At 70.5% G+C, this 56,329-nt stretch carries 50 protein-coding genes and 1 pseudogene (2 of these 51 running past the window's edge); 15 read left to right on the top strand and 36 right to left on the bottom strand.

Annotated elements, in window-relative coordinates; all coding sequences use genetic code 11:
• A protein-coding gene (locus ACIBW9_RS21710) for an Mrp/NBP35 family ATP-binding protein (RefSeq protein WP_099931150.1) crosses the window boundary here: on the top strand, positions 1 to 1,087 show its 3' portion. Its footprint begins 47 nt before the window's first position; 1,087 of the gene's 1,134 nt are visible here — the last part of the coding sequence; its start codon lies beyond the left edge, outside the window; the stop codon is at positions 1,085 to 1,087.
• 75 nt (positions 1,088 to 1,162) lie between these two features.
• Here ACIBW9_RS21710 and ACIBW9_RS21705 read toward each other — a convergent pair whose 3' ends face one another.
• The 5 genes from ACIBW9_RS21705 to sigE form a co-directional block, all read right to left on the bottom strand.
• Positions 1,163 to 1,834 carry a hypothetical protein gene (locus ACIBW9_RS21705; protein WP_398957327.1) on the bottom strand — a complete coding sequence of 224 codons (672 nt, stop codon included), beginning with the start codon at positions 1,832 to 1,834 and terminating at the stop codon, positions 1,163 to 1,165.
• Between the two features lie 268 nt (positions 1,835 to 2,102).
• Positions 2,103 to 2,546: a sec-independent translocase gene (locus tag ACIBW9_RS21700; protein WP_398957325.1), complete on the bottom strand. Its 444-nt coding sequence runs from the start codon at positions 2,544 to 2,546 to the stop codon at positions 2,103 to 2,105.
• A 204-nt stretch (positions 2,547 to 2,750) separates the two neighbouring features.
• Positions 2,751 to 4,757 (bottom strand): trypsin-like peptidase domain-containing protein, encoded by a 2,007-nt coding sequence (locus ACIBW9_RS21695; RefSeq protein ID WP_398957657.1) that lies wholly within the window; start codon positions 4,755 to 4,757, stop codon positions 2,751 to 2,753.
• Between the two features lie 378 nt (positions 4,758 to 5,135).
• A complete protein-coding gene (locus tag ACIBW9_RS21690) occupies positions 5,136 to 6,116 on the bottom strand; it encodes a zf-HC2 domain-containing protein (RefSeq protein ID WP_398957324.1) in 981 nt (326 codons plus the stop codon).
• Positions 6,113 to 6,817: an RNA polymerase sigma factor SigE gene (gene sigE / locus ACIBW9_RS21685; RefSeq protein WP_078912335.1), complete on the bottom strand. Its 705-nt coding sequence runs from the start codon at positions 6,815 to 6,817 to the stop codon at positions 6,113 to 6,115. The genes ACIBW9_RS21690 and sigE overlap by 4 nt, the downstream gene beginning before the upstream one ends.
• A 301-nt stretch (positions 6,818 to 7,118) precedes the next feature.
• Here sigE and ACIBW9_RS21680 point away from each other — a divergent pair, with 301 nt between their 5' ends.
• Positions 7,119 to 7,751 (top strand): O-methyltransferase, encoded by a 633-nt coding sequence (locus tag ACIBW9_RS21680; RefSeq protein WP_099931145.1) that lies wholly within the window; start codon positions 7,119 to 7,121, stop codon positions 7,749 to 7,751.
• A gap of 93 nt (positions 7,752 to 7,844) precedes the next feature.
• Here ACIBW9_RS21680 and ACIBW9_RS21675 read toward each other — a convergent pair whose 3' ends face one another.
• On the bottom strand, positions 7,845 to 8,012 hold the full coding sequence (locus tag ACIBW9_RS21675) for a DUF3117 domain-containing protein (protein WP_003966491.1): 168 nt from the start codon (positions 8,010 to 8,012) through the stop codon (positions 7,845 to 7,847).
• Positions 8,013 to 8,386: 374 nt separating this feature from the next.
• Between ACIBW9_RS21675 and ACIBW9_RS21670 the strand changes: the two genes are divergently transcribed.
• Positions 8,387 to 9,190, top strand: a complete 804-nt coding sequence (locus ACIBW9_RS21670) for an enoyl-CoA hydratase-related protein (protein WP_344405458.1) — start codon at positions 8,387 to 8,389, stop codon at positions 9,188 to 9,190.
• Between the two features lie 93 nt (positions 9,191 to 9,283).
• On the opposite strand, the gene tag is transcribed toward ACIBW9_RS21670, so the two are convergent.
• Complete coding sequence (tag, locus tag ACIBW9_RS21665) at positions 9,284 to 9,865, bottom strand: DNA-3-methyladenine glycosylase I (protein ID WP_389076204.1); 582 nt, start codon at positions 9,863 to 9,865, stop codon at positions 9,284 to 9,286.
• Positions 9,862 to 10,218 carry a DivIVA domain-containing protein gene (locus ACIBW9_RS21660; protein WP_398957654.1) on the bottom strand — a complete coding sequence of 119 codons (357 nt, stop codon included), beginning with the start codon at positions 10,216 to 10,218 and terminating at the stop codon, positions 9,862 to 9,864. The genes tag and ACIBW9_RS21660 overlap by 4 nt, the downstream gene beginning before the upstream one ends.
• Before the next feature lie 164 nt (positions 10,219 to 10,382).
• On the opposite strand from ACIBW9_RS21660, the gene folP reads away from it, so the two are divergent.
• Complete coding sequence (gene folP, locus ACIBW9_RS21655; RefSeq protein ID WP_398957321.1) at positions 10,383 to 11,243, top strand: dihydropteroate synthase; 861 nt, start codon at positions 10,383 to 10,385, stop codon at positions 11,241 to 11,243.
• Positions 11,244 to 11,335: 92 nt separating this feature from the next.
• On the opposite strand, the gene ACIBW9_RS21650 is transcribed toward folP, so the two are convergent.
• Positions 11,336 to 12,094, bottom strand: a complete 759-nt coding sequence (locus ACIBW9_RS21650; protein ID WP_398957318.1) for a TIGR00730 family Rossman fold protein — start codon at positions 12,092 to 12,094, stop codon at positions 11,336 to 11,338.
• Positions 12,095 to 12,192: 98 nt separating this feature from the next.
• Positions 12,193 to 13,272 (bottom strand): succinyl-diaminopimelate desuccinylase, encoded by a 1,080-nt coding sequence (gene dapE / locus ACIBW9_RS21645; protein ID WP_398957316.1) that lies wholly within the window; start codon positions 13,270 to 13,272, stop codon positions 12,193 to 12,195.
• Positions 13,273 to 13,357: 85 nt separating this feature from the next.
• Here dapE and ACIBW9_RS21640 point away from each other — a divergent pair, with 85 nt between their 5' ends.
• Together ACIBW9_RS21640 and ACIBW9_RS21635 are read left to right on the top strand one after the other, a co-directional pair.
• Positions 13,358 to 14,335 carry a heavy metal transporter gene (locus ACIBW9_RS21640; RefSeq protein WP_398957314.1) on the top strand — a complete coding sequence of 326 codons (978 nt, stop codon included), beginning with the start codon at positions 13,358 to 13,360 and terminating at the stop codon, positions 14,333 to 14,335.
• Positions 14,336 to 14,614: 279 nt separating this feature from the next.
• Entirely contained in the window at positions 14,615 to 15,070 is a 456-nt protein-coding gene (locus tag ACIBW9_RS21635; protein ID WP_398957313.1) for an ATP-binding protein, read from the top strand.
• A 64-nt stretch (positions 15,071 to 15,134) separates the two neighbouring features.
• Here the strand turns inward: ACIBW9_RS21635 and ACIBW9_RS21630 are convergent, their stop codons facing one another.
• On the bottom strand, positions 15,135 to 16,226 hold the full coding sequence (locus tag ACIBW9_RS21630) for a bifunctional succinyldiaminopimelate transaminase/glutamate-prephenate aminotransferase (protein WP_398957311.1): 1,092 nt from the start codon (positions 16,224 to 16,226) through the stop codon (positions 15,135 to 15,137).
• A 138-nt stretch (positions 16,227 to 16,364) separates the two neighbouring features.
• On the bottom strand, positions 16,365 to 16,685 hold the full coding sequence (fdxA, locus tag ACIBW9_RS21625) for a ferredoxin (protein WP_030929316.1): 321 nt from the start codon (positions 16,683 to 16,685) through the stop codon (positions 16,365 to 16,367).
• A gap of 140 nt (positions 16,686 to 16,825) precedes the next feature.
• On the opposite strand from fdxA, the gene ACIBW9_RS21620 reads away from it, so the two are divergent.
• Positions 16,826 to 17,842, top strand: a complete 1,017-nt coding sequence (locus ACIBW9_RS21620) for a GNAT family N-acetyltransferase (RefSeq protein ID WP_398957308.1) — start codon at positions 16,826 to 16,828, stop codon at positions 17,840 to 17,842.
• 32 nt (positions 17,843 to 17,874) lie between these two features.
• Positions 17,875 to 18,726, top strand: coding sequence for a tetratricopeptide repeat protein (locus ACIBW9_RS21615; protein WP_398957306.1), 852 nt, complete (start codon positions 17,875 to 17,877; stop codon positions 18,724 to 18,726).
• 115 nt (positions 18,727 to 18,841) lie between these two features.
• Here ACIBW9_RS21615 and ACIBW9_RS21610 read toward each other — a convergent pair whose 3' ends face one another.
• The 8 genes from ACIBW9_RS21610 to ACIBW9_RS21575 form a co-directional block, all read right to left on the bottom strand.
• A complete protein-coding gene (locus ACIBW9_RS21610; protein ID WP_115906111.1) occupies positions 18,842 to 19,456 on the bottom strand; it encodes a response regulator transcription factor in 615 nt (204 codons plus the stop codon).
• The gene (locus ACIBW9_RS21605) at positions 19,453 to 20,643 is read right to left on the bottom strand and encodes a sensor histidine kinase (RefSeq protein WP_398957652.1); all 1,191 of its coding nucleotides are present in this window, start codon (positions 20,641 to 20,643) and stop codon (positions 19,453 to 19,455) included. The genes ACIBW9_RS21610 and ACIBW9_RS21605 overlap by 4 nt, the downstream gene beginning before the upstream one ends.
• 5 nt (positions 20,644 to 20,648) lie before the next feature.
• Complete coding sequence (locus ACIBW9_RS21600) at positions 20,649 to 21,380, bottom strand: ABC transporter permease (RefSeq protein ID WP_398957304.1); 732 nt, start codon at positions 21,378 to 21,380, stop codon at positions 20,649 to 20,651.
• Positions 21,377 to 22,303, bottom strand: coding sequence for an ABC transporter ATP-binding protein (locus ACIBW9_RS21595; RefSeq protein ID WP_398957302.1), 927 nt, complete (start codon positions 22,301 to 22,303; stop codon positions 21,377 to 21,379). Before ACIBW9_RS21595 ends, ACIBW9_RS21600 begins: the two co-directional genes overlap by 4 nt.
• 147 nt (positions 22,304 to 22,450) lie before the next feature.
• Entirely contained in the window at positions 22,451 to 24,721 is a 2,271-nt protein-coding gene (locus tag ACIBW9_RS21590) for a hypothetical protein (protein WP_398957300.1), read from the bottom strand.
• A 154-nt stretch (positions 24,722 to 24,875) separates the two neighbouring features.
• Positions 24,876 to 25,286: a DUF6113 family protein gene (locus ACIBW9_RS21585; RefSeq protein WP_398957298.1), complete on the bottom strand. Its 411-nt coding sequence runs from the start codon at positions 25,284 to 25,286 to the stop codon at positions 24,876 to 24,878.
• Positions 25,283 to 26,155: an N-acetyl-1-D-myo-inositol-2-amino-2-deoxy-alpha-D-glucopyranoside deacetylase gene (gene mshB / locus ACIBW9_RS21580; protein ID WP_398957296.1), complete on the bottom strand. Its 873-nt coding sequence runs from the start codon at positions 26,153 to 26,155 to the stop codon at positions 25,283 to 25,285. Before mshB ends, ACIBW9_RS21585 begins: the two co-directional genes overlap by 4 nt.
• A gap of 46 nt (positions 26,156 to 26,201) precedes the next feature.
• The gene (locus tag ACIBW9_RS21575; RefSeq protein ID WP_115906118.1) at positions 26,202 to 26,396 is read right to left on the bottom strand and encodes a hypothetical protein; all 195 of its coding nucleotides are present in this window, start codon (positions 26,394 to 26,396) and stop codon (positions 26,202 to 26,204) included.
• 177 nt (positions 26,397 to 26,573) lie between these two features.
• On the opposite strand from ACIBW9_RS21575, the gene ACIBW9_RS21570 reads away from it, so the two are divergent.
• On the top strand, positions 26,574 to 28,694 hold the full coding sequence (locus ACIBW9_RS21570) for a prolyl oligopeptidase family serine peptidase (protein ID WP_398957293.1): 2,121 nt from the start codon (positions 26,574 to 26,576) through the stop codon (positions 28,692 to 28,694).
• A gap of 122 nt (positions 28,695 to 28,816) precedes the next feature.
• Here the strand turns inward: ACIBW9_RS21570 and ACIBW9_RS21565 are convergent, their stop codons facing one another.
• The 11 genes from ACIBW9_RS21565 to ACIBW9_RS21515 all read right to left on the bottom strand — a co-directional run bounded on the left by ACIBW9_RS21565 (position 28,817) and on the right by ACIBW9_RS21515 (position 42,037).
• Positions 28,817 to 29,872 (bottom strand): ABC transporter ATP-binding protein, encoded by a 1,056-nt coding sequence (locus ACIBW9_RS21565; RefSeq protein ID WP_398957291.1) that lies wholly within the window; start codon positions 29,870 to 29,872, stop codon positions 28,817 to 28,819.
• Positions 29,865 to 30,848 carry an ABC transporter ATP-binding protein gene (locus ACIBW9_RS21560; protein ID WP_398957287.1) on the bottom strand — a complete coding sequence of 328 codons (984 nt, stop codon included), beginning with the start codon at positions 30,846 to 30,848 and terminating at the stop codon, positions 29,865 to 29,867. The genes ACIBW9_RS21565 and ACIBW9_RS21560 overlap by 8 nt, the downstream gene beginning before the upstream one ends.
• A 335-nt stretch (positions 30,849 to 31,183) precedes the next feature.
• A complete protein-coding gene (locus ACIBW9_RS21555) occupies positions 31,184 to 32,161 on the bottom strand; it encodes an ABC transporter permease (protein WP_398957285.1) in 978 nt (325 codons plus the stop codon).
• Positions 32,154 to 33,077, bottom strand: a complete 924-nt coding sequence (locus ACIBW9_RS21550; RefSeq protein WP_398957283.1) for an ABC transporter permease — start codon at positions 33,075 to 33,077, stop codon at positions 32,154 to 32,156. The genes ACIBW9_RS21555 and ACIBW9_RS21550 overlap by 8 nt, the downstream gene beginning before the upstream one ends.
• A gap of 6 nt (positions 33,078 to 33,083) precedes the next feature.
• The gene (locus ACIBW9_RS21545) at positions 33,084 to 34,718 is read right to left on the bottom strand and encodes an ABC transporter substrate-binding protein (RefSeq protein WP_398957280.1); all 1,635 of its coding nucleotides are present in this window, start codon (positions 34,716 to 34,718) and stop codon (positions 33,084 to 33,086) included.
• Positions 34,719 to 34,823: 105 nt separating this feature from the next.
• Complete coding sequence (locus ACIBW9_RS21540) at positions 34,824 to 35,702, bottom strand: GNAT family N-acetyltransferase (RefSeq protein WP_398957278.1); 879 nt, start codon at positions 35,700 to 35,702, stop codon at positions 34,824 to 34,826.
• A gap of 115 nt (positions 35,703 to 35,817) precedes the next feature.
• Complete coding sequence (locus tag ACIBW9_RS21535; RefSeq protein WP_398957276.1) at positions 35,818 to 36,939, bottom strand: ABC transporter ATP-binding protein; 1,122 nt, start codon at positions 36,937 to 36,939, stop codon at positions 35,818 to 35,820.
• A gap of 11 nt (positions 36,940 to 36,950) precedes the next feature.
• The gene (locus tag ACIBW9_RS21530) at positions 36,951 to 38,012 is read right to left on the bottom strand and encodes an ABC transporter ATP-binding protein (protein ID WP_398957274.1); all 1,062 of its coding nucleotides are present in this window, start codon (positions 38,010 to 38,012) and stop codon (positions 36,951 to 36,953) included.
• 22 nt (positions 38,013 to 38,034) lie between these two features.
• Complete coding sequence (locus tag ACIBW9_RS21525; protein WP_398957272.1) at positions 38,035 to 39,015, bottom strand: ABC transporter permease; 981 nt, start codon at positions 39,013 to 39,015, stop codon at positions 38,035 to 38,037.
• A 94-nt stretch (positions 39,016 to 39,109) separates the two neighbouring features.
• Complete coding sequence (locus ACIBW9_RS21520) at positions 39,110 to 40,921, bottom strand: ABC transporter substrate-binding protein (protein ID WP_398957270.1); 1,812 nt, start codon at positions 40,919 to 40,921, stop codon at positions 39,110 to 39,112.
• 81 nt (positions 40,922 to 41,002) lie between these two features.
• A complete protein-coding gene (locus ACIBW9_RS21515; RefSeq protein ID WP_398957268.1) occupies positions 41,003 to 42,037 on the bottom strand; it encodes an ABC transporter permease in 1,035 nt (344 codons plus the stop codon).
• A gap of 605 nt (positions 42,038 to 42,642) precedes the next feature.
• Between ACIBW9_RS21515 and ACIBW9_RS21510 the strand changes: the two are divergent.
• Positions 42,643 to 43,214 (top strand): annotated as a pseudogene (locus tag ACIBW9_RS21510) (VOC family protein); the annotation flags it as partial.
• Between the two features lie 140 nt (positions 43,215 to 43,354).
• Here ACIBW9_RS21510 and typA read toward each other — a convergent pair.
• The 3 genes from typA to ACIBW9_RS21495 all read right to left on the bottom strand — a co-directional run bounded on the left by typA (position 43,355) and on the right by ACIBW9_RS21495 (position 48,326).
• Positions 43,355 to 45,262 carry a translational GTPase TypA gene (typA, locus tag ACIBW9_RS21505; RefSeq protein ID WP_398957266.1) on the bottom strand — a complete coding sequence of 636 codons (1,908 nt, stop codon included), beginning with the start codon at positions 45,260 to 45,262 and terminating at the stop codon, positions 43,355 to 43,357.
• Between the two features lie 135 nt (positions 45,263 to 45,397).
• Positions 45,398 to 46,063, bottom strand: a complete 666-nt coding sequence (locus ACIBW9_RS21500) for a hypothetical protein (protein WP_398957263.1) — start codon at positions 46,061 to 46,063, stop codon at positions 45,398 to 45,400.
• Positions 46,064 to 46,187: 124 nt separating this feature from the next.
• Positions 46,188 to 48,326, bottom strand: a complete 2,139-nt coding sequence (locus ACIBW9_RS21495) for an ABC transporter family substrate-binding protein (protein WP_398957261.1) — start codon at positions 48,324 to 48,326, stop codon at positions 46,188 to 46,190.
• A gap of 332 nt (positions 48,327 to 48,658) precedes the next feature.
• Here ACIBW9_RS21495 and ACIBW9_RS21490 point away from each other — a divergent pair, with 332 nt between their 5' ends.
• The 4 genes from ACIBW9_RS21490 to ACIBW9_RS21475 are packed head-to-tail and all read left to right on the top strand — an operon-like array spanning position 48,659 to position 52,517.
• On the top strand, positions 48,659 to 48,949 hold the full coding sequence (locus tag ACIBW9_RS21490; protein ID WP_398957258.1) for a hypothetical protein: 291 nt from the start codon (positions 48,659 to 48,661) through the stop codon (positions 48,947 to 48,949).
• A 19-nt stretch (positions 48,950 to 48,968) separates the two neighbouring features.
• Positions 48,969 to 49,790: a hypothetical protein gene (locus tag ACIBW9_RS21485; RefSeq protein ID WP_398957256.1), complete on the top strand. Its 822-nt coding sequence runs from the start codon at positions 48,969 to 48,971 to the stop codon at positions 49,788 to 49,790.
• Between the two features lie 16 nt (positions 49,791 to 49,806).
• Positions 49,807 to 51,750, top strand: a complete 1,944-nt coding sequence (locus ACIBW9_RS21480; RefSeq protein WP_398957254.1) for a fumarate reductase/succinate dehydrogenase flavoprotein subunit — start codon at positions 49,807 to 49,809, stop codon at positions 51,748 to 51,750.
• The gene (locus tag ACIBW9_RS21475; RefSeq protein ID WP_398957252.1) at positions 51,747 to 52,517 is read left to right on the top strand and encodes a succinate dehydrogenase/fumarate reductase iron-sulfur subunit; all 771 of its coding nucleotides are present in this window, start codon (positions 51,747 to 51,749) and stop codon (positions 52,515 to 52,517) included. The genes ACIBW9_RS21480 and ACIBW9_RS21475 overlap by 4 nt, the downstream gene beginning before the upstream one ends.
• A 22-nt stretch (positions 52,518 to 52,539) precedes the next feature.
• Here ACIBW9_RS21475 and ACIBW9_RS21470 read toward each other — a convergent pair whose 3' ends face one another.
• Entirely contained in the window at positions 52,540 to 53,712 is a 1,173-nt protein-coding gene (locus tag ACIBW9_RS21470) for a hypothetical protein (RefSeq protein WP_398957250.1), read from the bottom strand.
• A 794-nt stretch (positions 53,713 to 54,506) separates the two neighbouring features.
• Between ACIBW9_RS21470 and ACIBW9_RS21465 the strand changes: the two genes are divergently transcribed.
• Positions 54,507 to 55,964: a hypothetical protein gene (locus tag ACIBW9_RS21465; RefSeq protein WP_398957649.1), complete on the top strand. Its 1,458-nt coding sequence runs from the start codon at positions 54,507 to 54,509 to the stop codon at positions 55,962 to 55,964.
• Positions 55,965 to 56,216: 252 nt separating this feature from the next.
• Here the strand turns inward: ACIBW9_RS21465 and ACIBW9_RS21460 are convergent, their stop codons facing one another.
• Positions 56,217 to 56,329, bottom strand: the 3' portion of a protein-coding gene (locus ACIBW9_RS21460; RefSeq protein WP_398957249.1) for a SpoIIE family protein phosphatase. The gene runs 2,554 nt beyond the window's last position; the window shows 113 of its 2,667 coding nt (coding positions 2,555-2,667); its start codon lies off the right edge, out of view; the stop codon is at positions 56,217 to 56,219.

Here is a 56,329-nt window from a genome sequence, read left to right as displayed (position 1 = left end):
CCCCGAGATCAACCGGCCCATCACCGAACTCGGGATGGTGAAGTCGGTGGAGATCGGCGCGGACGGAGCGGTCGCGGTCACCGTGTACCTGACGGTCTCCGGCTGCCCGATGCGCGAGACGATCACGCAGCGCGTGACCGAGGCGGTCTCCCGGGTCGACGGCGTCACCCGCGTCGACGTCACCCTCGACGTCATGAGCGACGAGCAGCGCAAGGAGCTGGCGGCCGCGCTGCGCGGCGGCACGGCCGAGCGCGAGGTGCCCTTCGCCAAGCCGGGCTCGCTGACCCGTGTGTACGCGGTCGCGTCCGGCAAGGGCGGCGTCGGCAAGTCCTCGGTGACGGTGAACCTGGCGGCGGCGATGGCCGCCGACGGCCTCAAGGTGGGCGTCGTCGACGCCGACATCTACGGCCACTCGGTGCCGCGCATGCTGGGTGCGGACGGGCGTCCCACCCAGGTCGAGAACATGATCATGCCGCCTTCGGCCAACGGCGTGAAGGTCATCTCCATCGGCATGTTCACGCCGGGCAACGCCCCGGTGGTGTGGCGCGGCCCGATGCTCCACCGCGCGCTGCAGCAGTTCCTGGCGGACGTGTACTGGGGCGACCTGGACGTCCTGCTCCTCGACCTCCCGCCGGGCACGGGCGACATCGCCATCTCGGTCGCCCAGCTGGTCCCGAACGCCGAGATCCTGGTCGTGACGACCCCGCAGCAGGCGGCCGCCGAGGTCGCCGAGCGAGCCGGCTCCATCGCCGTGCAGACCCACCAGAAGATCGTCGGCGTGGTCGAGAACATGTCGGGCCTGCCCTGCCCGCACTGCGGCGAGATGGTCGACGTCTTCGGCACGGGCGGCGGCCAGACGGTCGCCGACGGCCTCACCCGCACGACCGGCGCCACGGTCCCGGTCCTGGGTGCCATCCCGATCGACGTCCGCCTCCGCGAGGGCGGCGACGAGGGCAAGCCGGTGGTCCTGACCGACCCCGACTCCCCCGCGGGCGCGGCCCTGCGCGGCATCGCGGGCAAGCTGGGCGGCCGCCAGCGGGGCCTTTCGGGACTGTCGCTGGGGATCACCCCGAAGAACAAGTTCTAGGCCCCGCACGACCGGCTCGTACGGCGGAGGGGGCGCTGTCCCGCTGGACAGCGCCCCCTCCGCCGTAATCCCCGACTAGGCGTACGTACTGATGTCCTTGATCATGGCGAAGCCCAGCCCGTATGCGCTCATGCCTCTCCCGTACGCCCCCACGTGCACCCCCTGCTGCGTGGAACCCGCGAGGACCCAGCCGAACTCGGACTCGCGGTAGTGGAACGGCGTCGGGACGCCGTCCACCGGCAGCGACAGCGTCGACCAGTCAGGACCGGCCAGGTCGTCCGCGAGGGCCCAGGCCGTCTCGGTCTGCTGCTCCAGCCAGTCGTCGCGCAGCGAGTGGTCCATCTGCCCCGGCCAGGTGAAGGACAGCAGCCCCACCCCCGCGAGCCAGGCCGCCGAGGACACCGAGGTGGCCTCCAGGAGCCCCGTGCCGTCCGCGCTGCGCCGCACCGGGTTGGCCGCGACCGTGACCACGACCGCGAACTTCTCCTTGGGCTCTCCGGCCGTCCCGACCGCGTACTCGTTCTTCACGGAGGGTTCGTCGCCGTGTCCGACCGAACCGTGCTCGACGGCGCCGTCGGCCGCCGTCCCGACCTGCATCAGCCAGCGCGGACCCGTGAAGGCCTCGTCGAGGCCGTACCACGGGAAGGGCGCCAGCAGGTAGCCGTCGACCGTACGCCGGGCGGAGGACAGCTGTTCCTGTCCCTCCGCAGCCGGCGCCTGCGCGACCGCCTGACTCGTCGTCTCCATGTGCCCGGACGCCTCCTCGCTCTCGTCGGACCGGAGCGGCCCGCCCCCCTTCGGGCGGCGTTACTCCTCGAAGTACGGTCCGCACAACAACTCGGCAGCATAGCCACCCCGCTCGGGACAGCACGGAAACCGCCGGGCGCGTGGGTCGCGCGGAGGGCGGGTTTCAGGCCGTGCAGGGGCGCCGTGGACTATGAAACGCGTCACGTGGGGCGCGGGGCGGCGCAGGGGATCAGCCGGGGCGTACGGCTTCGGAGCCTGTGTCAGGCTCTCAGGTGGCGTCCGCGTCGAACGGCGGGCGGTCGTCTTCCTCGGGCTTCTTCGTCATGTCGACGCGGCCGCCGGTGGAACCGGAGGACGAGGAGGAAGAGGGGGACGAGGAGGATGGCGCTTCGGTGCCGTGGACGGCGTCCGTGACCTCGGCCATCTCCTTCTTCAGGTCGAAGCCGTTGCGGATCTCCTTGAGCCCCAGTTCGTCGTTGTCCAGCTGCTTGCGGATGAACGTCTTGGGGTTGAGGTCCTCGAACTCGAAGTCCTTGAACTCCGGGCCCAGTTCGCTGCGGATGTCCTGCTTCGCGCTCTCCGAGAACTCACGGATCTTGCGGATCGTCCGTGTGACGTCCTGGATGAACTTCGGGAGCTTGTCCGGACCGAAGACGAGCACGGCAAGGACAACGAGCGTCACCAGCTCGAGCGGTCCTATGTCATTGAACACCTGAAGCTCCTTGCGATGTCCTCGGTCCTCGGCCCTCGGTGGTCTGTGCGGGTCTTCCGTGGTCCGGGCCGGCTCCACGGTACCCGGCGATCCCGTACGACCGGTACTGTCCGGGGTCCCCGAGTGCGTCTTCCTGCGCGGTTTTGGGGGTTGTTTGCCTTGTCGGGCGGTGGTTGCGGGCCGTACCTGTGAGGTTCGTGTCCATCAGTCGCCGTCGGCGGAACCGAGCACCAGCGAGATCTTCTTGTCCTCGCCGTCGCGCCGCACGGTCAGCTCCAGGAGGTCGCCGGGGCGGTGGGCGCGGATCTTGACGATCAGCTCCTCGCCGGAGTGCACGCGCTCACCGTCCACCCCGGTGATGAGGTCGCCCGCCCTGATGCCGGCCTTGTCGCCCGGGCCGCCCTTGCTGACGGCGGGGCCGCCACCGGAGGCCTTGGTGCCGACGCGGGCGCCGTCGCCGGAGTAGTCCATGTCGAGGGTGACGCCGATGACGGGATGGGTGGCCCTGCCGGTGTTGATGAGTTCCTCGGCGACCCGCTTGGCCTGGTTGACGGGGATGGCGAAGCCGAGCCCGATGGAACCGGACTGACCGCTGTCGTCGGTGCTGCTGTCGGCGGAACGGATGGCGGAGTTGATGCCGATGACACGGGCCTTCGAGTCGAGGAGGGGCCCGCCGGAGTTGCCGGGGTTGATCGGCGCATCGGTCTGCAGCGCGTCCACGTACGACACATCGCTGCCGTCGGAGCTGTCGCCGCCGGCGGTGATGGGGCGTTCCTTGGCGCTGATGATGCCCGCGGTGACGGTGCCCTCCAGGTCGAAGGGGGCGCCGATGGCGACAACGGGGTCGCCGACCTGGACGTTGTCGGAATTGCCGAGGGCCAAGGGCTTCAGGCCGTGCACATTGCTGACCTTGACGACGGCGAGATCGTAGCCGCTGTCCCGGCCCACGACGGTGGCCTTGGCGGTGTCCCCGCTGTTGAAGGTCACGGATATCTCGCCGGTGCCGCCCGACCCGGCGGCCGGTTCGACGACGTGGTTGTTGGTGAGGATGTGCCCCTGGTCGTCGAGCACGAAGCCGGTGCCCGTACCGGACTCGTCGGCGCCGGTCACATGCAGGGTCACCACGCTGGGCAGGGCCCGGGCGGCGATCCCGGCCACACTGTCCGGAGCCCGCCCGGCAGGCTCCTTCCCGGCCTGCGGCAGCTCGACGCCCCCCACGCCCCCGTTGCGTTCGAGGTACGCGCCCATCACCCCACCGACCCCACCGGACACCAGCGCCAGCACCACGGCACCCGCCACCAGCCCCCTGCGAACCCGCCGGCGCCGCTTGCCCTCCGCCTCGACAGCGGCCCCGGTCTGCTGGAGGGGGGCGGGAGCCCAGGGGTCGTAGTTCTGCCAGGGGGTGAAAAGGAGTGCCGGGGCAGTGTGGGGCGTCGTAGCGGCAGGGGACGGCGGCTGAGGGGACACGTCGGGCAAGCCCTGGGGCTCGGGGGCTGCCAGGCGGGAGGGGACGCCGGCGACGGGTGTGGTGGGCGCCGACGGCGGTGCGGCGTGGGGCGGTGTCGGCGTCGGCGTGCCCTGCGCGGCTCTGGCCGCCGGGTGCTGTACCGGCGGCGCGGGGGCCCAGGGGCCGGGCTCGCCGTAGGGCGGGGTGCTGTAGGGATCAGGGTCGTGCAGCGGTCGGGGACGCTCGGCGGCAGGCGGGGCGGAGGCTGTCACCGCAGCCGAGGCCTCGTCCGTGAAGGGAACCGCCTCGGCGGGCGGGTCCAGCTCGAAGTCGCCTCCGGTGCGGGGCTCCGCCGACCCCGGTTCCTCGGTGGTGAGGCCGCCCTCGGCCCCGGTCCCGGTCGAGTCCTGCGGAGCCCTCAACTCGAAGTCGCCGTCGGGGAGAGCACCTCCGCCGCCGACCGCAGCGGGACGCCCCGGCTCGACCTTTCCGTCCGCGGCAACTGCGCCCTCGCCCTCGGCGACGACCGCGTGCTTGGTGGAAGACGCTTCCGGCCGGCCCAGCTCGAAGTCGTCGTCGGAGACGAGCGCACGGTCGCCGGCGCCCTCCGGCCGGCCCGGCTCCTCGGCAGCCTCGGAGGCATCTGTCCCGCTGCGCCCCGCGGCTGGCGGCTTCAACTCGAAGTCACCGCCACCGGCCACGGGTCGCGGCGCCGCATCCACGGCCGCGGCGTCGGCGACCGCCGTCGAGCCCTCGGCCGCCATTGGATCCGGGGCCGCATCCACAGCCCCGGTAGAACCGGCCGAGGCGTCGACCGCTCCCGTCGAACCCGCGGCCGCAGCCGCCGACGAAGCCGCACCCCCGGACAACGGCGAACCGGCAGCGGTCCCCGCAGCATCCGCGACCGCCGTCGAACCCGGTGCAGCCCCCGGTGCGGGCGCCGCAGAGGTCTGCGGGCGCGGGCGGTTCCACCACTTCGGCTTCGTGGGCTTCCCCTGGTTCATGCTCTCCCCACAGCTGGCCACGACGCGGCACGCCTCGTCGGCGGTGGCCTCAGTTGTCGACTCCGCGCGCGGCTGACTGCCGTGGACGCGGTCCACCACGGATTCAACCAGGTTCGCGGGCCGTCGCGCAGGGGCCGGTCAGCGGGAGGGGTGGGAGGAAGGGGGAGCGGAGGCCGTGTCGGGGACGGGTGCGGCCAGCAGGCCGGGGGACGAGACCTCGGGGGCGGCGGACCAGGAGGTCAGGGTGAGCAGCGGGGTCGGGGTGAGCGGACGTATCAGCGGGGACATCACTGCGGCACCCGCCATCACGGGGGTGGTCAGCGTGTGCACGGTCTGCGCCGCGCCCGCAGGGCTCGGGACCCCCGGCAGCAGCGGTGCGGACACCTCGGTCGGGGCCACCGGGGCGTCACCGGGCGACTGCCGGCCCTGCGCGAGCAGCGGGCCGACGCCTCGGCGCCGCTGGGTCTCGGGGGCCGTGGCGGCACCCGTCCCCTGCGTACGCATCGGGGTCACATTGCTGCCCGCCCCCGTGCCGCCGCGCGCGTCCGTGGTGTCGACCGGGGTGCCCGTCGTGACGCCGCCCAGCGCGATCGCGGCGAGCGACACCGCACCGGCGGCGACGAACGCGAACCGCATCCCGCGCGAGGCCGAGCGCTCTGCCTCGTGCCGGCTGACGTCGTGTATGCGGAAGCCGCGGTCCGTGGACGGCGGGAGCATCGGGGCGTGCGAGGAAGAGGAGGGGACGTAGTCGAACTCGAAGCGCTCACCGCGCTTCAGGCCGAAGACCCCCGAGACGCCCGGTCTTCCGGGCGCCGTGCCGAGGAGTCCGCCCCCGCCGAACGGCGAGCCACCGCCGTCCGGATCACCTCCCCCCGGAAGGCCCTGCAGCCGGGCCAGGAAACTCTCGGAGGGCGGCGGCGGGGCCGCCTCCGCGAACACGTTCTTCAACTGCCGCTGCGCATCGGCCTCCGCCTTGCACTTGGCACAGGTGGCCAGGTGGGCGAGGACCCGCTCGCGCGACTCATGACCGAGCTCTCCGTCCACCAGGGCGGAGAGTCGGTCTCCCAGATGCTGCTCGGCCAGACGCCTCTCGGCGGGGCTGGGTCGTGTTCCACTCACGCGGTCGCGCCCCCTCCCCCCAGTGCGGGTACACGAGGCACGAAGGAGCGGCGCTCGGAGGCCCGGGCCTCAGGCGAACGGTGCGCGAGAGCCTTGCGCAGCTGCGAGCGGCCGCGGTGGATCCGGGAGCGGACCGTGCCGAGCTTGACGCCGAGGGTTGCGGCGATCTCCTCGTAGGACAGTCCTTCGATGTCGCACAGGACGACCGCGGCGCGGAACTCGGGCGCGAGGGTGTCGAGGGCCTGCTGGACGTCCGCGTCAAAGTGGGCGTCGTTGAAGACCTGCTGGGGCGACGGCTCACGGCTCGGCAGCCGCTCGGCCGCGTCGTCGCCCAGGGCGTCGAAGCGGATGCGCTGCTTGCGGCGGACCATGTCCAGGAAGAGGTTGGTGGTGATCCGGTGCAGCCAGCCCTCGAAGGTGCCCGGCGTGTAGGTCGACAGGGACCGGAAGACGCGGACGAAGACCTCCTGGGTGAGGTCCTCGGCGTCGTGCTGGTTGCCCGTCAGGCGGTAGGCAAGTCGGTAGACGCGGCCACTGTGGGTGCTGACGATCTCCTCCCAGGTGGGCGGAGTCCACGCCTGCCCGTCCGCGTCGGTGGAGAAAGTCGCGGTCTGGGCGTGGTCAGCGGCGTGGCTGGGGTCAGCAGCGGTGTCGTTCACGGATTTCGGCCTGCCCGCCGACCCGAGAAAGCGCCGCAGCACTCCTCCCCGGTCCACAGGCGCAGCCGCACCTCCCCTGTCGGCTCTGGTGGTGTCCAGTGGAGCCCCTACCATAGCCACCTCGCCCGTTAGCTCCGGATAAGCGGTTTTACGAGAATTTGATCTGGGCTGATACCGCTCGGACCCCTGCTGCTGCAGTTGCTCGGGCCGCCGCCCCTCATCGTGATCCAACTGTGTCCCCCCGTGCCGTCTCCTACCCCTCTAAACGCCCGGTCCCATCTGCGGGTTCCCGGGCCCAACGGATACAGTCACGCCCAGGCAACCACGGGGACAGGAGAGGGTCATTACCGGCAACCGGCAGACGAGCTGGGCGTTCGCCGACGCCTACGTCGCCGAGGACGAAGTGCTGCGCTGGGCCCGCGACCGGGCCCGTGAGGCGGGCCTGCGCTCGGTGTCGCCCGGCACGGGCTCCGCGCTGCGGTTGCTGGCGGCTTCGGTGGACGCGAAGGCGGTGGCGGAGATCGGCACCGGCACCGGTGTCTCCGGCATCCATCTGCTGCACGGTATGCGCCCGGACGGGGTGCTGACCACGGTGGACCCCGAGCCCGAACACCAGCAGTTCGCCCGCCAGGCCTTCCGCGCCTCCGGTTTCGCCAGCAACCGTGCCCGCTTCATCCCGGGCCGCGCCCTGGACGTACTGCCCCGGCTCGCGGACGCCGGCTACGACCTCGTCTTCTGCGACGGCGACCGCCTGGAGTTCCTCGACTATCTCGCTGAATCGTTGCGCCTGCTGCGGCCCGGTGGCCTGGTGGTCTTCGAGGGGGTTTTCGCCAACGGCCGCACGGTGGACTCGGGCCCGCAGCCCACGGAGGTGCTGCGGCTGCGGGAGCTGCTGCGCGCGGTGCGCGAGAGCCAGGAGCTGGTGCCGTCACTGCTGCCGGTGGGTGACGGACTGCTGTGCGCGGTCAAGCGGTGAGCGGCCGGGAAGCGAGCGGTGCGGGGCCGGCAAACAGCAACCCCGGCACCACTTGGATGCCGGGGCAGCTGAAAGGGTATGGTCGCTTCCGCGTCAGCCGACGACCTTCTTGAGGGCGTCGCCGAGCGCGTCTGCCTCGTCAGGGGTCAGCTCGACGACGAGCCGACCGCCGCCTTCGAGCGGAACGCGCATGACGATGCCCCGCCCCTCCTTGGTCACCTCGAGCGGGCCATCGCCCGTCCGCGGCTTCATGGCCGCCATGCTCGTTCCCCTTCCTGAAACCAGCTCATCGTCAAGCCGACGGCCCTGGGAGGGCACGCCTGTCCAGCGTGGGACACGCGACACCGGCATCGAACACATTGCTTCCAAGCCATTATCCCGCATCTCAGGACCCGATGACCAACATCAGTCGGCATCGCTTGGGCAACGCGCGCGAGCAAAACCACTCAATTCGGCGATGTGGCTGCGATACTGCGCAGCCGCACGGAGTTCCGCCGTCCGGGAACCGTGCGGGATTCTTTGACGCAGGTCACACGTCCACTCCGGTCCCCCGGCGGTGATCTCCGCCATGCTGTCCTACGGACAGGGGCGTACCGGCCGGTACGCCTGAACCGTGACAGCCGAGGGGACACACCATGGCCGACACCGTGCTCTACGAGGTGAGCGACGGACTCGCGACGATCACGCTGAACCGCCCCGAGGCGATGAACGCGCTGAACATCGCGACGAAGGTCGCCCTGCGGGAGGCGGTCCGCTCCGCGGCCGAGGACGACGCCGTACGGGCGGTGCTGCTGACGGCCGCCGGGGAGCGGGCGTTCTGTGTGGGGCAGGACCTCAAGGAGCACATCGGGCTGCTGGCACAGGACCGGGAGACGGGGTCCGGGCAGACCATGAGCACGGTGAAGGAGCACTACAACCCGGTGGTGCGAGCGATCGCCGGGATGCCGAAGCCGGTGGTGGCCGGGGTGAACGGGGTGGCCGCCGGGGCCGGCTTCGGTCTCGCGCTCGCCGCGGACTACCGCGTCGTCGCGGACACCGCCGCCTTCAACACGTCCTTCGCGGGGGTCGCGCTGACCGCCGACTCCGGCATGTCCTGGACGCTGCCGCGGGTCGTCGGGCCGGGGCGCGCCGCCGACCTGCTGCTCTTCCCACGGAGCATCAAGGCGCAGGAGGCGTACGAGCTGGGGATCGCCAACCGGCTGGTGCCGGCCGGCGAACTGCACTCCGAAGCGGAGAAGGTGGCTCGGGCGCTGGCCGAGGGGCCGACGGTGGCGTATGCGGCGATCAAGGAAGCGGTGGCTTACGGGTTCTCGCACACCTTGTCCGAGACCTTGGACAAGGAGGACGAGCTGCAGACGCGGGCGGGGTCGTCCGAGGACCATGTGATCGCGGTGCAGGCGTTTGTGAACAAGGAGAAGCCGAAGTACTTGGGCCGATGAGCTCGGGGACTTGAGCACCATCGGGGACTGCGGGTTGGTCGGGGTTGATCGCGCCCACGCGGCGGAGCCGCATATCGATACAGCCCCGCGCCCCTAAGGGGCGCTCCTGGCCACGCAGGTTTCCAAGTGGTCGTCCACCAAGCCGCACGCCTGCATCAGTGCGTACGCCGTTGTCGGGCCCACGAAGCGCAGCCCCCTCTTCTTCAGGGCCTTCGACAGTGCCGTCGATTCCGGCGTGACCGCCGGGACGTCTCCGAGAGTCTTCGGGGCCGGTCCCGGCGCCGGTGCGTAGGACCAGATGAACTCGTCCAGCTCACCGGGCGCCCACTCCGCCAGCACCCGTGCGTTGGCCAGGGTGGCGTCGATCTTGGCTCGGTTTCGGATGATGCCCGGGTCGGTGAGGAGACGGGCCCGGTCCGTCTCCGTGAAGGCGGCGACCTTGGCGATGCGGAAGTCGGCGAAGGCCGCGCGGAAGCCGGGGCGGCGGCGCAGGATCGTGATCCAGGACAGGCCCGACTGGAAGGCCTCGAGGCTCAGGCGCTCGTAGAGGGCGTCGTCGCCGTGGACCGGGCGACCCCACTCCTCGTCGTGGTACGCCACGTAGTCCTCGGTGGACAGGGCCCAGGGGCAGCGCAGGGCGCCGTCCGGGCCGGCGATGGCGGTGCCGTCGCTCACTGCTGCTCCCCCTGGCCGTGCATCGGCTTGTCCATGGACACGTGGTGTGCGGCGGCCTGGGCGCCCGCCAGCGCGGACTCCAGGTCGGCGATACGGGCGTCGCGCTCGGCGAGTTCGGCGCCGAGGCGGTTGAGGGCGTCGTCCACGTCCGCCATGCGGTAGCCGCGGGCGGCGAGCGGGAAGCGGAGGCTGTCGACGTCCTCGCGGCTGACGGGCCGGTCCAGCGGCAGCGGGTCCTGCAGCCGCTCGGCGGCGACCTCGGGCAACGGGCCCTCGCCCTCGCCGCCACCCACCACGGCCAGTGTCACGGCGGCGACCACGACGGCGAGAGCGACGACCAGGAACAAGAACATAACCATCGCTGTGGTCCCCACGCTCGATGTTCGGAAGCTGGATGAAGCTGAAGATGAAGCCGGATGTGTCAGGGTCCGATCGTGCCATGCGAGTCTGACAGTTAGGGTCGCAGGCGGCCGAGGAACCGGTCTCACCCAGGTCGTACTACGAGAGGTCACAGCGGATGCTCAGGCTGGGCAGGCGCGCATTCGAGGCGCACGAGCCGGTGGTCATGGCGATCGTGAACCGGACCCCGGACTCGTTCTACGACCAGGGAGCGACCTTCCGGGACGAGCCCGCCCTCGCGCGCGTGGAGCAGGCGGTGTCGGAGGGCGCTGCCATCATCGACATCGGCGGGGTGAAGGCCGGGCCGGGCGACGAGGTGTCGGCCGAGGAGGAGGCGCGGCGGACGGTGGGGTTCGTCGCGGAGGTGCGGCGGCGCTTCCCGGACGTGGTCATCAGCGTGGACACCTGGCGGGCCGAGGTCGGCGAGGCCGTGTGCGAGGCCGGCGCGGATCTGCTGAACGACGCGTGGGGCGGCGTCGACCCCGGCCTTGCGGAGGTGGCGGCGCGGTACGGGGTCGGGCTGGTGTGCACGCACGCGGGGGGCGCCGAGCCGCGCACTCGTCCGCATCGGGTGACGTACGACGATGTCGTGGCCGACATCCTGCGGGTGACGCTGGGTCTTGCCGAGCGGGCGGTGTCGCTCGGAGTGCCCCGGGAGTCCGTGCTGATCGATCCCGGACACGACTTCGGGAAGAACACCCGGCACAGCCTGGAGGCGACGCGGCGGCTCGGCGAGATGGTCGACACGGGGTGGCCCGTCCTGGTCTCCCTGTCCAACAAGGACTTCGTCGGCGAGACCCTGGACAAGCCGCTGAAGGAGCGGGTGGTGGGAACGCTCGCCACCACGGCCGTGTCGGCGTGGCTGGGCGCGCAGGTCTACCGGGTGCACGAGGTCGCCGAGACGCGTCAGGTGCTGGACATGGTGGCGTCGATCGCCGGGCACCGGCCGCCGGCCGTGGCGCGGCGGGGGCTGGCGTAGCGCCCGGCCGTGGAGCCGACCGCCAGGGGGCTGCGCCCCCTGGACCCCCTGTCGGCCTGAACGGCCTCGTCCTCTGACGCCGGACGGGCTGACTAGCGAGCCGCCTCCTTGGAGACCAGTGCGACCGCTTCGTCCACGTCGTCCGTGACATGGAACAGGAGCAGGTCCTTCTCCGAGGCCTTGCCCTGGGCGATCAGGGTGTTCTTGAGCCAGTCGACGAGGCCGCCCCAGTACGCGCTCCCGAACAGCACGATCGGGAAGCGGGTCACCTTCTGGGTCTGGACCAGGGTCAGGGCCTCGAAGAGCTCGTCCAGGGTGCCGAGGCCGCCGGGCAGGACCACGAATCCCTGCGCGTACTTCACGAACATCATCTTGCGGACGAAGAAGTAGCGGAAGTTCAGGCCGATGTCGACGTAGGGGTTGAGGCCCTGTTCGAAGGGCAGCTCGATGCCGAGGCCGACCGAGATGCCCTTCGCCTCGCAGGCGCCCTTGTTGGCCGCCTCCATGGCGCCCGGGCCGCCGCCGGTGATCACCGCCCAGCCCGCCTCCACCAGGCCGCGGCCGAGCCGGACGCCCGCCTCGTACTCCGGGGAGTCGACGGGGGTGCGCGCCGAGCCGAACACGCTGATCGCGGGCGGGAGTTCGGCAAGGGTGCCGAAGCCCTCGATGAACTCCGACTGGATGCGCAGCACCCGCCACGGGTCCGTGTGGACCCAGTCGGTGGGAGCGCGCTCGTCCAGCAGCCGCTGGTCGGTCGTGCTCTCCGTCACCTGGCCGCGCCTTCGGAGGACCGGCCCGAGCCGCTGCTCATCCGGCGGCACCTTCTTGCCCTCGGGGTTCCCGGTAGCCATGTGCGCTCCCTCCGCTTGCAGGTGTCTCCACCTCAGGGTAGATCTACGCGGGTTACGGACGGGGGACGTCAGCATGTCCGCCGTGGAGCGGTGTAGGGCTAGTCCGTCAGCCAGGCCCGGAGCCGCTGCTCGCCCGCCAGGATCTTCGCGGTTTCGACCCGTTCGTCCCGCTTGTGGGCCAAGTGCGGGTTGCCGGGACCGTAGTTGACCGCGGGGATGCCGAGGGAGGAGAAACGCGAGACGTCCGTCCAGCCGTACTTCGGCTGCGGGGTCCCGCCGACCGCCTCGATGAAGGCCGCCGCGGCCGGGTGCGAGAGGCCGGGGAGTGCCGCGCCGCTGTGGTCGTCCACCACGAACTCGGCCACCCCGCAGTCCGCGAAGACCTCCCTGACGTGGGCGATCGCCTCCTCCTCGGTGCGGTCGGGCGCATAGCGGAAGTTGACGGTCACGACGCACTCGTCGGGGATGACATTGCCGGCCACGCCGCCCGAGATGCCCACCGCGTTCAGTCCCTCCCGGTACTCCAGGCCGTCGATCACCGGGTAGCGGGGTTCGTAGGAGGCCAGGCGGGCCAGGATCGGCGCGGCCGCGTGGATGGCGTTGGAGCCCATCCAGCTGCGCGCCGAGTGCGCCCGCTCACCCGTCGTCTTCAGCAGCACCCTGAGGGTGCCCTGGCAGCCGCCCTCGACCTCGCCGTCGGACGGCTCGAGGAGCACCGCGAAGTCGCCCTCCAGCCACTCGGGGTGCGCCTCGGCCACGTGCTTGAGGCCGTTGAGATCCGCGGCCACCTCTTCGTTGTCGTAGAAGACGAAGGTCAGGTCGCGGTTGGGGGCCGGGACCGTGGCCGCGATGCGCAGCTGGACGGCCACGCCCGCCTTCATGTCGCAGGTGCCGCAGCCCCACAGGACGCCGTCCGGGTCCAGCCGGGAGGGGACGTTGCCGGCGATGGGCACGGTGTCGATGTGGCCGGCCAGGATCACCCGTTCCGCCCGGCCCAGGTTCGTCCGCGCGACGACATTGTTGCCGTACCGCTCGACCGTCAGGTGCGGCAGGGCGCGCAGGGCGGACTCGATCGCGTCGGCGAGGGGCTTCTCGGTGCCGCTCTCGGACGGGAAGTCGACCAGCTGCGCGGTGAGCTCGGCGGCGTCCAGGGTGAGGTCAAGTGGGGTGTCGGCCATGCCGTCGACCCTAACCCGCCGGGGCCTCGGCCCACTGGTCACATCCGACACGTGGGTCACAGAGCCCTCCGCTACCTTGTACGGCGTGCCAGAGCCGTCATCCACCCTCAAACGCCGTGGCCGCTTCTTCCGTATCGGGGCGGCCTTCGTGATCCTGCTCGCCGTCGCGGGCTATCTCGCGGTGCAGTACGTCACCGGGGGCAGAGGCGGATCGGGCTGCAGAGTGGTCTCGGGCGAGGCCGGCGGTACGGCGTACGAGTTCACGCCGGAGCAGGCGGTGAACGCGGCGACGATCGCCGCGGTGGGCACCGGGCGCGGCATGCCCGAGCGGGCGGTGACCATCGCGATCGCGACCGCGCTGCAGGAGTCGCAGCTGCGCAACATCGAGCACGGCGACCGGGACTCGCTCGGCCTGTTCCAGCAGCGGCCCTCGCAGGGCTGGGGCACCAGGAAGCAGATCCTGGACCCGACGTACGCGGCGGGCATGTTCTACCGGCACCTGGCCAAGGTGCCCGACTACGCGAAACTCCCCCTCACGGTCGCCGCGCAGCGTGTGCAGCGCAGCGGGTACCCCGAGGCGTACGCCAAGCACGAGCCGGACGCCGCCCTGCTCTCCGCCGCCCTCACCGGGAACTCGGCGGCCACGCTGACCTGCGCCGGTCTCCCGGCCACCACGCAGGCAGCGGGTCCGGACGCGGTACGGGCCGCTCTCGTACGGGACTTCGGGCGCGACGCCCTGCAGCCGGCCGCCGCGGAAGTGAACACCGTGTCGACACCGGCGGCTTCGCCGACGGAGAGCCCGGCGACGAGCGCCCGCACCGTCACGCTCCCCGTCACCGCCGACAAGAGCCCCGCCAAGGGCCGCAGCGTCCGCCAGCGCGGCTGGCAGCTCGCCCACTGGGCGGTGGCCAACTCCTCCGCCCTGCACATCGAGCGGGTCTCCTACGGCGGGCGGGAGTGGAGCGCCGGGAACGCCGACAACCCGTGGCACAAGGCCGCCGCGGAAGCCGCCGGCGGCGCGGGAAAGGCCGTCGGCGCGGTCCGGATCGTCACTGCGCAGTAGTACGGTCCGTCACTCGCACGGGTTATGCCGGGCATGCTTGATCCGCGGTGTGGGCAGGTTTTCGCACCGTCACCCCTGCATCCGTCAAAGCCCTTGCCGACAAAGGGCTGTAAGGATTCGGCAGACTTTCCGGGCCGACGCTTTTTGCCCGTTTTTATCCGCAGCCGATAATGCGACGCATTGCCAACTCTTTACGTTGGGACGCCGCAACCTTCGGGGCCTTCGAGCGGTAGTCACATCGTCCGAGCCCGGACGATCAACATCCATCGAAGGAGCATCATGTCCCTCCCCCTGACCCGTCGGATCGCCCGTGCCGCGCTGCTCGTCGCAGCGGGAGCGGCTGCCGGGGTCGGTGCGGCCGGCTCCGCGAGTGCGGCCCCCGAACTGCCCGCTGCCCCGAACGTCGGCGGCCTGACCGCTCTGGACGGGGCGAGCGTCGGCAACACCGTCGACGGTGCGGCGCAGAACGTGACCGGGCTTGCGGGCGACGCCGGCAGCAACGCGGTCAAGAAGGCCGTGCCGAACGCGGGCAAGACCGGCGGCAGCGTGGCGAAGAAGGCGGCTCCGGCCGCGCAGCGTGCGGCGGGTGCCGCGGCGGGCTCCGTCGGGGAGATCGTCGGCGTCACCACGCAGACGGCGGCCGAGAACGGCGGCACCCTGCCGGCGGGCTCGCTCAAGGGTGGCCTGCCGAACACCGGCAACCTGCCGGTCAAGGGCCTCCCGATCGGCGGCTGAGCCACCTGAAACGCCGAGGGGGCCCGGGACATCGTCCCGGGCCCCCTCGTCACGTCCACGGTCGCTACAGCCGCCCCACGGCCGCCCGCACCCGCTCGTCCGTCGCCGTCAGCGCCACGCGTACGAACTTCTCGCCCGCCGTGCCGTAGAAGTCGCCCGGCGCGACCAGGATGCCGAGCTCGGCCAGGTGGGCCACGGTGTCCCAGCAGGACTCGTCCCGCGTCGCCCACAGGTAGAGGCTGGCCTCGCTGTGCTCGATGCGGAAGCCGTGGCGAAGGAGCGCCTCGCGCAGGGCCGTGCGCCGGGCCGCGTACCGCTCGCGCTGCTCCCGGACATGGGCGTCGTCGCCCAGGGCCGCCACCACGGCCGCCTGGGTGGGTGCCGGCGTCATCATGCCGCCGTGCTTGCGGATCTCGAGCAGCGGGCCGAGCACGGCCGGGTCACCGGCCAGGAAAGCCGCGCGGTAGCCCGCCAGGTTGGAGCGCTTGGAGAGGGAGTGGACGGACACGATGCCCTCGTACGAGCCGCCGTTCACCTCCGGGTGCAGGACCGAGACCGGGTCCGCCTCCCAGCCCAGCTCCAGGTAGCACTCGTCGGAGAAGACCAGGATCCCGTGCTCGCGCGCCCACGCGACGATCCGGGTCAGCTCCGCCTTGCCCAGCACCCTGCCGGTCGGGTTCGACGGCGAGTTGAGCCACAGCAGCCTCAGGTTCGTCGGGTCCAGATCGGTGGGGTCGTCGTAGACCTCGTGGTCCGCGCGGGCCAGACGGGCGCCCACCTCGTACGTCGGGTAGGCCAGGCGCGGGTACGCCACCTTGTCGCCCGGGCCGAGGCCCAGCTGGGTGGGGAGCCAGGCGACGAGTTCCTTGGAGCCGACGATCGGCAGGACGTGCTTGTGCGTGACCTCGCGGGCGCCGAGCCGGCGCTCGACCCAGCCGGTGATCGCGTCGCGCAGGGCCGGGGTGCCCCAGACCGTCGGATAGCCCGGGGAGTCCGCCGCGTCGATGAGGGCCTTCTGGACCAGCTCGGGGACCGGGTCGACCGGGGTGCCGACGGAGAGGTCGACGATGCCGTCCGGGTGCGAGGCGGCCGTCTTCTTGTACGGCTCCAGCTTGTCCCAGGGGAAGGTGGGCAGGCGGTCGGAGACTGCGGACACGGGATCTGGCTCACTTTCTGGTACGGCAGACGGCCCAGGGGCCCTGGTACGGCAAACGCCTCGGTCCCGTACGGCGATCAGCGGGGCGATCCGGCCGTACGGGACCGAGGCGGCACGGTGTGCGGGCCGCTTACGTGATTACTCGGCCTGCGGCGGCAGCGCGGCGATGAAGGGGTGGTCCCGCTCGATCAGGCCCAGCTTGCTGGCACCGCCGGGGGAGCCGAGCTCGTCGAAGAACTCGACGTTCGCCTTGTAGTAGTCCTTCCACTCCTCCGGAGTGTCGTCCTCGTAGAAGATCGCCTCGACCGGGCAGACCGGCTCACAGGCACCACAGTCGACGCATTCGTCCGGGTGGATGTACAAGGACCGCTGGCCCTCGTAGATGCAGTCGACCGGGCACTCCTCGATGCACGCCTTGTCCTTCACGTCGACACAAGGCTGCGCGATGACGTAGGTCACGCTGTCGTTCCTCCTCGATAGGGCGCTGGCGGGCCTCCGTAGGCTCCGCCGCCTGGCGCGCGGGAGCGCGGCGTCGTCGATGCCCGCCCCTAGTATCTCCGTTCTTGGGCGTGATCCGAACAGGAGGGGTGAACTGACCTGTGGAAATCTCGGCCGGCGGACGTCTCGAGGTTCGTATCACCGCTGCTGACGTGGGGAAACGAGTTTCCGTGCGTCGCTTGACCACTCCTGGAGCCCCGGACGAGAAGTTCACCGACACGGTGGGTGTTCTCACATCATGGGACGACGGTGTGCTGCTGATCACACGGAAGAGCGGCGAGAGCATCCGCATTCCGGAATCGGCGCTGGTCGCGGGCAAGGTCGTCCCCGCCGCGCCGGCCCGCAGACGGGGCCCCGCCGCCTCGTACGAGGAGCTGGCGCACGTCGCCTCGCGCGCATGGCGGCCGGTGGAGAGCGAGCGGCTCGGTGGGTGGGAGCTGCGGGCCGCGGCCGGGTTCACGCGGCGCGCCAATTCGGTGCTGCCGCTCGGCGACCCGGGCGTACCGCTCGACGAGGCCCTCGACCTCGTACGAGGCTGGTACGGCGACCGCGGGCTGCCCGCGTACGTCCAGACCGCGACCGGCGCCGAGGGCACGCAGGAGCTGCTGTGTGCGGAGCTGGAGCGGCGCGGATGGGTGCGTGAGGTGACCGCCGAACTGTGGATCGGGGCGCTCGCGCCGGTCGCGGACCGGGCGGAGGCGTCCGGGGTCGTGCTGTCCCGGGAGGCGGACGAGGCGTGGCTTGCGCGGTACCAGCGCAAGGGGGTGAGCGAGGTGGCGCTGAAGGTGCTGAGGAGCGGTCCCTCGGTGTGGTTCGCGACGGTTCCCGGCTCGTCGCAGGGCGCGGCGCCCGCGGCGATCGGGCGGTGTGTCGTGGACGGGCGGTGGGCGTCCTTCGCCGCCGTCGAGGTGGATCCGGAGCAGCGGCGGCGCGGGCTGGCCACCACCGTGATGGCCGCGCTGGCCCGGCGGGCGCTCGACGAGGGCGCCTCGGCCGCCTGGCTGCAGGTCGAGGAGGACAACGCGGGGGCGCGGGCCCTGTACGCCGGGATGGGTTTCGCCGCGCACCACGCGTACCACCACTACCGGGAACCGGCGGCTCCCGGCAGCGGCTCGTAGTACCGACCCCCGGGAGAGGGCACCAGGCTGCTATGCGTTCCCCACACCCCCCACCGCCCGAGCGGTCCGCCGAACTGCGGCGGCGGTTCGCCGAGGAGGCGCGGTCCGAGCGGCCCGATCTGTCGACGCTGTGCCTGCTGGTGGGCGCGGAGGCGGACGGGGCGCTGGACGAGGTGGGCCTGGACGCCGCCCAGATGGAGCTGGACCGGCTGGCGGGGCGGGTGCCGTTCCGGCCGGGCGGTCCGATGGCGTGGGCCACGGCGCTGCACCACCTGCTCGGGGTGCAGGAAGGCTTCCGCGGCTCCCCCGCCGACTACCAGCGCCTGGAGTCCTCGCTGCTGCACGAGGTGCTGCGGCGGCGGCGCGGACTGCCGATCCTGCTGTCGGTGGTGTGGATGGAGGTCGCACGGCGGGCGGGGGCGCCGGTGTACGGGGTCGCTCTGCCGGGGCACTTCGTGGTCGGGTTCGGGCCCCAGGAGCGGCAGGTGCTGGTGGATCCGTTCGACGGGGGGCGTGTGCTGGGCGTCGGCGACGCTGAGCTGTTGGTGGCGGGGGCCACGGGGGCTCCACTCGATCCGTCGATGTTGACGGCGGCGGATCCGCTGGATGTCGTTCTGCGGATCCTCAACAACATCCGGGCGTGGGCGGCCGCTCGGCCGGAGCGGTCGGATGTGTCCTTGTGGGCGGTGGAGCTGTCGTTGTTGTTGCCTTCGCATCCTGCGCGGTTGCGGTACGAGCGGGCGCAGTTGCTGGTGCAGCGGGGGGACTTCGTCGAGGGGGCGGTGGAGTTGGAGGCGTATGCGGAGATCTTGGGGGCGGTGGATGAGTCGGCCGCGGAGCGTGTGCGGGGGCAGGCCCGGGCGGCCCGGGCGCTTCTCAACTGAGTTCGCCCCATCGCCATAGGGGTTTGTGCAGTTGTGCGTGTGCGAGTTCGTTGTGGCTTGTCGCGCCCACGCGGCGGAGCCGCATATCAACACAGCCCCGCGCCCCTTCGGGGCGCTACAGCCAGCCCTTTTCCCGGGCGATCCGTACCGCCTCCGCCCTGTTTCTCACCGCCAGTTTCTGGATTGCCGTCGACAAGTAATTCCGGACCGTCCCCTGGGACAAATGCAGGGCCGCTGCCAGTTCCGCGTTCGTCGAGCCGTCCGCCGCCGCGCGAAGGACCTCGCGCTCTCGGTCCGTCAGCGGGTTGGCGCCCTCTGCCAGGGCCGCCGCCGCCAGGGTGGGGTCGATGACCCGCTCGCCCGCCAGCACCTTGCGTACCGCTTCTGCCAGTTGGGCTGCCGGGGCGTCCTTGACCAGGAAGGCGTCGGCGCCTGCTTCCATGGCGCTGCGGAGGTAGCCGGGGCGGCCGAAGGTGGTGAGGACGACCAGTTTCACGGCGGGCAGGGCCTTGTGGACCTGTGCCGCCGCCTCGATGCCGGTGCAGCCCGGCATCTCGATGTCGAGGAGGGCCACGTCCACGGCGTGCTCACGGGCGGCCGCCAACACCTCGTCACCGCGTGCCACTTGGGCCACGACCTCGATGTCGTCCTCCAGGCCGAGGAGGGCGGCCAGCGCCTCGCGGACCATCGACTGGTCCTCGGCGAGGAGCACCTTGATCGTAGAGCTCATGCCCCGGATCCTACGGCCGACGGGGTGTCGGCGGGGACGCGGGCGACGAGACGGAAGCCGTGCTTGATACGGCCTGCCTCCAGGGTGCCGCCGGCCTTCTCCAGGCGTTCCGTCAGGCCCGTCAGACCGTTGCCCGGGCCCTTGCCGGGGGCGCCGGAGCCGTTGTCCTCCACGGCGAGTTCCAGGACCGGGCCGTCCAGGGTCTGGCGGTGCAGCACCTCCACCGTGCAGCGGGTGGCGCCGCTGTGCCGTACGACGTTGGTGACCGCCTCGCGCAGCGCCCAGGCGAGGGCGGACTCGCTCTCCGTGGAGACGCCGGTGAGGTCCGGCCGGTCGGGGACCTCGGCGGTGACGCCCGCTGCCGTCAAGGCGACCTGGGTGCCCGCGAGTTCCTCGGACAGGCGCGGGCGGCGATAGCCGCTGACCGCCTCGCGGACGTCCACCAGGGCCTGGCGGCTGACCTGTTCGATGTCGGCGACCTGCTGGGCCGCCTTGTCGGGGTGGTCGGGGAGCATGCGGCCCGCCAGTTCGCTCTTCAGCGTGATCAGGGAGAGCGAGTGGCCGAGGAGGTCGTGCAGGTCGCGGGCCAGGCGCAGACGCTCCTCGTTGGCGGCCAGTTGGGCGACCGTGGCGCGGGCCTTGCGCAGCTCCACGGTCGTCCGCACCAGTTGCTTCACGCCCATCATCGCGAAGCCCAGGAGCAGCACCACCAGGACGAGGCTCCAGTCGTCCGCACGGAAGTGCAGCAGGACCAGGAGCATGGTGAGGGTGTTCAGCCCGACCGCCCAGTACGCGATCCGCTGCGGCAGCGTGGCGCCGCAGGTGACGGAGACGTACACGAAGAGGCCGATCCACGCGCTGCCGAGGGTGAGGCACAGGACCAGGGCGAGCGTTCCGAGCACGGCGACGAGGGCGCCTACGGCCCGTCCGGAGTACGGGCGGCCCATGTTGCGGAAGACCAGCGCCAGATAGACGCCGGTGAAGGAGGCCAGGGCCACCCAGCCCGCCGCGGTCGCGGCGGGCGTGTGGTGGCCGGAGGCCAGGTCCTGCACCGGCGACCCGAGAAAGATCAGCCAGGGCAGGATCCAGACCAGTTTGCGCGTGGCCTCGGCCCGGTTGCGGGGCGGCTGGCCGACCCGGATCGCGTTCTCGGCCCGGAGTTCCGCGGGCAGCCCGTCGTCCGTCATCGTGCTCACGCCTTCAGCGTGTCCTTCCGGTACAGCCACGCCGCGCCGCCCGCGAACAGGAGGAAGTAGACGACGAGGAGGGCGAGGTCCTTGGTCTCGGGGGACTGGCTCTGTTCGATGGCCCGCCCGAGGGCAGCGTACGCGTGTGTGGGCAGCCACTTGGCGATGTCCTGCAACCACTGGGGAAAGGTGGTCGACGGCATCCACAGGCCGCCGAGGATCGACAGGCCGAAGTACGTGATCATCGTGATCGGGCGGACCGCGTCACCGGTGGCGAGGTAGCCGATGGCGACGCCGAGCGCGGCGAAGACCAGGCTGCCGGCCCAGATCGCCCCGGTGAGCGCGCACCACTGCCAGGCGTCCAGCCGTACGCCCCGCACGGCCGCGGCGACCAGGAAGACCACCACGATGGAGGGCAGGCTGACGACGGCGGCACTGGCGGTCTTGGCGAGGACATAGCCGCGCCCGGGCAGCGTGGTCAGCCGCAGCTGCCGTACCCAGCCGCCCTCCCGCTCCTTGGCGATGCGCTCGCTGTTGCCCATGAGGACCGCGGTCAGGGCGCCGAAGGAGGCCATGGAGACCATGACGTACGAGGCGACGCTCAGTCCTGTGCCGTCGACCTTCCCCGTCTGGTTGGAGACCAGCAGGAAGATCACCGACGGGTAGATCACCGAGAAGAACAGGAACTTGCGGTTGCGCAGGGCGCGGGTGAGCTCCAGCTTGATCAGGCTGTTCACGACTGCTTCGCCTCCTCGGCGGCGGTGATGGCGACGAAGGCCTGCTCCAGACCGAGCCCGGCGACTTCGAGGTTGCGGGGGTAGACACCGAGGCCGTACAGGGCGTGCACGGTCGCGTCGGCGTCGGAGGACTGGATGCGGACGGTCTGGCCGCTGATGTCGATCGAGGTGAGGAAGGGCAGCGAGCGGATCGGCGCCTCGTCGATGGTGCCTTCGAGGTCGAACGACACCCTGCGCGCCCCGGCCTTCGCCTTGATCTCGGCCGCCGTGCCGTCCGCCAGCAGCCGGCCCCGGTGCAGGACCAGCACCCGGTCGGCGATGGCGTCCGCCTCCTCCAGGTAGTGCGTGGCGAACAGGACCGTGCGGCCCTGGTCGGCCTGCTCGCGCATGGTGGCCCAGAAGGCCTGGCGGGCGGAGACGTCCATGCCGGTGGTCGGCTCGTCGAGGACGATCAGGTCGCTGTCGCCGGCCGTGGCGAGGGCGAAGCGGACGCGCTGGGCCTGGCCGCCGGAGAGCTTGTTGACCTTGCGGTCGGCGATCTGGGAGATGCCGGCGCGGGCGAGCACGTCCTTGGCCTTGTAGGGCTTCGGGTGCAGGTCGCAGGCGAGCTTCACCAGCTCGGCGACCGTGACCTCGTCCATCAGCCCGCCGCTCTGCAGCATGGCGCCCACGCGCCCGGCGACGATGGCCTCGCGCGGGCTGGTGCCGAAGACGCTGACCGTGCCGCTGTCGGCGTTCTTTAGGCCGAGCAGCAGGTCGAGGGTGGTCGACTTGCCGGCCCCGTTCGGCCCCAGCAGGGCCACCGTCTCCCCCGGGTGCAGGGCGAGGGTCAGCCCGTCGACGGCCCGTACGGTCCCGTACGTCTTGCTCACCTGGTCGAAGCCGACCACCGGGGCGGTGGTCGCTTTCGCTGTCGTCGTCATGGATCCATGGTGGCCGCGCAGGCCCAGGTCACGTCAGTGTCGGCGGTCCTGACTGCCGGATGACAGATGTCATACGGCGGACGGTGACAGACGGCGAAGGGGGGCACCCGGCGCGTGGCCGGGTGCCCCCCTTCGCCGGGCCTGACGTCAGCTCGGGTTGGTCTTGATGATCCCGACCCGGTTGGTCTTGCTCAGCAGGGCCTGGCGCAGGGCGACGTAGACGTCCTGGGGGGTGACGGCCGTCTTCTTGCCGGTGGCCCGGGTGATCAGGACGTTGTCGAACTGGCCGCCGTAGAGCTGCTTGAGCGCAGCGAGGTCCGGCTTGTCGACGAGCTTGCCGTCCACGGCCGCGACCCGGAGGAACTTCCACAGGGAGTTCTGCGGGCTGAGCGGCAGCGAGACGCCCGTGTCGGTCTTGACCGTGACGAGCCCCGACATCGCCGGCTCGGCGAAGGCCTTCATCTCCCGGTCGACCTCGGCGTTCGTGACCGTCGGCTGCTGGGTCGTGGTGACGACCGCGACCGGGTCGGTGGCGTTGGTCTCCACCTGGCTGCGGTACGCCTCCTCGACCGCCTGGGCGGACCTGGCGGCGTCGATGCCCTTGCCCGCCTTGCCGTAGACGGCGACGGCCTTGCCCGAGGTGAACTTGATCGTGCCCTCGGTCATGGAGCCGGAGCCGCCGGCCGCGCTCTGCAGGGCGGCGGTCAGCTTCTCCTCGTCGACGGGCATGACCGGGTCGACGACCCGGTGGTTGCCGAAGAGGGAGCCGATGACGGAGATCGGGTTGTAGTCGGCCTGCGCGGCCGCCGCGACCGTGGCCTGCTCGTCGAACTGCAGGCCCGCCTGGTCCGGCTTGAGCTCGACCGTCCTGCCGCCGACGGACAGCTTCAGCGGCTTGTCCACCCGGTCGCCGAAGGCCGCGTCGAGCTTCTTGACGGCCTCGTCGCGGGTGCCGCCGCCGATGTCGACGCCGAGCACGGTGGTGCCCTTGGGCACGTCGGAGTGGTTCATCAGCAGCCCGGCGCCGTAGGCGAGACCGCCGACGATGACCACGCCGGTGCCGAGCAGCACCAGCTTGTTGCGCCCCTTCTTCTGCTTCTTGGGCGCTGCGGCGGCCGACGCGCTCTGGCCGCCCGGCTCGGGCAGCTTCGGGGGCGTGTGCGGCAGCGGGCCGTCGGTGTGGGAGCCGGGGCCGAAGGGCGAACTCGCGCCGGGCGACCCGACCGGGACGCCGCTGGTGACGGTGTGTCCGGAGATGTTGTCGGGCGCCGGGAAGCCCTGCTGGGCCGGCTCGGGGGCCGGCTTCTGCGGGGTGAGGATCGCGGTGTCGTCGCTGAGGCCGCCACCGGGGCCGAGGCCCGCGCCGTGCGCGCCGCCGATGGTGCCGGGGCCGCCGATGCCCGCGGGGCCGCCGAGGCCGGCGGGTGCGCCGGAGCCGCCGGGTCCCTTGGGTCCGACGGGTCCGCCGGGTCCGGCGCCGAAGGGCGAGGTCACGGGGCTGTCACCGGTGACCGGGCCGACGGTCGGGCCCGCGGGGCCCTGGGCGCCGCCCTGGCCGCCGCGGCCGTTCGGCCCGTTGAAGCCGCTCGCACCGCCCGGGCCGCCGTAACCGCCCTGACCGTTCTGCCCGTTCTGGGTGCCGCGCTCGCCGTCCGAGAAGTACGGGAGGTCGTCACGGCGAGGCTCGCTGCCGCCGCCGGGGCGCGCGCCGCCGCCGAGCGGTCCGGCGGCCAGCGCCTCGGTGACGTCGAAGGAACCGGTGCCGCCGCCGTGCCCGGGGGCCACGGGGCCGCCGGTCGCTCCGGGGAGCCCGGCGCCGTTCGTCCCGCCCGGGCGGGAGGCGCCGCCGGGCCGGGAGCCGCCCGGCACGCTCATGGAGCCCACCACGCCGCCGGGGCGGCCGGTGCCCGGACGGGCGCCGCCGGAAGCACCGCCGCCGAAGGGCCCGGCGCCCGGGGCGGTCGGCGCACCTGCGCCCGAACCGCCCGGCAGACCGGCGCCGTTGGTGGAGCCGCCGCCCTGACCGCCCTTGGCGGGGGCCGACTTGCGGGGTGCGAACCAACCGCTCGCCCTGTCCTCGGCGGGCTGAGCGGACTCGGCCGGGGGCTCGACGGTGCTCATGGCCTGGGTGGCACCCCCCGGAGCCTCGGTCTCCCCGGTGTCGTCGGAGCCCTCGGCGTCCGCGACGGGCGTACGCACGACGACCGGCGGAATGGGCCGCGACCCTGGGATGTTGATCCGGATCCGGGTCGTCAGTGTGGTCTCGGTCTTGCGGTCCTCCGGCTGCGCGGCCGAACGGCCCGCATCCGTACCGGCGTCGGAAGCCGTGGGGGTCCCGTACGGCGGCGTGCCCGACGGGTATGCGGCTTGGCCGCGCCCGTTGGGCCCGGAGGACGGAGTGTCAGTTTCACGACTCAAGGCAGGTTCTCCCGGTTGGCTCCGCCGCCCGACACAACCTCACGGGCGGCTCGGCGGCGCGCACCACCATACTGGCCACTTCTGGCGCGTATCCCATGACCGCCGGGGAAACCCACACGGGACTCCCACTAGTGGTTAATGGCGAAGTGGTACGTCACTTGCCAAGTCGGACGTCATGGGCACCTGGTTGCCGCCCCTGTCCAAGGGTGGCGCAGATCACAGCGACGGCCATCCCTCCGAAGAGGAAGAGATAGGAGCCGCCTCCTGCGCCGAAGAGGAAGTCCCCTTCGGGTCTGCTGGCGGTGAGCAGGATGACGGAGATCATCCATCCGGCGGCAGGTGCGATCGCCCCGCCGCGGCTGCCGGTGGCCCGGCCGCCGCCGAGACAGAGCCCGGCCTCGCCCGCGAGCGCGAGCAGCAGCCCGCCGGGGAACCAGCCGGCCTGCACCAGCGCACCGGCCGCGCCGACGACCGCGCCGAGCACGAAGAGGCCCACGTACAGCAGCGTCCGTCCGGCGGAGGGCCGCTGCAGCGGCTGGGCGAGCAGGGAACCGCGCTCCGTCATGACGCCTCCTCGGCACCGGCGAACCCGGTTCCGGCGAAGAGGTCGGTCTCTCTCGACTCTCCGGCTTCCCCGCGCACCAATTCGTAGTATTCGGTGGTGAAGAGGGGCTGCGCCTGTTCGTTGGAGAGCGCGAAGTACGGTTCGGCTACCTCGATCTGGGTGGCGTGGGCCCGCATCGCGGCGGCCTTGGCTGCGGCGTGGGCGGTGCCGTCGATCTCGGCGGTGATCCGGTCGTCGGGCACGACACCCGGTACGTCGTCGATGACGGCGGCCTTGAAGAAGGGCAGACCGGGCAAATCGTCCGCAAGCCGGGCGAAGGCACTCTCGGCGACGGAGCGCGGCACGCGGTTCCAGTAGACCTTGGGGATCTCCCACCCTGCCCGCGCGGCCAGTTCGGCGGCGCGCATGGCCACGCGGTGGGCCTGGATGTGGTCGGGGTGGCCGTATCCGCCGTTGTCGTCGTAGGTGACGAGGACCTGGGGGCGTACCTCCAGGATCACCTCGACGAGGTGGGCGGCCGCCTCGTCCACGTCCGCCTGCCAGAAGCAGGCCGGGTCGTCGTTGTCGGCGAGGCCCATCATCCCGGAGTCGCGGTAGCGGCCCGGGCCGCCGAGCTGACGGAAGTCCTCGACGCCGAGCTCGCGCATGGCGGCCGTGAGCTCCCGCAGCCGGTACTCGCCGAGGGCGGTGCCGGTGAGGTGCCCGAGCTCCGGCGGAATGACCTCGCCGAGCTCGCCCAGGGTGCAGGTGACCAGCGTCACGCGGGCACCCCTGGCCGCGTACGCGGCCATGGTCACGCCGTTGTTGATCGACTCGTCGTCCGGGTGCGCATGCACCAGCAGCAGACGCCGGGAGGGCTGTTCCGTCATGGAGCCACCCTACGAGGCGGCACCGACAGTGCAGTGCAGCCCGGCCTCAGAACTTGATGCTGCCGATCATCCCCGCGATGTTCGTCGTCAGCTCGTGGATGGTGGGAGCGACGGTCGAGGAGGCGAGATAGAACCCGAGCAGCATGCAGACGATCGCATGCCCCGCCTTCAGTCCTGACTTCTTGATCAGAAGGAAGACGATGATCGCCAGCAGCACCACCGCCGAAATCGAGAGTGCCACGGCGGCTCACCTCCAAAGGTCCCAAGAGCGCGGGGGGTCGAACTTAGGGGCCGGACAGAACCACACAACAACCAGCAGGTTCATACCCACTATGCGCTAGTGATCATAACTATCCGACCGCGCGCATCGATCGGCGCACGGCCGCACAAGGGGGCGCATGGCCAATATGGTCAGGGCATGACGACGACGTCCGACTCCTTCCCCCGCAGGCACGCCCGCACCCAGCGGTTCACCCTGGGCGCGCCGCGCGCTTTCACCGTGGCGCCCGACGGCACCCGTGTCGTGTTCCTGCGCTCCACCTCCGGTACGGACAGGGCGAATTCCCTGTGGGTTCTCGATGCAGAGGGCGGCGGGGAGCGCGTGGCGGCCGACCCGCGCGCCCTGCTCGGCGGCGCCTCCGAGGAGCTTCCGCCGGAGGAGCGGGCGCGCCGCGAACGCAGCCGCGAGGGCGGCGCCGGCATCGTCGGCTACGCCACCGACGCGGCCGTGGAGTTGGCGGGTTTCGCCTTGTCAGGGCGGCTTTTCACGGCCGAACTGCGGGCCGGTACGGCACGTGAACTCCCCGCCCCCGGACCGGTGATCGACCCACGCCCCTCCCCCGACGGCCGGCACGTCGCCTATGTCGCGCAGGGCGCGCTGCGGGTGGTGGGCGCCGAGGGCAAGGACGAACGGGCCCTCGCGGAGCCGGAGTCGGCGAACGTCACCTACGGGCTGGCGGAGTTCATCGCGGCCGAGGAGATGCAACGCCTGCGCGGCTTCTGGTGGTCGCCGGACTCGGACCGACTGCTGGTCGCGCGCGTGGACGACACGCCGGTACGGCGCTGGTGGATCTCCGACCCGGCCCAGCCGGAACGTGAGCCACAGCACGTCGCCTACCCGGCGGCGGGCACCGACAACGCGGACGTACGGCTGTTCGTGATCGGTCTGGACGGGGCGCGCACGGAGGTCACCTGGGACCGGGCGCGCTATCCGTATCTGGCGCATGTGCACTGGTCAGAAGCGGGCGTGCCGCTGCTGCTCGTACAGGCGCGCGACCAGCGCAGCCAGTTGTTCCTGGCCGTGAGCCCCGAGACGGGCGCGACCCGGCTGGTGCATGCGGACGAAGATCAGGTTTGGCTTGATCTTTTCCCCGGGGTGCCCTGCTGGAGCCCGTCCGGGCGGCTGGTGCGCATCGTCGACGAGGGCGGGGCGCGGGTCCTCGCGGTGGGTGAACGCCCGCTGACGGGACCGCAGTTGCACGTCCGGGCGGTGCTGGACGTCTCGGACGACAACGTGCTGATCGCCGCGTCCGCCGGCGAGGAGGCCGAGGCCCCCGAGACCGGCGAGGTGCATGTCTACCGCGTCAACGAGCTAGGCCTGGAGCGGGTTTCGCAGGAGCCCGGCGTGCACTCGGCGGTGCGTGCGGGGGGCGTGACCGTGCTGGTGTCCGCCGCACCGGACCGGCCGGGCGCCCGCGTGCAGGTCCTTCGCGACGGCAAGCACGCGGCGACCGTCGCCTCGTACGCGGAGGACCCCGGCATGACACCGCGGTTGACCCTCACCGAGGGGGGCGCACGGCGCATCCCGTGCGCCGTGCTGCTTCCCCGCGACCACGACGGCGAGACCCCGCTCCCGGTCCTCATGGATCCCTACGGCGGTCCGCACGGCCAGCGGGTGGTCGCCGCGCACAATCCGCATCTGACCTCGCAGTGGTTCGCCGACCAGGGGTTCGCGGTCGTGGTCGCGGACGGCCGCGGCACCCCGGGCCGCTCCCCGGCCTGGGAGAAGGCGGTCCGCGACGACCTCGCGGGGGTCACCGTCGAGGACCAGGTGGACGCGCTGCGTGCGCTCGCCGACCGCTTCCCGCTGGACCTGAGCCGGGTCGGCATCCGCGGCTGGTCCTTCGGCGGCTATCTGGCGGCGCTCGCGGTGCTGCGCCGCCCGGACGTCTTCCACGCGGCCGTGGTGGGCGCCCCGGTCACCGATCTGCGGCTGTACGACACCCACTACCAGGAGCGCTACCTCGGCCACCCGGACGAGCAGCCGGAGGTCTACCGCCGCAACTCGCTCATCGACGACGCGGGCCTCGTGGACGCGGCCGAACCGCACCGTCCGATGATGATCATCCATGGTTTCGCCGACGACAACGTGGTGGTCGCCCACTCGCTGCGGCTGTCCTCGGCCCTGCTGGCCGCCGGCCGTCCGCACGAGGTGCTGCCGCTGTCCGGCGTCACGCACATGACCCCGCAGGAGTCGGTCGCCGAGAACCTGCTGCGGCTCCAACTCGACTTCCTGAAGCGGTCGCTGGGTCGGGCCTAGGCACGGCAACGGGCCGGGGCTACATGGCGAGCCCCGGCCCGTTTACGGCACCCGCACGGCCGTACGCTCTAGAGACTGACGCGTCCGTATATCGGAACCGGGTCGGCCAAGTTGCCTGCGTGTTACTCATCGGTCGGCACGACGCCCGGCGCGGAGCGCCTGATCGATGGAGCCTCTTCCGCGAAGTGGCAGGCCGAGTCATGGGCGGCCGGACCGCTCACGCCCCGGAACCCGGCCGGCACCGCCAGCAGCGGCACCTCCAGCGCGCACCGCTCCTGCGCCTTCCAGCACCGCGTGCGGAAGCGGCATCCCGAGGGGATGTTCGTCGGCGACGGCACATCTCCGGTGAGGATGATCCGCTCCCGGTGCTCCCGCGCCACCGGGTCGGGCACGGGGACGGCGGACAGCAGCGCCTGGGTGTAGGGGTGCGTCGGGTGGTCGTAGATCTCGGCGTCCTTGCCGGTCTCCACGATCCGCCCGAGGTACATCACCCCGACCCGGTCCGAGATGTGCCGGACGATCGAAAGGTCGTGCGCGATGAAGACGTAACTCAGCTCGAACTCGCTCTGCAGCCGGTCCATCAGATTGATGACCTGGGCCTGCACGGAGACGTCCAGCGCGGAGACCGGCTCGTCGGCGACGATGACCTCGGGGCGCAGCGCCAAACCCCGTGCGATGCCGATGCGCTGGCGCTGGCCGCCGGAGAACTGGTGCGGATAGCGGTTGATGTACTCCGGGTTGAGCCCGACCACGTCCAGCAGCTCCTGGACCTTCTTGCGCCGGTCGCCCTTGGGTGCCACCTCGGGGTGGATCTCGTACGGCTCCCCGATGATGTCGCCCACGGTCATCCGGGGGTTGAGGGAGGTGTACGGGTCCTGGAAGACCATCTGGATGTTGCGCCGCACGGCGCGCAGGGCCTTGCCGGACAGCTTGCCGATGTCCTCGCCCTTGTAGCGGATCTCCCCCGCCGTCGGCTTCTCCAGGTTGACCAGCATCTTGGCGACCGTCGACTTGCCGCAGCCGGACTCCCCGACGATGCCGAGGGTTTCACCGCGGGCGAGTTCGAAGTCCACGCCGTCGACGGCCTTCACCGCGCCGACCTGCTTCTTGAAGAGAACCCCCTGGGTGAGCGGATAGTGCTTGAAGAGCCCCCTGACGTGCAGAATCGACTCAGCCATTCATGCACTCCCTCCAGAAGTGGCAGGCGCTGCGGCGGTCCGGCTCCTCACCGTTCACCTCGTACAGGGGCGGTTCGTCGGTCCGGCAGACGTCCTGGGCCATCGGGCAGCGGGGGTGGAAGGCGCAGCCCGGCGGGATGTGCATGAGGTTGGGCGGCAGGCCCTTGATGGCGTAGAGCTCGCGGCCCTTCTGGTCGAGCCGCGGGATCGACTCCAGCAGGCCCTTGGTGTACGGGTGCGCGGGCACCTTGTAGATGTCGTGCACCGGGGCCGTCTCGACGATCCGGCCCGCGTACATCACGGCGATCCGGTCGGCGACGTCGGCGACCACGCCCAGGTCGTGGGTGATCAGGATGAGCCCCATGTGGTACTCGCGCTGCAACTCGGCGAGCAGGTCCATCACCTGGGCCTGGACGGTGACGTCCAGCGCGGTCGTCGGCTCGTCGGCGATGATCAGCGCCGGTTCCAGGGCCAGCGCCATCGCGATCATGATGCGCTGGCGCATGCCCCCGGAGAACTGGTGCGGGTAGTCCTTGACCCTTTCCCTGGCCGCCGGGATCCGCACCCGCTCCATCAGCTCGACGGCCTTCGCGCGCGCGTCCTTCCGGGACATCCCCCGGTGCACGACGAACATCTCGCCGAGCTGGTCGCCCACGGAGAGCACGGGGTTGAGGGAGGACAGCGCGTCCTGGAAGATCATGGCCATCTCGGCGCCGCGGACCTTCCTGCGCTCGTCCTCCTTCAGCTTCAGCAGGTCCTGGCCCTGGAAGAGGATCTCGCCGCCCGTGATCCTCCCGGGCGGCATGTCGAGGATGCCCATGACCGCCTGCGCGGTGACGGACTTCCCCGACCCGGACTCACCGAGCACCGCGAGGGTCTCCCCCGCGTCCACGGCGTAGTCGACCCCGTTGACGGCCTTGGCGACCCCGTCCCGGGTCCGGAACTCCACGTGCAGGTCCCGCACTTCGAGCAGCATGACGCCGTCACCTCAGCTTCGGGTCGAGGGCGTCGCGCACGACGGCGTCCCGCCGGGTGGTGCAGGACTGCGGACCGGGCCGGTCCGCGTGAGGCGCCGGGCCGGCGGCTTCGCGCCGTGGCGCACCGGGCCCCCGCCATGGGTGGGGCCACGATCGCCGACCGCGCAGGTCCAGGGCCATGACACCGTCACCTCAACTCCAGATCGAGGGGGTCGCGCCGAGCAATGCGGGACTGCGGACCGGGCCGGTCCGCAAGGCCCCGAGCCGGGCGGACCTTCACCAGGGCCCGGCACCACACCCGCAGTTCACACGCTTCCAGCGCCATGGCGTCGGCTCACCTCAGCTTCGGGTCGAGGGCGTCGCGAACCGCGTCGCCGAGCATGATGAACGCCAGTACGGTGACCGCCAGCGCGCCGGCGGGCCACAGGAGCATGTGGGGGGCGTTGCGGATGTACGGGGAGGCCGCCGAGATGTCGATGCCCCAGCTGACCGTGGGCGGCTTCAGACCGACGCCGAGGTACGACAGGGTCGCCTCCAGCGCGATGTACGTGCCGAGCGCGATGGTCGACACGACGATCACCGGGGCGATCGCGTTCGGCGTGATGTGCCGCAGCAGGATGCGGGAGTCGGAGGCGCCGAGCGCGCGGGCGGCCTGCACGTAGTCGTTCTGCTTGGCGGTGATGACCGAGCCGCGAGCGATGCGGTAGACCTGCGTCCAGCCGAGCAGCACGATGAACCCGATGACCGGCCAGATGGTGTTGCTGGTCACCACGGAGAGCAGGACGAGTCCGCCGAGCACCACCGGGATCGCGAAGAAGATGTCGGTGATCCGGGACATCAGCGAGTCCCAGCCCCCGCCGAAGTACCCGGCGAGCCCGCCGAGGACCGAGCCGAGCAGCGCGACGCCGAGCGTGGCCAGGACGCCCACGCTGATGGAGATGCGGGTCCCGTACACCGTGCGCGTGTAGACGTCGCAGCCCTGGCCGTCGTAGCCGAAGGGATGCCCGGGCTGGGAGCCCTCCTGGGCCTTGGCGAGGTCGCACTTGAGGGGGTTGCCGGAGGCGATCAGCGACGGCCACAGGGAGATCACGACCAGGAACAGGATCACCAGCGCCGAGACGATGAAGACGGGGTTGCGGCGCAGGTCGCGCCAGGCGTCCGACCACAGGGAGCGCGGCCTGCCCGCGGGTCCCGTCCCTTCCGGACCGCCGGGCGTCCGCTCCAGGGTCCCCGCCTCGCTCACGGCGAGGTCCATCGCACCGCCCATGCCCGTGGAGGAGACGGCGCCCTCGGACTCGTACTGCTCAGGCATAGCGGATCCTCGGGTCGAGTACGGCGTACAGGAGGTCGACCAGCAGGTTGGCCACCAGGAAGACGAGGACGAGCACGGTCACGAAGCCGACGACGGTCTGGGTGTTCTGGCGCAGGATGCCCTGGTAGAGCTGGTAGCCCACGCCGTGGATGTTGAAGATCCGCTCGGTGACGATCGCGCCGCCCATCAGCGCGCCGATGTCGGTGCCGATGAAGGTGACCACCGGGATCAGCGAGTTGCGCAGCAGATGACGGATGATCACCCGCTGCCTCGGCAGGCCCTTGGCGACGGCCGTGCGGACGTAGTCGGAGCGCCGGTTCTCCGCGATGGAGGTGCGGGTCAGCCGGGTGACGTAGGCCAGGGAGACGGACGCGAGGACCAGGCCCGGCACGATCAGCTCGCTGAAGGTGGCGTCGGGGGAGACCGACGGTTTGATCCAGCCCCACTCGACGCCGAGGAGCAGTTGGAGCAGCAGGCCGGTCACGAAGGTGGGGACGGAGATGACCACCAGGGTGGCCAGCAGGACCGAGGTGTCGACCGGCCGGCCGCGCCGCAGGCCGGTGATCACCCCCAGCGTGATGCCGATGACGATCTCGATGAGGATCGCGACGATCGTCAGCCGGATGGTGACGGGGAACGCCGTCGACATCAGCTCGGTGACCTTCTGGCCGTTGAACGCGGTGCCGAAGTCGCCGGTGAAGACGTTCCCCATGTAGGTCAGGTATTGCTGCCACACCGGCTTGTCGAGGCCGAACTCCCTCTTGAGCTGCGCGGCCGTGGCCGGGTCGCACTGCCGCTCACCGCAGAGTCCCGCGATGGGGTCGCCCATCACGTTCACCATCAGGAAGATCAGCAGCGTGGCCCCGATGAACACCGGGATCATCTGGAGCAGACGCCGGACCACATACCGTCCCATGCGCGCTCAGCCGACCTTGATCTCGTCGTAGACGGGGACGCTGAACGGGTTCAGCGCGACGTTCGAGAGCCGGTCGGACCAGCCCGCGCTGCCGTTCTGGTACCAGAGCGGGATGGCCGCCATGTTGTCGCGCACGACCTTCTCGGCCTTCTGGAAGAGCCCGATCGCCTTGGTGATGTCGGTCTCGGTGTTGGCCTGGTTGACGAGTTTGTCGAAGTCCTTGTCGGACCACTTGCCGTCGTTGGAGGAGGCGTTGGTGTAGTAGAGGGGCTGCAGGAAGTTCTGGATGAGCGGGTAGTCCATCTGCCAGCCGGCCCGGAACGGCCCGGTCAACTTGCGCTGCCCGATCTGGTTGCGGAAGTCCGCGAAGGTGCCGACCGGGTTGCCCACGCAGGCCTTGTCGTTGCCGAGCGCGTTGTTGATGGAGTTGCAGACGGCGTCCACCCACTCCTTGTGGGAGCCCGTGTCCGCGTTGTACGAGATCTTCACCTGGCCGCCGGGCAGCCCGCCGCCCTCCTGGATCAGCTTCTTCGCCTCAGCGGGGTCGTACTCGCAACTGCTCCCGCACAGCCCGTCCTGGAAGCCGCCCTTCGTACCGAGGACCGGGGAGGTCCAGTCACCGGCCGGGGTACGGGTCTTCTGGAAGATCGTGTCGGTGATCTGCTTGCGGTTGATCGCCCTGGACAGGCCCTCGCGGACCTTCACCGAGCCGCTCTTGTTCCAGTTCGGGTCGTAGAACGGGAAGGCGAGTGTCTGGATGATGCCGGCGGGCGTGCTGAGGTACCGGTCGCCGAGGTCGGCCTTGACGTTCTTGAGCTGGGCGGCCGGGACGTCGTCCACCAGGTCGAGGTTGCCGGCCATCAGGTCGGTGTAGGCGGTGTTGTTGTCGGTGTAGACCTTGAGGTCCACGCCGCCGTTCTGCGCCTTGTCCGCGCCGGGGTACCCGTCCCACTTCCTCAGGGACATCTTCGAGCCCTTGGTGTACGACTGCACGATGTACGGCCCGTTGCCGACCGGCTTCTTGATCCAGGCGGCGTGGTCGGAGAAGAAGGCCGCGGGCAGCGGGGCGAAGGCCGCGTAGCCGAGGGTGTCCGGGAAGGTCGAGAACTTCTGGGTGAGCTTGACGGTGAAGGTCTGGGGGCCGGTGACCTTGAGGCCGGAGAGCGTGTCTGCGGTCTGCTTGCCGGTGTCGGGGTGGACCTTGTCGTAGCCCTCGATGTACCCGAAGAAGTACGCGTTCTTCTGCTTGTTCTTGAGGCTGGCGCCGTAGTTCCAGGCGTCCACGAAGGACTTCGCGGTGACGGCCTCGCCGTTGCTGAACTTCCAGCCGCTCCTGACGGTGACCGTGAAGTTCTGCGAGTCCGTGGTGTCGATCTTCTCGGCGAGCATGTCCTTGGCGGCGCCGGTCTTCGGGTCGTACCGCTTCAGCCCCCGGAAGATCATGTCGAGGACCTTGCCGCCCTGCACCTCGTTGGTGTTGGCCGGCTCCAGCGGGTTCTGCGGGTCCCCCCAGGAGGAGCTGAGCACGGCACCGCTGTCACTCCCGCCCCCGCCCCCGCTGCTGCCGCCGCCGCAGCCCGTCGCGGCGAGGGCGAGCGCCGCGGCGCCTGCGGCCCATTTGGCGTGGGTGGCTGCGGGCATGGGGAGCCTCCTCGGGGATACTGTCCGTTACCGGTCAATATCGGGTCCGAGAAGGCACACCGCACTCGCACGCCGCCCGTTGGGGGAATGCGCCGTCCGGATGGGTCAGGTTCCTCCGCACCCGGTCCGGGAGAGGTCGTACCCGGTGAAGTCCGCGACGAGGGCGTATCCGATGCGCTGGTAGAGCGCGTTGCTGGTGCGGTTGGCCGGATCGGCGAACAGCACCACCTCCGTCGCACCCGCGGCCAGCGCGGCCCTGCTCACCTCGACCGTCACCGCGCCCGCGTACCCACGACCCCGCAGGTGTGCGGGCGTGTAGACGGGGTCCACCCGGACCATGCCGGCCACCATGGGGTTCGCGCCCGCCATGGAGACGGGCGTGCCGTCCGGGGTCTCCCAGAACGTATAGCGCTTCTCGGCGAAGCGTGTGCCTGCCCAGGAAGCGGAGTCGACGGTGACGGCCTCCCCGACATCCGCGGCGAACTCACGGCACCAGCGCATCACCTGCTCATGGTCTCCCTCGCCCACGAGCCGCCCCCGGCCCTCCGGGACCGGCTCCGGCGGGGTGAGCGTGCCGAGTCGGTACAGAACGGCCCGCCAGTCGCGTACCGGCGCTGCGCCCGTGTGCCGTTTCCATGCCTCGGCGAAAGCCGTGGCGGTGTCGTGGTCCGAGGTGACGCCGGAGAAGGTGTGGCCGAGGCCGGCCAGGTGGGCGGCGAGCGTGTCGGCCTGTCCTGCGGAGAGGGTGGTGAGGGTCAGGCGGCCGCGCGGAGTGCGGTAGCAGACGGCCCGGACCTCGCCCTCCGACTCCAGTCGGCCGAAGACCGGGGCCTCGGCGCCGGACGCGTCCGTGCCGTTTTTTCTCAGTTTCTCGAGCGTCGTCAGCGGTGTGTTGTGCATGACGGGGCGCGAGCGCAGAAAGTCCCCTGCTCGGGCGAGGAAGTCGTCGATGTCCTCGGTGAGTTGCCAGTCGTCCGGGCTCATGCTTCATGGTCCCCGAAGCACTCGACTTCCCGCAGCACGATTCATGGGGCGGCGGGGCCTGACGCTCCCCGCCGCCCCTGAGATCATCTCCGCGGTACGGCCGACCAGTTGGAGGTCACTGTTCGGTGTCCTCCTCCAGCGCCGCCAGCGCCGGGTCCAGCACGATGTCCTCCGCACGCGCCTCGATGGTCGGCTCCTCCGGGAAGTGGCAGGCCGTCAGGTGGCCTTCCCGGTTGCCGGAGAGCTGGATCAGCGGGGGCTCCTGGGTCGCGCACTTGTCCTGCGCCTTCCAGCAGCGGGTACGGAAACGGCACCCGGAGGGCGGGGCGATGGGCGACGGGACGTCGCCCGCCAGGCGGATGCGCTCGCGCTGGCCGGTGTCCTCTCCGCTCAGGCTCACCTCGGGAACGGCGGACAGCAGGGCGTGGGTGTACGGGTGGCGGGGGCGGGTGTAGATGGACTCGCGGTCGCCCACCTCGATGATCTTGCCGAGGTACATCACGGCCACGCGCTGCGAGAAGTGCCGTACGACAGCGAGGTCGTGGGCGATGAACAGGAACGCGATGCCGAGTTCGTCCTGCACCTTCTGGAGCAGGTTCACCACCTGGGCCTGGATCGACACGTCCAGGGCCGACACCGGCTCGTCCGCGACGATCAGCTTCGGTTCGAGCGCCAACGCCCGCGCCACGCCGATGCGCTGACGCTGGCCGCCGGAGAACTCGTGCGGGAAGCGGTTGTAGTGCTCGGGGTTCAGACCGACGATCTCGAGCAGCTCACGTACGCGCTTCTCACGGCCGCCCTCGGGCTCGATGCCGTTGATCTCCATCGGACCGGAGATGATCTTGCCGACCGTCTGCCGCGGGTTGAGCGACGAGTACGGGTCCTGGAAGATCATCTGGATCTCGGAGCGGATCGGCGCCAGCTCCTTGCGCGAGGCGTGCGTGATGTCCTGGCCGCGGTAGGAGATCTTGCCGCCGGTGGGTTCCATCAGCCGGGTGATCAGCCGGCCGGTGGTCGACTTGCCGCAGCCCGACTCCCCCACCAGGCCGAAGCTCTCACCGACGTGCACGGTGAGGTCGAGACCGTCGACGGCCTGCACGGCGCCGACCGTACGGCGGATCGGGAAACCGCCCTTGATCGGGAAGTGCTTGGTCAGGCCGGTGACTTCGAGCAGCGGTTCCCCGCTCGGGCCGGTGCCCGCGTCGCGGGGGGCGGGAAGGACGAGGTCCTCTGTCATGACGTGTCCTCCTAGCCCAGACGGGGCTTGATCTCTTCGACGAAGATGGTGTGCTTCTGCTCCGCCGTGAGGTGGCACGCCGAGGCGCGGTCCGGGGCGAGCAGCGGGCGCTCGGTGACGCAGAGGTTGCCGCCGACCCGGTCCTGGAAGGTGCAGCGCGGGTGGAAGCGGCAGCCGGAAGGCGGCGTGAGCAGCGAGGGCGGGGCGCCGGGGATCGGCGCGAGCGGGGCGGCGAGGTCGGAGTCGATGCGCGGCATGGAGTTCAGCAGACCCCAGGTGTAGGGGTGCTGCGGCGCGCGCATCACCTCGTTCACCGTGCCGCGCTCGATCGCGCCGCCCGCGTACATCACCATGATGTCGTCGGCCATGTCGGCGATGACACCCAGGTCGTGGGTGATGAAGATGATCGCCGAGCCGAACTCCTGCTGGAGGTCCTTCAGCAGATCGAGGATCTGGGCCTGGACCGTCACGTCCAGGGCCGTCGTCGGCTCGTCGGCGATCAGCAGGTCGGGGTCGCAGACCAGTGCCATGGCGATCATCGCGCGCTGGCGCATACCGCCGGAGAACTGGTGCGGGTATTCCTTCGCCCGCTCCTTGGGGTTCGGGATGCCGACCTTGCCGAGCATCTCGACCGCCCGGTCCCAGGCCGCCTTCTTCGAGGCCCCGGTGTGCTTCCTGAACGGCTCGGCGATCTGCCGGCCCACCGTGTAGTACGGCGAGAGCGCGGTGAGCGGGTCCTGGAAGATCATGGCGACCTTGTTGCCGCGCAGCTTCTCCAGCTCCGACTCCCGGGCGGTGGTGAGCTCCTTGCCCTCCAGCAGGATCTCGCCCTCGACGGTGGTGAACATCGGGTTGTGCAGGCCGAGGATCGTCAGGTTGGTGACGGACTTGCCGGAGCCCGACTCGCCGACGATGCCGAGGGTCCGGCCCCGCTCCAGGTCGAAGGAGAGGCCGTTGACGGCCTTCACGACGCCGTCCTCGGTCTTGAAGCTGACGTGCAGGTCCCGCACGGAGAGGAAGTGCCCCGCGTCGGCCGGCACGGGGGCGCCGGCTTCCTTGGTCATAGTGGTCACGACAGTGCTCCTCTTACCCTGCCTAGGACAGCCGCACGCGCGGGTCGATGAAGGCGTAGCAGGCGTCGACGATGATGTTGAACAGCAGGATCATGGCGGCGGAGAACAGCATCACGCCCAGCAGCATCGGCAGATCGCTGAACTGCACGGACTCCACGGCCAGTCGGCCGAGGCCGGCCAGTCCGAAGGTGTACTCCGTGATGATGGCGCCGCCGAGCAGCGAGCCGAGGTCGATGCCGAAGATGGTGACGATCGGGATCAGCGAGCCGCGCCAGGCGTAGCGGAAGAAGACGTACCGGCGCGACATGCCCTTGGCGCGGGCGGTGCGCACGTGCTCCTCCTGGAGCTGCTCGATCATCGCCGAGCGCGCCATACGGGTGTACTGCGAGGCGAAGATCGTGGACAGCACCACCCACGGGATGATCAGCCCGGTGAACCAACTGACCGGGTTCGCGGTGAAGTCGTTGTAGACGGGCTTGTCGAAGAGGTGGGACTGGTAGACGAGGATCGAGAGCAGCAGCGGGCCGATGAAGTAGATCTGCAGCGAACCGATCACCATCGACCCCGCGGTGACCGACTTGTCGAACAGTGTTCCCCGCTTCCAGGCGGCGAGCATGCCGGTGCCCAGACCCACGATCAGGAAGACCACCGCGGCACCCAGGGTGAGCGAGATGGTGGTGGGCAGGCGGTCCATCATGGTCGCCCAGACCTGGTCGTTGGTGTGGTACGAGTACCCGAAGCAGGGGGCCGGGCAGGGGCCCTGGGCGAACTGGTTGCTGCCGAGGACGAGGTTCTTCAGGAAGATCCAGTACTGCTCGGGGATCGACTTGTCCAGGCCGAGCACATGGTGGATGTTCGCGAGACTGGTCGGGTTGCAGGTCTTGCCGCACATCAGCAGCGCCGGATCACGAGGCATCCCGAAGAACAGCAAGAACGTCACGATGCTCAACAGGAAGAGGATGACGACGGCACCGAGGGTCCGGCGGACGAGGAAGCGCAGCATGACAGGGGCAGCTCTCTGACGTCAGCGGGCCGGGCGGTACCCGGTGCGACCACCGCGCTAGGCGGACGCACCGGGTACCGGTCGGACAGAGGGGTTACTTGATGAAGAGACGACGCGGGTCGATACCGCCGATGACGTCGTCGTAGACCAGGCCGCCGACCTTGGAGCCGGAGATCTGGACCTGCTTGTAGTAGATGGTCGGGACGGCGTTGATGACGTCCTTGGCCAGATACTGGTCGATCTTCTCCCAGGCCTCGGCCGACTTGACCGGGTCCGCGATCTTGTTCGCGGCGTCGATGTCGGCGTTCACCTTGGGGTCGTTGACGTGCGAGTAGTTCGGCGAGCCGTCGGCGATCGTGCGGCCGTCGAACACCGGCGGGATCACGGTCGAGGCGGACGGCCAGTCGGCGCCCCAGGCGGAGGCGTAGATGTCGTAGTTGTTGTTGACCTTGCCGACCTGGTCGTAGTACGTCTCGGCCGGGATGTCCTGGCGCTGCACGTTGAACCCGGCGTTCTTCAGGGCCGCGGCGATGGCCGTGGAGTACTGCTGCCCCTCGGGCGTGTTCTGGTAGCCGTAGGTCAGCTTCAGGCCGAGCTTGCCGGCCTTCTTCAGCAGCGCCTTGGCCTTGGCCGCGTCACCGCCGGGGTTCTTCTTCTTGCCCCACGGGTCGAAGGAGGCGTCGTAGCCGCTGACGGTCGGGCTGATGAAGCCGCCGGCGACCTCCGCGGCCGAGCTGCCGCCGAAGGCACGGACGATCGGCGTGATCGGCAGGGCGTAGGCGATGGCCTCACGAACCGTCTTGTCCTGCAGCGGCGCGTGCTTCATGTTGATGTTGATCTGGCCGACGTAGGGCTGGTAGCCCGAGACCGTACGGGCCTTGATCGCCGCGTTGCCGCCGAGGACCGCGTTGATGTTGCCCGCGTCCACCGAGTTGTTGAAGCTGACGCCGGTCTTGTCGGCACCGGTGTCCGCGAGGAGCGCCTTGGTGGAGCCCTCGTACTGGACGTTGAAGGTGAAGTTGAACTGGTCCACGTACTGGTTGCGGATCGGGTCCGTCTGCGGGTCCCAGTTGGTGTTCTTGACCAGCACCATCGACTTGCCGGACTTGAACGACTGGATCTTGTACGGACCGGTCGCGATCGGGGCCTTGTCGTACTTCTGCTGAGTGTCACCCTTCTTGGACACCACCGCGTAGCCCGCCATGGCGAGGGCGTACGGCAGGTCGGGGTGCGGCTTCTGGAAGTGGAAGACGATGGTCTTGGCGTCCGGCGTCTCGAGGACGCTGTCGGGCAGGTGCTTGCCCTTGTACGGGCCGTCCGGCAGCAGCTTGCGGTAGTCGGAGCCGGAGGTGTTGGCCATCCACTGCTGGATGTACGTCGGGCCCTGGTTGATGAAGGGCGCGAACAGGCGCTCGAAGGTCTGCCGGAAGTCCGCCGAGGTGATCGGCGTACCGTCCTGGAACTTGATGCCGTCCTTGAGGGTGTACTTCCAGGTCTTGCCGCCGTCCGTGGTGGTACCGGAGTCGGTGGCGAGGTCGCCGACGACCTCGTGCTTGCTGCCGTCGTTGCTGGTGGCCTTGTAGCCGGTGAGCCCTCGGAAGAGCAGCGTGGCCAGCGAGCCCTCGTCGGAGACGTATATCTGCCCCGGGTCGAGGTGGGCGTAGGAGTCGCGCTGCAGCACCTCCATGGTGCCGCCCTTCTTGGCGCCCGGTACGGCGGCGGCCGGACCCTGCGAGTCCGACGCGTTGCCGAACTTGATGGACGCCTGCTGCTGCTTGGCGTTCTGCTGGTCCTTCTTCTCGTTGTCGCTGGCGTTGCTGCCGCCCTTGCTGCAGCCGGTGAGCACGAGTGCCCCCGCCGCGAGCACGGAGAGCGCGGCGTATGTCTGGCGTCCGCCCCTACTCATCACTGAAGTCTCCACCCATCTGTGTGTCGCCTGATGCGAAGAAATTGCTGTGTATCCGGGCGAGGACGCCCAAACTCTCGGTCAGCGCGCTGCCCTGGGATCGAAGGCGTCCCTGACCGAGTCCCCGAGCAGGTTGAACGCGACGACGAAGATGACCATCGAGACGCCGGGGAAGATCATGTAGGTGATGTCGTTCTGCAAGACGAGTTCGGTCGACGCCTTGGAGAACATCTGGCCCCAGTCGGGGGTCGGTTCGACGATGCCGACGCCGAGGAAGGACAGTCCCGCCTCCGCCGTCACGAAGCTCGGCAGCATGTACGTCGACTGCACGAGGATCGGCGTCACCACGTTCGGCAGGAGCTCCTTGCGGATGATCCGCCAGGGAGAGGCTCCGCTGACCTTCGCCGCCTCGATGAACTCCCTCTCGCGCAGGGCGAGAGTGGTGCCGCGCAGGATGCGGGCGAGGCTCATCCAGCCGAGGAACCACTGGACGAGGATGAGCGCGACCACCCGCACATACGTCGGTGTCTCGTCGCGCGGGCTGACGAAGAGCGAGACCACCACGGGCATGCTGGCGATGAAGAACAGCTGCGAGGGGAAGGCCAGCAGGAAGTCGATGACCCGGCCGATCCAGTAGTCGGTCCTGCCGCCGAGGTAGCCGGCCGCGATGCCCAGCACGATGCCCGTCAGCACCGTGGCGACCGTCACCGCGAGGGAGATCATCAGCGAGGTGCGGATGCCGTAGATCAGCTTGGTGAACACGTCGTACCCGTTGCCGGGTTCGAGTCCGAACCAGAACTCGCTGCTGATGCCGCCGTTGGGCTGTACCGGTACACCCGCGCTGTCGAAGAGCTCCGGGCGCACGTCGGCGTAGATGGTGTACGGGTTCTTGCCGTACAGCTTCGCGATCAGCGGCGCGGCGGCCGCGACGACGAAGAAGAAGAGCACGACGAACGCCGAGATGACGCCGGTGCGGTCGCGCTTGAAGCGGATCCACATCAGCTGGCCGGGCGAGCGGCCCTCGAGCTTGGCCGCCGCGGCCTCCTTCGGAGGCTGGGGGGCGCCGTCGACGACGACCGACGTACCGCCGCCGTCAACCTCGATAGGACTGGTCACAGTTGGTCCATTTCAACAGGTGTGGGTGTGCCGAGCCGAGGGCCGCCGCAGGGTGTGCGCGACCACGGACCGATTCATGAAGAAGTGTCGAAGCTCCCGAGGAAGCGAGAAATCCGCAGCCGGACGCGCGTAGGCGCTGGCCCGCGCTGAACGGCCGTCGAATCCCTCAGAGTGAACCGCCGCAACCAGCAGGGCAGTTGCCCACCACGGGCGGCGTGGCCCACCTGGTGCTCATGACACCGCACATGGGGCTCCTCCTCATGACTCCACGTGTTCACCGACAGGCAGGGCATATGTCTGGCCTCCGCCACCCCTGACGGACAGTCAGACATCCCTTGTGCTCGCGAGCCCACGCTGCCCCCACAGTGCGAGACCCGTCGACCCGAGCGCTACGCGCCTAACTATCTGCCATGAGCCATAGCCGAACCACACTCATAAGGTCTCGGTTCGATCACACCTTACGCGTACATCTTCCAAAATCCGGACAAAGGGTTTGCCGAAAGATCCCTGCGAAACGGACTTGTTACACACCTATCGGACCTCCCTGTCCGTATACCGAACGCGAAGCGCATGAAAAATGAGTTGCGGATCTACGGCCACTGTGCATGGACCGTGGGGTCCATCACATTCGGTCACCGGGCCGAGGGCCCGGGGCCGTTCACATCGCTCTCATGGCGGATGGCCAGAACTCACGCTGGCAGGAGCCTAGACCGGTTCGATCCGCCTTTACGGATCCGGAACGAGAACTAGGGTTTTCCCTACCTCTGTCTGAACACCGGGGGGTGCTGGCTGACATGGACGGACGCACCGAGCACGAGCCCGGCACTCCACGGATGGCCAGAAACGACTGGTGGGGCGTCGTGCTCGAAGCGCCCGATCCGCAGGCGCCGGCACGCTTCTACGCGGACCTGCTGGGCTGGGAGATCGCCAAGGAAGACCCTGACGGGCGGCCGTCGCGCCGTCAGAGGGTGTGGCCTCCATCGCCTTCCAGCGCGCGGACGGGTATGTCCCTCCGGTCTGGCCCGCCCAGGACGGCGCTCAGCGGATCACGATGCACCTCGACTTCGAGGTCGTCGATCTGCAGGAGACCGTGGCGCACGCGCTCGCACTGGGCGCGCGGGAAAGCGGCCACCAGCCGCAGGACAACGTGAGAGTGCTGCTCGACCCGGCGGGGCATCCTTTCTGCCTGTACCGGGACGGCAGCGGTGCTTGGCGCGGCAGCGCGGTCGAGCGGGGAACGAGCTTTCCGAGTCATCCGGGCATGTGGATGCCGGGCCGGCTCCAACGGAGTGGCCCGGCATCCACATGCCCTCGAGGTCAGCCGTGCTTGGCGCGGCTCGCCGCGCGGGCGCGCTCGCGGGCGTCCAGGTTCACCTTGCGGATGCGGACCGCCTCCGGGGTGACCTCCACGCACTCGTCGTCGCGGCAGAACTCCAGCGACTGCTCGAGGGAGAGCTTGCGCGGCGGGACGATCGACTCGGCCACATCGGCCGTGGACGACCGCATGTTGGTGAGCTTCTTCTCCTTGGTGATGTTGACGTCCATGTCGTCGGAGCGCGAGTTCTCGCCGACGATCATGCCCTCGTAGACCTCGGTGCCCGGCTCGACGAAGAGCACTCCGCGCTCCTGGAGGTTGGTCATCGCGAACGCGGTGACGGCACCGGCGCGGTCGGCCACCAGGGAGCCGTTGTTACGGGTCTGCAGGGCGCCGAACCAGGGCTCGTGGCCCTCGTGGATGGAGTGGGCGATGCCCGTGCCGCGGGTGCTGGTGAGGAACTCCGTGCGGAAGCCGATCAGACCGCGCGAGGGCACCACGAACTCCATGCGGACCCAGCCCGAGCCGTGGTTGGACATGTTGTCCATGCGGCCCTTGCGGACGCCCATCAGCTGGGTGACCGCGCCCATGTGCTCCTCGGGCACGTCGATCGTCATGCGCTCGACCGGCTCGTAGACCTTGCCGTCGACGTCCTTGGTGACGACCTGCGGCTTGCCGACGGTCAGCTCGTAGCCCTCCCGGCGCATGGTCTCGACCAGGATGGCGAGCGCGAGCTCACCACGGCCCTGGACCTCCCAGGCGTCCGGACGCTCGGTCTCCAGCACGCGCAGCGAGACGTTACCGATCAGCTCGCGGTCGAGGCGGTCCTTGACCTGGCGGGCGGTCACCTTGCGGTCCTTGACGGCCGACTTCGCGTCGGCGCCCTTGCCGGTGCCGCCGCGGCCGACCAACGGCGAGGTGTTGGTGCCGATGGTCATCGAGATCGCGGGCTCGTCGACCGTGATCAGCGGCAGCGGGACCGGGTTCTCGGGGTCGGCCAGGGTCTCGCCGATCATGATGTCCGGGATACCGGCGACGGCACAGATGTCACCGGGGCCGGCCATCTCGGCGGGCTTGCGGGTCAGCGCCTCGGTCATCATCAGCTCGCTGATGCGGACGTTGCTGATGGACCCGTCGCGCTTGATCCACGCGACCGTCTGGCCCTTGCGCAGCTCGCCCTGCTCGACGCGGAGCAGCGCGATACGGCCGAGGAAGTTGTCGGCGTCCAGGTTGGTGACGTGGGCCTGCAGCGGGGCGGCCTCGTCGTAGGTCGGGGCCGGGATGTGCTCCAGGATCGTGGAGAAGAACGGCTCCAGGCTGTTGGAGTCGGCGGGGACGGTGCCGTTCTCCGGCTTGGTGAGCGAGGCGATGCCGTCACGGCCGCAGGCGTAGACGATCGGGAACTCGATCTGCTCCTCGTCCGCGTCCAGGTCGAGGAAGAGGTCGTAGGTCTCGTTGACGACCTCGTCGATACGGGAGTCCGGACGGTCCGTCTTGTTGATGCACAGGATGACGGGCAGCCGCTGCTGGAGCGCCTTGCGCAGCACGAAGCGGGTCTGCGGGAGCGGGCCCTCGGAGGCGTCGACCAGCAGCACCACACCGTCGACCATCGACAGACCGCGCTCGACCTCGCCACCGAAGTCGGCGTGGCCCGGGGTGTCGATGATGTTGATCGTGATCGGCTCGCCGCCGTCCTTGGGGTGGTACTTCACCGCCGTGTTCTTGGCGAGGATCGTGATGCCCTTCTCACGCTCCAGGTCGTTCGAGTCCATCATGCGGTCGTCGACCGAGTCGAGCTGATGGGCGGCGAAGGCACCGGCCTGCTTCAGCATGCCGTCGACGATGGTCGTCTTGCCGTGGTCGACGTGGGCGACGATGGCGACGTTGCGGATGTCGTGGCGCGTGGCCATGAAGGCGTACTCCTGGAGTGTGAGGAAGGCCGACGCGTACGTCTGTGTTACGCGGACCCTGCCGGGCTGGACACGCCACGGCCTTACCCCATGGTACGGGGCCGCCGCGGCGGCGGCTCGCCGGGCGACCGGAGGTCAGGCTTTCCGGGCGGCCCGGGAGCCCGGTTCGCAGGAGAGCCGGGCGGCCTGACGGGCGATCGCGCTGTCGACGGACTCGTCGCAGGAGAGGTTGCCCTGCATGTCAAGCGTCCAGTTCCGCGCGTGGCCCGTCGTCGGCCGGCTGCCGGCGCAGGTGTAGCGGAAGTCTCCCTCCCATTCCCGGACTCCGGCGTACTGCACGGTCTCGCCCGGGCCGGACACCTCGGAGAAGCGGTTGTGCAGGTTCGGCGCCTTCTGGTGCACGTCCGTGAAGGCCCAGGTGTCGCCGTTCACGTCGCCCAGAGTGGCGGCGTCGGAGTCGATCTCACCGATCTTCTTGCCCAGCGAGAAGAGGACCTCGGCCGGGGACAGGGCCGGCCCCTCGGTCCGTACCGACGGCTTCGGGGTGTACACCCGCTCGATCGGGTTCGTCGTCCTGATGGTGCGACCCCCGTTGTTCTCCGGAGCCGAGACGCCGGTCAGGCGGTCGGCATGCTTCACACCTGACCAGGTGAAGGCCCCGTTCGTGCAGGCCTTCGCCACGGCCGGTGCGCTGCTCCTGGCGGCGGCCTTGACGTCCCCGCCACCGCTGCACCCCGCGACCCCCGCCGCCACCGTCACCACGGTCAGCGCCGCAGCCCACCCCCGTGTGATGCCCCGCATGTGCCGCCCCCGTTTCCCCGCGCACGACGCCCGGCGCCCCGCCGCATGATCAGTGGTCGACTCATGCTGTGGGCGCCGGGCGGACACGGCAAGCCTTTTGAGCTGCTCCTGAGCTGCGGCCCCGTCAGCCGCCCGACTTCGCGCTCGCCGAGGGCTTCGCCCCCTTCTTCAGGAAGCCCATGTCCTCGTAGACCGGGGTCTGGAAACCGAAGGAGCCGGCGTTCACCAGGTTCTTGGCCACGGCCGTCAGCTGGGGGCGCTGGTACAGCGGGATGGAGCCGGCGGCGGCCCAGATGCGGGAGTCGGCCTTGCGGATCAGGGAGAGGTTCTCGTCGGTGTCGAGGGTGGCGGCCGCCTGGTCGAAGAGGTGGTCGACCTGGTCGGTGCCGATGCGGGTGTAGTTCTGCTCGACGTCGAGGGAGCCGTCGGCGGCCGGGACCGGCTTGGCGTAGATGGGCCGGGCGTCGGTGGCCGGGAAGGCGGAGGCGGGCCAGGAGTACAGGGCCAGGTCGAACTCCCCGGACGCGATGTGGTCCTTGAAGTAGCTGTCGTCGGAGACCTTGGTGATCCGGGTGCCGATGCCGACCCGCTGCAGCATGGCGCTGATCCGGTCGGCCACGGTCCGCAGGGCCTGCGAGCCGGGTCCCGACGGCAGCACGAAGCGCAGGGTGAGCGGCTTGCCGTCCTTGGCCAGCATCGCCGTGGCGGCGTCGGCCGGGGCCGCGGTGCCCTTGGGGGCGTAGGCGCCGGGAGCGCCGCCGTGCACCGGCTGCCGTCCGGCGTACTTGCCGTCCGCGAGGTGCGTGCCGCCGCCCTTGGCCTTCTCGTCCTTCTTGCTGTGGTCCTTGGGGTCCTTGTCGTGGCCGCTCTTGCTGTCGCCGTTGTCGTCCTCGCCGACGATGTACGTCCCGTCGTCGCCGCCCTCGGACTCGTCGGCCTTGCGGCCCTTGGGCCCGGCGGCCTTCTCGCCCTTCTGCTTCTTCTTCTCCTCCTTGACCGGACCGCCGCGCACCCATCCGGCGTCCGCGAGCAGCGCCTCGGCCTCCCCGGTGTCCTGACCGCCGAGCGCGCCGCTGTTGTCGGCGTAGGCGGCCTGCCCGGACAGCGCGAGATGGCTGCCGACGGGCACGCCGGGCAGTCCGAGCGGTTTGAGTACGGCCTCGGCGAGCGCCTTGCGGTCGAGGGCGCGAGCCACAGCGCGACGGACGCGCTCGTCCGCGAGCGGGCCCTCGGAGCCGTTGAGGGCGAGCTGGGTGTAGACGGGTTCCAGCGACTTGCGGACCTCGAAACCGCTCAGGCCCTCGGCGTCGGCGGGCAGGGCCTTGGCGGCGGCGCTCCTGGCTTGTGGGCCCGGCAGCGCGGCGGAGCCCTTGGCCCCGGCGGCCGGCGCGATGCGCTGGGCGCCAGACGGGTCGATCTCGGCCAGGTCGACCTCCCCGTCGGCGAGCGCGGCGGGCCGCCTGTCCAGCGGTACGGCCTTCAGGTCGATCTCGGAGAGCTTGGCGGGCTGACCCCACCAGCGCGGGTTGCGGACCAGGCTGACCTGGTTGTTCTTGTGGTCGACCGCCTTCACGGCGAAGGGCCCGGCGGTGACCTTGAGCGTCCTGCGCGCCCCGTCGTTGAAGGAGTCCGGCGTCCCCATGACGTCCTTGGGGTACAGCGGCGAGAACAGCGACTGCCAGTCGGCGTACGGCCGCGCGAAGGTGACCTTGACCTCGAGGTCGTTCGCGCCGCGCTCGATCTTCTCGATGCGGTCGTAGCCGGCGTTGCGGGCGGTCCAGTACGCGGTGTCCTTGCCGGACAGGGCGCGCCACTGGGCGGCGAAGTCGGCGGCGCCGATCTCGCGGCCGTCGCTCCAGACGGCCTGCTGGGCGATCTTGTAGAGCACGACCTGCTTGGGCTCGGTCTGGACGACCTTGGCGGACTCCAGGTAGGCGGAGTTGCGCTGCGGCCGCCCGTTCGCATCCAGCCGGTACATGGACGGGAGGACGGCCTGCGCGACGCGGTTCGTGACCGCGTCGGCGTCCGACTGGAACGTGTTCAGGGTCTCCGGCACGTCGTCCACGGCCCACCGCAGGGTGCCGCCGTCGGCCACCTGCTCCCGCCCGGCGGGCGCGATGTCCGGCCCCGCAAGGGGCTTGCCCGCCTCGTCCTCGGAGCCACAGCCCGCGAGCAGGGGTACCACGAGCACGCCCGCAGCGAGGAAGGCGACCGAGCGCGCGACGGCACCGGGCCTGGTCCGCAGTCTCCCGTGGTGGGACATCTTCGCTACCTCCGAGGCCGCTCCAGCCGGTGACACGGGTGGGGGTCTGATCACATTTGGGCGTATTTTGGAGTTGATCAGATGTACGGCCCCACTGAAGAGGAAAGGGTTCGCCCACCGGGGGTGACACGGCGGCACAGCCGGGCAACCCCACTCGTACGGCCCAATGTGCGCCCCCGGCGCACACAGAGCGCTTGCAGGCGTGCACTGGAGGCGTGCAATCCGCCAATCGCTGCACATCCCTTCCCACCGACAGGTGTGACGCGCAACACTCGCAGGCGCATGAACGTTGCCACCTGAGGCCTGACGGCCCATGGAAGTGAGGTCACGTCATGTCCGTGCAAGACGACCTGACGACAATGCAGCGCTGCCTGGACGACCTGTCCCGGTCGGTGGGCCGCCTGGAGAAGCAGCTGGGCAGCGGCGGTCTGGACATACGCCGCGTCCGCGCCGACGCCGATCACCTGCGGGAGAGCGTCGCGCTCCTGCGCGAGGCGGCGTCGACTCCGAGCGCACCGCGCAAGCCGGAACTCGTCACCATCCCCGACACCCCGTACGACCCCTCGCTGTGGATCGACACGGACGACGAAGGACTCGGCGCCCGCGACCGCCACGCCCCCTGAACCCGACCGGAGTCATGAGTTGGCCACTGGTACGGAACCACATCTGAACAGCGGCGGCGTACGCACCGGTACGCGCGCCGCGATCGACGCCCCGCATCTGCGGACCGACCGCTGGTGGCTGGCTCCGGCCGCCACCGCGGCCGGGTTGCTGGCCTTCATCGTGTACTCGACGTGGCGGGCCTTCGCGAACGCGGACTACTACTCGGCGCCGTATGTCTCCCCGTTCTACTCGCCGTGTCTGGCGGAGAACTGCAAGAACATGCCGTCGGGCCCGAACGCCGACCTCTTCGGGAGCTGGTGGGGCATCTCCCCCGCCATCATCATCCTGATCTTCCCGCTCGGCTTCCGCCTGACCTGCTACTACTACCGCAAGGCCTACTACCGGGGCTTCTGGGCCTCGCCCCCGGCCTGCGCGGTGGCCGAGCCGCACAAGAAGTACACCGGTGAGACCCGCTTCCCGCTGATCCTGCAGAACATCCACCGGTACTTCTTCTACGCGGCGATCCTGGTCGCGGGCGTGCTGACGTACGACACGGTGCTGTCCTTCCGCGACACGCACGAGAACTGGGGCCACATGGGCCTCGGCACCGTCGTGTTCCTGGTCAACATCACGCTGATCTGGGCCTACACGATCTCGTGCCACTCGTGCCGGCACATCGTCGGCGGCAAGCTCAAACACTTCTCCAAGCATCCCGTGCGCTACAAGGCCTGGCAGTTCGTGGGGGAGCTGAATGCCCGTCACATGCTGCTCGCCTGGGCGTCGTTGGTGAGCGTGGCGCTCGCCGACTTCTACGTCTATCTGGTGGCGTCCGGCGCCTTCGACGATCCGCGATTCTTCTGATGAGGGGTGCCTTCTGATGTCCGTGGTCGACCGCCAGGAGTGGGACGTGGTCGTGGTCGGCGCCGGGGGCGCCGGGCTGCGGGCCGCCATCGAGGCGCGCGAGCGGGGCGCCCGCACGGCAGTCATCTGCAAGTCGCTGTTCGGCAAGGCGCACACGGTGATGGCCGAGGGCGGAATCGCGGCGGCGATGGCCAATGTCAACGAGCACGACAACTGGCAGGTGCACTTCCGCGACACCATGCGTGGCGGCAAGTTCCTCAACCAGTGGCGGATGGCCGAGCTGCACGCGCAGGAGGCCCCGGACCGGGTGTGGGAGCTGGAGACCTGGGGCGCCCTCTTCGACCGTACGAAGGCGGGGAAGATCTCCCAGCGCAACTTCGGCGGCCACGAGTACCCGCGCCTCGCGCACGTCGGCGACCGTACGGGCCTCGAACTGATCCGCACGCTCCAGCAGAAGATCGTCTCCCTCCAGCAGGAGGACCACCGCGAGACCGGCGACTACGAGTCCCGGCTGAAGGTCTTCCAGGAGTGCACGGTGACCAGGGTCCTCAAGGACGGCAGCCGGGTCTCCGGTGTCTTCGCCTACGAGCGTGAGACCGGCCGTTTCTTCGTCCTGGAAGCCCCTGCCGTGGTGATCGCGACGGGCGGCATCGGCAAGTCCTTCAAGGTGACGTCGAACTCGTGGGAGTACACGGGCGACGGGCACGCGCTGGCGCTGCTGGCCGGGGCGCCGCTGCTGAACATGGAGTTCGTGCAGTTCCACCCGACGGGGATGGTCTGGCCGCCGTCGGTGAAGGGGATCCTCGTCACGGAGTCGGTCCGCGGCGACGGCGGGGTGCTGAGGAACTCCGACGGCAAGCGGTTCATGTTCGACTACATCCCCGACGTCTTCAAGGAGAAGTACGCGGAGTCGGAGGAGGAGGGCGACCGCTGGTACGAGGACCCGGACAACAACCGGCGTCCTCCCGAACTGCTGCCGCGTGACGAGGTCGCCCGCGCGATCAACTCCGAGGTGAAGGCGGGCCGCGGCTCCCCGCACGGCGGGGTCTTCCTGGACGTGTCGACCCGGATGCCCGCCGAGGTCATCCGGCGCCGGCTGCCGTCCATGTACCACCAGTTCAAGGAACTGGCGGACGTCGACATCACCGCGGAGGCGATGGAGGTCGGGCCGACCTGCCACTACGTGATGGGCGGCATCGCGGTCGAGTCCGACACCGCCGCCGCACGCGGGGTGCCCGGGCTGTACGCGGCCGGCGAGGTCGCGGGAGGCATGCACGGCTCCAACCGGCTCGGCGGGAACTCCCTCTCCGACCTGCTGGTGTTCGGACGCCGGGCGGGCTGGCACGCCGCCGAGTACTCGGCGGCCCTGGCCTTCGAACGCCCCGCCGTCGACGAGGTCCAGGTCGACACCGCGGCCGCGGAGGCGCTGCGCCCCTTCTCCGCCGAGGGTCCCGCGCAGGGCGAGGACGACGGCCGCCCGCCGGAGAACCCGTACACCCTGCACCAGGAACTCCAGCAGACCATGAACGACCTCGTCGGCATCATCCGCCGCGAGGGCGAGATGGAGCAGGCGCTTCAGAAGCTGGCGGAGCTGCGGGTACGGGCCCGCCGGGCCGGTGTCGAGGGGCACCGCCAGTTCAACCCCGGCTGGCATCTCGCGCTGGACCTGCGGAACATGCTGCTGGTCAGCGAGTGCGTGGCCCGGGCGGCCCTGGAACGCACCGAGTCGCGCGGCGGCCACACCCGCGAGGACCATCCGACGATGGACCGCAAGTGGCGCAACATCAATCTGCTGTGCGAGCTGATCGACCCCACGGGCGGCCTTGCGGCGACGGACCCCGTGCAGGGCCAGATCGCCCTCTCCCGTGAGACCACCGAACCCATCCGCGCCGACCTGCTCGCCCTCTTCGACAAGGAGGAGCTGGTCAAGTACCTCGCCGAAGAGGAGCTGTACGAGTGAGCAGCTACGAGGCCCGCTTCAAGGTCTGGCGGGGCGATGTCAAGGGCGGCGGCCTGGAGGACTTCACGGTCGAAGTCAACGAGGGCGAGGTGGTGCTCGACATCATCCACCGCCTCCAGGCCACCCAGGCGCCCGATCTGGCGGTCCGCTGGAACTGCAAGGCGGGCAAGTGCGGTTCGTGCTCCGCCGAGATCAACGGGCGGCCGCGGCTGATGTGCATGACGCGGATGTCGGTGTTCACGCGGGAGGAGACGATCACCGTCACGCCCCTGCGCGCCTTCCCGGTCGTACGGGATCTGGTGACCGACGTCGGGTTCAACTACACCAAGGCGCGCGAGGTGCCCGCGTTCGTGCCGCCGGAGGGTGTGGGGCCCGGCGAGTACCGGATGATGCAGGAGGACGTGGACCGCTCGCAGGAGTTCCGCAAGTGCATCGAGTGCTTCCTGTGCCAGGACACCTGCCATGTGGTGCGCGACCACGAGGAGAACAAGACCGCGTTCGCGGGGCCGCGCTTCCTGATGCGGGTCGCGGAGCTGGACATGCATCCGCTGGACGCGGCGGCCGAGACCGGCCTGGACCGCAAGAAGACGGCCCAGGACGAACACGGGCTCGGCTACTGCAACATCACCAAGTGCTGCACCGAAGTCTGCCCCGAGGGCATCAAGATCACGGACAATGCGCTGATCCCCTTGAAGGAACGGGCGGTCGACCGCAAGTACGACCCGTTGGTGTGGCTGGGGTCGAAGATCAGGCGGCGGTCCTCGTAGGCCTCGGGCGGGACGGCCGGGTTCAGCGGACCCAGCCGTCCCGGTACGCCCTCCAGTCCGCCTCCGTGGCCGCGAAGTCGACGTAGAGCGCGACGCCGAAGCGGGACCGGTCCGCGTCCGTGCGGGACAGGCCGAGGCGGACGCCGCGGACGGCGGCCGATGCGGTCTCGGCATGGTTCCAGTGGCCGAACCGGTTCTCGTGGTAGAAGGGCAGGCCCATCAGCAGGTCGGTCGTGGGCGGGGTGACCTCCAGGGCGAGCGAGGTCTGCTGGGCGACGTAGCCGCCGTACAGGCTCTGCAGCGGCTGCATGGTGTCGTACGACATCACGGCGATCTGGTCGACCCGGCGTGCGACCTGGCCGAAGAACCTCTGCGACCACCACTTCGGGTGTCCGGCGACCGTGCCCCAGAAGGCGTGGAAGCCGGGGAGCGGGTCGATCTGGTGGGCGGCGACGGACAGCAGGGCGTGGTGCGCCCTGGTGACGGAGCGGAGGGAGTCGAGGAGGGTGAGGTAGTTCCGGTCGCCGGAGTGCAGGGGCTCCAGGTCGAAGTGGACGCCGTCGAAGCCGGCCGCGAGGATCTCGCGGGTGGAGGCGACGACGGCCGCACGGGTCGCCGGCCGCTCCAGGCGCATGCCCGTCGGGCCCTCGGTCGCGAGTACGTCGCCGAGCCAGGCCTGGACGCGGAGCCGCGGCGCTCGGCCGTGCAGGGTTTTGATGAGCCAAGTCGCCTTGCTGTACGCGGACTTGGGGAGGGTGCCGTTGTGCTCCAGGGGGCCTGCGTGGACGTACAGGTCGCGGATGCCGGTGGTCTTCAGGCGGTCGGCGAGGGCTGTGACGTCGGCGTCGGTCTTGCGGCCGTCGACCCAGGCGTGGCCCAGCCAGATGGCGTCGCGGTTTCTGGTGTACGTGCCGTCCTTGGGGTCGCCGGTGTAGTTGAGGCGAAGGGCGGATTCGGCGGTGAGGAGGGGGACGAGGAGGGCCAGGACCACGGCGAGGGCCAGACGTCGCCATCGACGGGCCGACGGCTGTCTCGCCTCGGCTTCGCCATCGGCCTTCTCGTTCCCACCCGCACCACCCGTACTACTTTCGTCGTCGGGTGCGGGTGGCCCCAGTGGGGGGTTCTCACCGTCGGCGACTGCGGGAGCGTGCGGGGGCGCGTGCGGCTCCTCCCTGACGGATGCGGGCGACCCCAACGGGGCGTCCCCGCCGCCGGCGGCCGCGGGAGTGCGCGCAGGCGCGAGCGATTCCTCTCCGGCGGATGCGGGCGACCCCAACGGGGCGTCCCCGCCGTCGGCGGCCGCGGGAGCGTGCGAAGGCGCGAGCGATTCCTCTCCGGCGGATGCGGGCGACCCCAACGGGGCGTCCCCGCCGTCGGCGGCCGCGGGAGCGTGCGAAGGCGCGAGCGATTCCTCTCCGGCGGATGCGGGCGACCCCAACGGGGCGTCCCCGCCGTCGGCGACTGCGGGAGCATGCCGGGTCGGGAACGGATCCCCTGTGACGGATGCGGGTGGCACCAGTTGGACACCCTCACCGTCGGCGGCCACGAGAGCACGCCTGGGCGCGAGCGCCTCCTCCCCGGCGGATGCGGATGGCACCAACGGGGCGTCCCCGCCGTCGGCGGCCGCGGGAGCATGTGAGGGCGCGAGTGGCTCCCCCGTGGGGGTTTGGGGCGTTGTGTCGGTGTCGTCGGCCCTGTTGGGCGGATTGTCCGTTCCGTTGGATTGGTCGGCCGTCGGGGATTGCCCCGTGTGTCGAGCCCGGTCCATACCGCTCACTCCCCCTCGTCGCTCCCGTCCCATGCCACTCGGCCTCCCCCACCCCTGACCCACCCCGGTCGCGCGGCCGCATTCCTGCTCATACGCTCCGAAATGTGACGTCACCCTTGATCCGGGGCCGGCCGCGGCGGGCCACCGCTCATATATCCGTGCGGGTGCTGCACACCGTGGTGGGCGGGCTGGCCGCGGTGGTGTGGCTGGTGTTGCCGTGGATGACGATCAACAGTGAGGTGCCGGTTCCGGCCGCCCGTGCGCAGCCGGCCGCCGCGAGCGCCGCCGCGCCGCAGCAGAACGGGACCTCGGCCGCCGATCTGGTGCTGCCGGTCGTCGCGGCGGGCGCGGTGGTGGTGGTCGCGGGGTACGGGTATGTGCGGCGCACACGGCGCGCCCGGACGCGTACGACGCCGGGTGGTGGCCCGGCCCCCGCCGGGCCCGCCGCGCCGCCGCTCTCCGAACTCGACGAGCGGGTACGGGTCCTGCTGGCCGGGGCCGACGACTGGGTGCGCACCAGCCGGGAGGAGCTCGACTTCGCCGAGGCGCGGTCCGGGGCGGATTCCGTGGCGCCGTTCGTACGGGCCGTGCGGGACGCCGAGGCCGAGCTGTCCGCCGCGTTCCGGATGCGGCAGCAGTACGACGACGGTGTACCGGAGGACGAGGCGGCCCGGCGGCATGCGCTCGCCGGGATGATCGGGCGGTGTCAGGAGGCGGGGCGGCGGCTGGACGCGGAGGCCGCGGGGTTCGATCTGCTGCGCGCGCTGGAGACGGCGGAGGGTCTGGGCGAGGCACTGGAGGTCGCGGAGGAACGCTTCCGTGCGCTGACCGCCCGTACCGGAGGCGCCGGGGCGACCCTGGCCGCTCTCGCCGGGCGGTACGGCTCCGCCGCGGTCGACGCCGTCATCGGGCATGCCGAACAGGCCAAGGACCGCCTGGTGTTCGCCACGACCCGGCTGAACCAGGCCCGTCAGGCGGCCGACATGGGCGAGGCAGCGGACGCGGCACGGCAGCTACGGGCCGCCGAGGGGGCGACAGCGCAGGCCGAGGTGTTCGTGGCCGGCATCGAGCGGCTCGCCGCCGATCTGGCCGCGGCCGCGGAGCTGGTGCCGGCCGCGCTCACCGGGGCGGAGGCGGAACTCGCGGGCGCGCGGACGGGCGCGGGCGACGTCCCCGCCGGTGAGCTGCACGCCCGCGCCGCGCACGCCGACCTCGTCCTGACCGCCGTACGAGAGGAGCTGACGGCCGGGCCCTACGACCCGCTCGACGCCCTCCGGCTGCTGGTGCGGGGGCTCCTGCCGGTGGGCGTGGGGCGGGCCGGGGTACTGTCGGCCGCCGCGTCGCTGGTCGCCCGCAGTGCCGTGGCCGAGGCCGACGCCTTCGTCACGACACACCGGGGTGCCGTCGGCAGCACGGCCCGCACCCGGCTGGCGGAGGCGAAGCGGCTCCTCGCCGAGGAGCCCTCGGCCCTGCTCACCGCCGACGCCCTGGCCCGCCGGGCCCGCGAACTCGCCGAACGGGACGTACGGCTGCACGGCAACCCGGTGGCCGGGGCTGCCGAGCACGAGAGCGGCCTCGCGGGGGCGGTCCTCGGTGGGGTGCTGTTGGGCGATGGCGCACCATCGAGCTTCGGCGGCCCACACACCCGGGCCCGAAGAGGGCGCGGCAGCGCCCTCTAGGGGCGCGGGGAACTGCGCGAGCAACCACGACGCACCGGCAGTCGCCGGCAACAGGAACCCCACACCCAATAGGCACCCCCGCTCAAAACAGACTCAGCAACGCCTCCGCCGGAATCGAGCTTCGGCGGCCCACACACCCGGGCCCGAAGAGGGCGCGGCAGCGCCCTCTAGGGGCGCGGGGAACTGCGCGAGCAACCACGCGCACCGGCAGTCGCCGGCAACAGGAACCCCACACCCAATAGGCACCCCCGCTCAAAACAGACTCAGCAACGCCTCCGCCGGATCCGCCAGCCCCGTCTCCCCGTCCGGCAGCGGCAGTTCGAACCACACCGTCTTGCCGCGCGGCGTACGGCGGGAGCCCCAGG

This window comes from Streptomyces sp. NPDC049541 (assembly GCF_044465725.1).
Taxonomy (GTDB): Bacteria; Actinomycetota; Actinomycetes; order Streptomycetales; family Streptomycetaceae; genus Streptomyces.
The sequence above is the reverse complement of the archived record's forward strand: the minus strand, read 5'-3'. Positions and strand labels throughout refer to the sequence as shown.

Coding starts and splice junctions, on each gene's coding strand:
- ACIBW9_RS21660 (WP_398957654.1), bottom strand. CDS start 10,218: ATGTTCTTGTTCCTGGTCGTCGCTCTCGCCGTCGTGGTCGCCGCCGTG.
- ACIBW9_RS21560 (WP_398957287.1), bottom strand. CDS start 30,848: ATGCTGCTCGAAGTGCGGGACCTGCACGTGGAGTTCCGGACCCGGGAC.
- ACIBW9_RS21545 (WP_398957280.1), bottom strand. CDS start 34,718: ATGCCCGCAGCCACCCACGCCAAATGGGCCGCAGGCGCCGCGGCGCTC.
- ACIBW9_RS21500 (WP_398957263.1), bottom strand. CDS start 46,063: ATGCGGGGCATCACACGGGGGTGGGCTGCGGCGCTGACCGTGGTGACG.
- ACIBW9_RS21695 (WP_398957657.1), bottom strand. CDS start 4,757: ATGGCGGCCGAGGGCTCGACGGCGGTCGCCGACGCCGCGGCCGTGGAT.
- ACIBW9_RS21520 (WP_398957270.1), bottom strand. CDS start 40,921: ATGAGTAGGGGCGGACGCCAGACATACGCCGCGCTCTCCGTGCTCGCG.
- ACIBW9_RS21495 (WP_398957261.1), bottom strand. CDS start 48,326: ATGTCCCACCACGGGAGACTGCGGACCAGGCCCGGTGCCGTCGCGCGC.
- ACIBW9_RS21670 (WP_344405458.1), top strand. CDS start 8,387: ATGGCCGACACCGTGCTCTACGAGGTGAGCGACGGACTCGCGACGATC.
- ACIBW9_RS21595 (WP_398957302.1), bottom strand. CDS start 22,303: ATGACGACGACAGCGAAAGCGACCACCGCCCCGGTGGTCGGCTTCGAC.
- ACIBW9_RS21570 (WP_398957293.1), top strand. CDS start 26,574: ATGACGACGACGTCCGACTCCTTCCCCCGCAGGCACGCCCGCACCCAG.
- ACIBW9_RS21555 (WP_398957285.1), bottom strand. CDS start 32,161: ATGCCTGAGCAGTACGAGTCCGAGGGCGCCGTCTCCTCCACGGGCATG.
- typA (WP_398957266.1), bottom strand. CDS start 45,262: ATGGCCACGCGCCACGACATCCGCAACGTCGCCATCGTCGCCCACGTC.
- ACIBW9_RS21480 (WP_398957254.1), top strand. CDS start 49,807: ATGTCCGTGGTCGACCGCCAGGAGTGGGACGTGGTCGTGGTCGGCGCC.
- mshB (WP_398957296.1), bottom strand. CDS start 26,155: ATGACGGAACAGCCCTCCCGGCGTCTGCTGCTGGTGCATGCGCACCCG.
- ACIBW9_RS21615 (WP_398957306.1), top strand. CDS start 17,875: ATGCGTTCCCCACACCCCCCACCGCCCGAGCGGTCCGCCGAACTGCGG.
- ACIBW9_RS21490 (WP_398957258.1), top strand. CDS start 48,659: ATGTCCGTGCAAGACGACCTGACGACAATGCAGCGCTGCCTGGACGAC.
- ACIBW9_RS21675 (WP_003966491.1), bottom strand. CDS start 8,012: ATGGCGGCCATGAAGCCGCGGACGGGCGATGGCCCGCTCGAGGTGACC.
- ACIBW9_RS21540 (WP_398957278.1), bottom strand. CDS start 35,702: ATGAGCCCGGACGACTGGCAACTCACCGAGGACATCGACGACTTCCTC.
- ACIBW9_RS21610 (WP_115906111.1), bottom strand. CDS start 19,456: ATGAGCTCTACGATCAAGGTGCTCCTCGCCGAGGACCAGTCGATGGTC.
- folP (WP_398957321.1), top strand. CDS start 10,383: ATGCTCAGGCTGGGCAGGCGCGCATTCGAGGCGCACGAGCCGGTGGTC.
- dapE (WP_398957316.1), bottom strand. CDS start 13,272: ATGGCCGACACCCCACTTGACCTCACCCTGGACGCCGCCGAGCTCACC.
- ACIBW9_RS21550 (WP_398957283.1), bottom strand. CDS start 33,077: ATGGGACGGTATGTGGTCCGGCGTCTGCTCCAGATGATCCCGGTGTTC.
- ACIBW9_RS21705 (WP_398957327.1), bottom strand. CDS start 1,834: ATGGAGACGACGAGTCAGGCGGTCGCGCAGGCGCCGGCTGCGGAGGGA.
- ACIBW9_RS21585 (WP_398957298.1), bottom strand. CDS start 25,286: ATGACGGAGCGCGGTTCCCTGCTCGCCCAGCCGCTGCAGCGGCCCTCC.
- ACIBW9_RS21605 (WP_398957652.1), bottom strand. CDS start 20,643: ATGACGGACGACGGGCTGCCCGCGGAACTCCGGGCCGAGAACGCGATC.
- ACIBW9_RS21465 (WP_398957649.1), top strand. CDS start 54,507: ATGACGATCAACAGTGAGGTGCCGGTTCCGGCCGCCCGTGCGCAGCCG.
- ACIBW9_RS21565 (WP_398957291.1), bottom strand. CDS start 29,872: ATGGCTGAGTCGATTCTGCACGTCAGGGGGCTCTTCAAGCACTATCCG.
- ACIBW9_RS21535 (WP_398957276.1), bottom strand. CDS start 36,939: ATGACAGAGGACCTCGTCCTTCCCGCCCCCCGCGACGCGGGCACCGGC.
- ACIBW9_RS21650 (WP_398957318.1), bottom strand. CDS start 12,094: ATGGCTACCGGGAACCCCGAGGGCAAGAAGGTGCCGCCGGATGAGCAG.
- ACIBW9_RS21635 (WP_398957313.1), top strand. CDS start 14,615: ATGTCCCTCCCCCTGACCCGTCGGATCGCCCGTGCCGCGCTGCTCGTC.
- ACIBW9_RS21525 (WP_398957272.1), bottom strand. CDS start 39,015: ATGCTGCGCTTCCTCGTCCGCCGGACCCTCGGTGCCGTCGTCATCCTC.